The following is a 54604-nucleotide window of genomic DNA, read 5'->3' on the forward strand; positions in this document are numbered from 1 at the left end:
CCAGGTGCCCGGCGTCGCCGGCACCTGGAAGGACCTGACCGACAACGTCAACTTCATGGCATCGAACCTGACCGCGCAGGTCCGCAACATCGCCGACGTCGCGACCGCGATCGCCGGCGGCGATCTCTCGAAGAAGATCACGGTCAACGTGTCGGGCGAGATCCTTCAGCTGAAGGAAACGCTGAACACGATGGTGGACCAGCTCAACGCGTTTGCGTCGGAAGTGACGCGCGTGGCGCGCGAGGTCGGCACCGAAGGCAAGCTCGGCGGCCAGGCCAACGTGCTCGGCGTTGCCGGCACCTGGAAGGATCTGACCGACAACGTCAACTTCATGGCGTCGAACCTGACCGCGCAGGTGCGCAACATCGCCGCCGTGACGACCGCGGTCGCGGGCGGCGACCTCTCCAAGAAGATCACGGTCGACGTGCGCGGCGAAATCCTCGAGCTGAAGGACACCATCAACACGATGGTCGATCAGCTCAACGCCTTCGCCGGCGAGGTGACCCGCGTGGCGCGCGAGGTCGGCACCGAAGGCAAGCTCGGCGGCCAGGCCGAGGTGCGCGGCGTCGCCGGCACCTGGAAGGATCTCACCGACAGCGTCAACTCGATGGCCTCGAACCTGACCGCGCAGGTCCGCAACATCGCTGAGGTCGCGACCGCGGTGGCGAAGGGCGACCTGTCGAAGAAGATCACGGTGAACGTGTCGGGCGAAATCCTTCAGCTGAAGGAAACGCTGAACACGATGGTGGACCAGCTCAACGCCTTCGCCGGCGAGGTGACTCGCGTGGCGCGCGAGGTCGGTACCGACGGCAAGCTCGGCGGCCAGGCCGAGGTGCCCGGCGTCGCCGGCACCTGGAAGGACCTGACGGACAGCGTCAACTCGATGGCCGGCAATCTCACGGCGCAGGTTCGTAACATCGCCGAGGTCGCGACCGCGATCGCCGGCGGCGACCTGTCGCGCAAGATCACGGTCGACGTGCGCGGCGAGATCCTTCAGCTGAAGCAAACGCTGAACACGATGGTCGATCAGCTCAACCGCTTCGCGGGCGAGGTGACGCGCGTGGCGCGCGAGGTCGGCACCGACGGCAGCCTCGGCGGCCAGGCAAACGTGCCCGGCGTCGCCGGCACCTGGAAGGACTTGACCGACAACGTCAACTCGATGGCCGGCAACCTGACAGCGCAGGTCCGCAACATCGCGGAGGTGACGACCGCCGTGGCGCGCGGCGACCTGTCGCGCAAGATCACCGTCGACGTGAAGGGCGAAATCCTCGAGCTCAAGAACACCATCAACACGATGGTGGACCAGCTCAATGCGTTTGCGGGCGAGGTGACGCGCGTGGCGCGCGAGGTCGGCACTGAGGGCAAGCTCGGCGGCCAGGCCGAAGTGCCCGGCGTCGCCGGCACCTGGAAGGATTTGACCGACAACGTCAACTTCATGGCGTCGAACCTGACCGCGCAGGTCCGCAACATCGCCGAAGTCGCGAGCGCGATCGCCGGCGGCGACCTGTCGAAGAAGATCACCGTGGACGTGCGCGGCGAGATCCTGCTGCTCAAGGACACCCTGAACACGATGGTCGAGCAGCTGCGCTCGTTCGCCGCCGAAGTGACGCGCGTGGCGCGCGAGGTCGGCACCGAGGGACGGCTCGGCGGCCAGGCCGTGGTGCCCGGCGTCGGCGGCACCTGGAAGGACCTCACCGACAACGTCAACCTGCTGGCGGCGAACCTGACCACCCAGGTACGCAACATCGCCGAAGTTACCACCGCGGTGGCGCGCGGCGACCTGTCGCGCAAGATCACGGTCGACGTGAAGGGCGAAATCCTCGAGCTCAAGAACACCATCAACACCATGGTCGACCAGCTCAACGCTTTCGCCGGCGAGGTGACGCGCGTGGCGCGCGAGGTCGGCACCGAAGGCAAGCTCGGCGGCCAGGCCGAGGTGCGCGGCGTTGCCGGTACCTGGAAAGACCTCACCGACACCGTCAACGTCATGGCGGTCAACCTGACCGAGCAGGTGCGCGGCATCGTCAAGGTGGTGACCGCGGTCGCCAACGGCGATCTGAAGCAGAACCTGACGGTGAAATCGAAAGGCGAGGTGGCCGCGCTCGCCGACACCATCAACAACATGACCGAGACGCTTGCGACCTTCGCCGAACAGGTCACCAGCGTGGCGCGCGAGGTCGGCGTCGAGGGCCGGCTCGGCGGTCAGGCCAACGTGCCCGGCGCGGCCGGCACCTGGAAGGATCTCACCGGCAACGTCAACCTGCTCGCGGCCAACCTGACCTCGCAGGTGCGCGCGATCGCGGAAGTGGCGACCGCCGTGACCAAGGGCGACCTGACGCGCTCGATCCAGGTCGACGTCCGCGGCGAGGTCGCCGAGCTCAAGGACAACATCAACACGATGATCGGCAACCTCCGTCTCACCACGGAGCGCAACACCGAACAGGACTGGCTGAAGACCAATCTGGCGCGCTTCACCAATATGCTGCAGGGCCAGCGCGATCTTGCGACCGTCGGCCGGCTGCTGCTGACCGAGCTTGCGCCGCTGATCAACGCGCATATGGGTGTGATCTACCAGGTCGACAATCCCGAGAATGCGCAGTTGCGCCTGTTGTCGGCCTATGCCAGCGACAGCAGTAATCCGCATCCGCAGATCGTCCAGTTCGGCGAGGGACTGATCGGCCAATGCGCGCTCGACAAGCGCCAGCGTCTCGTCTCCGAGATTCCCGGCGATGCGGTGCCGATCAATTCGGCCTTGATGCGGATCATGCCGAAGAACCTCGTCGTGTTTCCGGTGCAGTTCGAGAACCAGGTCAAGGCGGTGATCGAGCTGTCCTCGATCTCCTCGTTCACGACCTCGCAGATCACCTTCCTCGAACAGTTGACCGACAGCATCGGCATCGTGCTCAACAGCATCGAGGCAACGATGCAGACCGAGGCGCTGCTCAAGCAGTCGCAACAGCTCGCCGGCGAGTTGCAGACCCAGCAGAAGGAATTGCAGCAGACCAACGATCAGCTGGAGCAGAAGGCCCAGCAGCTTGCCGAACGCAACGTCGACGTCGAGCGCAAGAACCAGGAAATCGAGCAGGCGCGGCGCGCGCTGGAAGAAAAGGCGACCGAGCTGTCGCTGACTTCGAAGTACAAATCCGAATTCCTCGCCAACATGTCGCACGAGTTGCGAACACCGCTGAACTCGATCCTGATCCTGGGCCAGCAGCTCACCGAAAATCCCGACGGCAATCTGACCGGCAAGCAGGTCGAGTTTGCCCGCACCATTCACGGCGCCGGCACCGACCTGTTGAACCTGATCAGCGACATCCTCGATCTCTCCAAGATCGAGTCCGGCACGGTGACGGTCGACGCCGAGGAAATTCTGACATCGAGCCTGCTCGAGACCGTCGGACGGCCGTTCCGGCACGAGGCGGAGAACCGGCATCTCTCGTTCAGCATCGATGTCGACGCCAATCTTGCGCGCAGCATGGTCACCGACTCCAAGCGGCTGCAGCAGGTGCTCAAGAACCTGTTGTCGAATGCGTTCAAGTTCACCGCGGAAGGCGGCGTCAGCCTGACCGTGTCGGCCGCGCTCGGCGGCTGGAGTGTGGAGCATCCGATCCTCAATGCGGCGCCCGCCGTCGTTGCGTTCGAGGTGTCGGATACCGGCATCGGCATTCCACAAGACAAGCAGAAGCTGATCTTCGAGGCGTTCCAGCAAGCCGACGCCGGCACCAGCCGCAAATATGGCGGCACCGGTCTTGGACTGGCGATCAGCCGTGAGCTCGCGGGTCTGCTCGGCGGCGAGATCCATCTGCGCAGTGCGACGGGCAAGGGCTCGACCTTCACGCTCTATCTGCCGCTGAAATATGCCGGCCCTTCGGTGGCACTGCGTCAGCAGGCTCAGCCGATCGCGATGCCGCACACGCCGGCGCCGGCGCTGCAGGTGTCAGGCGCGCAGGAGCGTGTGATCGAGCGGCTTCCCGACGACCGGCTCAATCTCGAGCCCGGCGACACCATCCTGCTGATCGTCGAGGACGATCCGCATTATGCGAGGGTGCTGATCGACCTGGCGCGCGACAAGGGCTTCAAGGTGCTGGTCGCAAGCCGCGGTGCCGAAGCGCTGGATCTGGCCAAGCAGTTCCAGCCGAGCGCGGTGTCGCTCGACGTCTTCCTGCCCGACATGCTGGGCTGGACGGTGCTGAGCCAGCTCAAGCACAATCCGCTGACCCGTCACATTCCGGTTCAGATCATCACGCTCGACGAGGACCGGCAGCACGCGCTGGCGCGCGGCGCGTTCTCATTCGTCAACAAGCCGACGACGACGGAAGGCGTCAGCGCTGCGCTGTCGCAGATCAAGGAATACGCCAGACCCCGCCGCAAGCGCCTGCTGATCGTGGAGGACAATGCGGCTGAGCAGCTCAGCATTACCGAACTGCTCGGGCACGAGGATATCGAGATCGTGACCAGCGGCACGGGGGCAGGAGCGCTCTCGACGATGCGCGCAAACCCGTGCGACTGCGTCGTGCTCGACCTGCGCCTGCCCGACATGAGTGGTTTCGAGGTGCTGGATCAGATCCGCAAGGACGAGACGCTGTCCAATATTCCCGTTGTCGTGTTTACGGGCCGGGAACTTTCAGCGGAAGAAGACGCGGAACTGCATACGATGGCGCGCAGCATCGTCGTCAAGGGCGTAGAGTCGCCGGAGCGTCTGCTCGACGAAACGTCACTGTTCCTGCACCGTGTGATCACGGAATTGCCCGTCGAAAAACAGAGGATGCTGGAGAAGCTCAATAGCTCCGACGAGGATCTTATTGGCAAGACCGCACTGCTGGTCGACGACGATGCCCGCAACATCTTCGCGCTCTCGAGCGTGTTGGAGCGGCGAGGTATGAAGGTGTTGACTGCGACAACCGGTCACGAGGCCATCTCGCTGGTCGAATCCAATCCCAAGATTGCGATCGTGCTGATGGACATCATGATGCCGCAGATGGACGGTTACCAGACCATCGGCGCCATCCGGCAAAACCCCGCCTTCGCGCGGCTGCCGATCATCGCGCTGACCGCGAAGGCGATGAAAGGCGATCGAGAGAAATGCCTGGAGGCAGGCGCGTCCGACTATCTGGCGAAACCCGTGAACACCGAGCAACTGCTGCTGGCGATCCGCATGTGGCTGCACCGCTGATCGGCGATCGAACATGATGGACCACGAAAAGGTAAACATCCTTCTGGTCGATGACCAGCCGGCGAAGCTGCTGGCCTATGAGGTCATCCTGAAGGAGCTCGGCGAGACGCTGGTCGCCGCGTCGTCGGGCCGCGAGGCGCTGGAGTTCCTGCTCAAGAACGAAGTCGCGGTCATCCTGGTCGACGTCTGCATGCCGGAGCTCGATGGCTTCGAGCTCGCGGCGATGATCCGCGACCATCCGCGCTTCCAGAAGACCGCGATGATCTTCATCTCGGCAATCCAGGTCAGCGATATCGACCGGCTCCGCGGCTACGAGATGGGCGCGGTCGACTACGTGCCGGTGCCCGTCGTGCCCGAGGTGCTGCGGGCAAAGATCCGCGTGTTCGCCGAGCTCTACCGCAAGACACGGCAGCTCGAACGCCTCAACGCGGAGCTCGAGGACCGCGTGCGCGCACGCACCGCCGAGCTCGAGCAATCGACCACGCGACTGGTCGAAAGCGAGGCGCGCCGCAGCATGGCGATTGCGGCCGGCAAGATGGGCTCGTGGGACTGGGATTGGGTCAACGGCGACTGGATGTGGGACGAGGGGCAATACAAGATCTTCGGCGTCGACCCGAAATCCTTCAAGCTCACCTCCGACAATATACAGGCGCTGTTTCATCCCGACGATGTCGAGCACCTCCGGCAAGCCTGGACCGGCTTCGGCAAGGGCCAGACGTCCTATGAAACCGAATTCCGCGTCATGCGGCCGGACGGTGAAGTGCGCTGGTGCGTCGGCACAGCCGCGGCCACCAGCGACCGCAACGGCAAGGTGGTACGGGTGAGCGGCGTCACCGTCGACATCACCGATCGCAAGAAGGCCGAGGAGCGGCAGAGCCTGCTGACCCGCGAGGTCGACCATCGCGCCAAGAACGCGCTCGCGCTGGCGCAATCGATCGTGCGGCTGACGCGCGCGCAGAACGTCACCGCCTATGTGCGGGCGGTCGAGGGCCGAATCACGGCGCTGGCACGCGTTCACACCGTGCTGTCGCTGTCGAGCTGGCAGGGCGCCGAAATCCGGCGGCTGGTCACCGAGGAGATCGCGCCGTATTCGGAAGCCGGACAGATCCAGATCGATGGCGAAGAGGTGCAGTTGCAGCCCGCGACCGCGCAGACCTTGGCGCTGGCGCTGCATGAGCTCGTCACCAACTCCGCCAAATACGGTAGCCTGTCGGTGCTGTCGGGCCGGCTTGCGATCACCTGGGAACTGCACGACGAAACGTTGATCCTGGCCTGGGTGGAATCCGGCGGACCTCCCGTGACCAAGCCGAAGCAGAGAGGTTTCGGCACGAGAAGCGTCATCGCCAGCATCGAGACCCAGCTCGGCGGCCGCGCCGACTTCGATTGGCGCACCGAGGGCCTGGTGTGCCGGCTCACGGTTCCGCTCAAGGCGCTGGCCGGAGAGCCCGCGGCCTACCGCGATTTGTCGACGGCCGAGCAGCGCCAGCCCATGGTCAGTTCCAGGGCCGTGTAGCGCATCCCACCCGAACAGGAACCAAGCGCCGGACGCTGCGGTTAACGGGGCTTGATCGCTCCATTCGTGGCTTGAGGTGCTGCCTTGGATGCCCAAACCCGAGAGCGCGGGCCGTCCGGGGAGAAGCCGCGGCAGCCCGAGCGCAATCCCGAGCAAGGATCGCAACCTGACCGCGCATCCTCGCCACAGCAGGAAACCGAGCGCAAGCCATCGATGCGCGACCGGCTGCGCGAGCACTGGCTGCTCGCCACAGTCGGCGCCTGTCTGCTCCTGCTCGCGATCATCGGTGGCGTGAGCTATTGGCTGAACGTGCGTCACTATGAATCGACCGATGACGCGTTCGTGGCCGCACGCAGCTTTGCGGTGGCGGCGAAGGTCGGCGGCTATGTCGTCGAGGTCCCCGTCACCGACAACCAGCACGTCAATGCCGGCGATCTCCTCGCGAGGATCGACGAGCGCGACTACAAGATCGCCGTCGATCAGGCCAGCGCACAGGTCGCGGTCGCAGAGGCCAATATCGCCAATGTCGAGGCCCAGATCGACAGCCAGCAGGAGCAGATCAAGGAAGCCAAGGCGCAGCAGCAACAGGCCGAGGCGCAATTGAAGTTCGCGCGGGAGGAGGCGGAGCGCGCCCAGAACCTCGTCGAAAAGGGCGCGGGCACGGTGCAGCGGCAGCAGCAGACCCGCTCGGATCTCGACGCCCAGCAGGCCAATGCCAGCCGCGCCAGAACGGCAGTGACCGCCGCAGAGCTCGGCGTCAAGACGCTCGAGGCTCAGCTCAAGAGCAGCAAGGCATCGCTGGAGCAGGCACAGGCCCAGCTCGATCAGGCCAAATTGAATTTGCAATATACAAGCATCGTCGCATCGCAATCCGGACGCGTCGTCAAGCTGAGCGGCGCGGTCGGCACCTATGTGGCACCGGCCCAGAGCGTCATGATGCTCGTTCCTGACGAGGTCTGGATCACCGCCAACTACAAGGAAACGCAGCTGACGGACATGCGCCCGGGCCAGCCGGTCGAGATCAGGATCGATGCGTATCCGGGGCGCAAGCTCACTGGCCGCGTGGCTTCGGTTCAGCCGGGCTCGGGCACTGCGTTCAGCCTGCTGCCGGCGGAGAACGCGACCGGCAATTTCGTCAAGGTCGTGCAGCGCGTTCCCGTGAAGATCGTGATCGACAATTGGCCGAATGACCTTCCGATCGGGCCGGGCATGTCGGTCGTGCCCTGGACCAGGGTGCGATGAGCGACGTTGCGGCAGGCGGCGGCGCAGCCTGGTCGCCGGAGCGTTCGGCTGCCGGCGGACATAATCCCTACCTGATTGCCTTCGTCGTCTCGATCGCGACATTCATGGAGGTGCTGGACACCACCATCGCCAACGTTGCCTTGCGCCATATCGCGGGCGGCCTGGCGGTCGGCATCGACGAGAGCACCTATGTCATCACCAGCTATCTGGTCGCCAATGCGATCGTGCTGTCGATCTCGGGCTGGCTTTCGACCGTGATCGGCCGCAAGCGCTTCTACATGATCTGCGTCGGCACCTTCGCGTTCGCGTCCCTGCTGTGCGGGCTTGCCTGGAGCCTGGAGGCGCTGGTTCTGTTCCGGATCATCCAGGGCCTCGGCGGCGGCGGGATGGCGACGAGCGAGCAGGCGATCCTCGCCGACTCCTTTCCGCCGGCCAAGCGTGGCCAGGCGTTCGCGATCTACGGCGTCGCGGTGGTGGTTGCTCCCGTGGTCGGGCCGACGCTCGGCGGCTGGATCACCGATACCTATAGCTGGCACTGGATCTTTCTGATCAACGTGCCGATGGGCTTGCTCTCGCTGTTCCTGGTCGGGACGCTGGTCAAGGAGCCGTCCGGCGCCGAGGAGGAGCGCAAGCAGCTCCTCAAGAACGGTCTGCGCGTCGACTACATCGGCTTCATGCTGGTCGCGATCGGGCTCGGTTCGCTTGAATTCGTGCTCGACGAAGGTCAGCGCAAGGACTGGTTCGAGTCCAACATGATCGTCGGCTTCGCGCTGGCCTCGGCGATTTGCCTGATCGCGCTGATCCCCTGGGAGCTGACGCGCAAGGACCCGATCGTCGATCTCCGCCTGCTGGGACGTCGCCAGTTCGGATCGTGCTTCCTGGTGATGCTGTGCACCGGTGCGGTGCTGATCTCGTCGACGCAGCTCCTGCCGCAGCTGTTGCAGACCGAGCTGAACTATACTGCGCTGCTTGCAGGGCTCGCACTGTCGCCCGGCGGCATCGTCACGCTGATCTTGATGCCGGTGGTCGGCAATCTCGTCAGTCGCGTCCAGCCGAAATATCTGATCGCGATCGGCGGCTGCATCGTGGCATTCTCGATGTGGCACCTGACGGGACTGAACGGCGACATCACCTATGGCTATGCCGCGCTCGCACGCATCTTCCTCTCCGCCGGGCTTCCGTTCCTGTTTCTGCCGGTCACGACGGCTTCATATGACGGCGTGCCGCCGGACAAGACCAACCAGGCCTCGGCACTGATCAACGTGGCGCGCAATATCGGCGGGTCGATGGGCGTCGCACTCGCCCAGACCGCACTGGCGCAACGCCAGCAATTCCACCAGAGCCGGCTGATCGAGCATGCCGCGCCGTCCGATCTCGGGTATCAGCAGACCATCGACACGATGACGCGCTTCTTTCAGGCGCAGGGGTCGAACGCATCGGACGCCGCGTCCCAGGCGGTCGCCTGGGTCGGCCAGACCTTGCAGCGGCAGGTCGACCTGCTCGCCTATATCGACGTGTTCTGGATGCTCTCGATCATCGGGCTCGTGATGATTCCGCTGGCGCTGATCATCAAACCGGTCGATCTGACGGCGCCGCCCAAGGGACATTAAAGCAGACGACATTGTGAACGCGGGAGCGGCCGAACCGCGCTATGAACGGCGTGGTCGAAGGGAAATCGCGCGAGGAGCATATGCCCAGGACGAGTCTTGCCGGTGCGGGTCTGTCGGCCGTCTTCCTCGCGGCGATCAGCATCACGCGGTCCGGCGCCGAGCCCGTGCTGAAAGGCGCGGAAGCCTTCGGCGACTGGCAACGCGACAAGCCGGGCACGGTGCGCCTGATCACGCCGCAGGACTTACCCAAGCCCGGGGCAACGGCGTCGAGCAGCAAGTTTCCGCGCGTCATGCCGAGACCTGCATCGGCCACGCCGCAGGTGCCGGCAGGGTTCAAGGTCGAACTGTTTGCGAGCGGGCTCAGCGGCCCGCGGATCATCCGGACCGCGCCCAATGGCGATATCTTCGTGGTGGAAACCGGCTCCGGCCGCATTCGTATCCTGCGCAGCGCCGACGGCGCCACCAGGCCTGCGACCAATGAAGTCTACGCAACCGGCCTGAACCAGCCGTTCGGCATCGCGTTCTTTCCGAGCGGTGACAATCCGCAATGGCTCTATGTCGCCAACACCGACAGCGTCGTGCGCTTTGCCTACCGTAACGGCGATCTCAAGGCGTCGGGAAAACCCGAGACGATCGTCGCCCGGCTGCCGCCCGGCTACGGCCATTCCACGCGTGATATCGTGTTCACGCCGGACGACAAGCGGATGCTGGTGTCGGTCGGCTCCGCCGGCAACGCAGGCGAGGGGCTGGGTCGCCCGCCGAAGGGCATCGAGGCCTGGAGCCGCGACCATGCGCTCGGCGCTGCATGGGGCGACGAGACCGATCGCGCCGCCGTGCTCGCCTTCGATCCTGATGGCAAGAACCAGAAGCTGTTTGCCACGGGGATCCGCAACTGCGTCGGACTTGCGATCCAGCCCGGAAGCGGCACGCCGTGGTGCTCGACCAACGAGCGCGATGGCCGCGGCGACAATCTTGTGCCCGACTATGTGACACGGGTCCGCGAAGGCGCGTTCTACGGCTGGCCCTGGTACTACATCGGCGGCAACGAAGACCCCGCGCATGCCGGCGCGCGGCCCGACCTGAAGGACAAGGTGACGGTCCCTGACGTGCTGTTGCAGGCCCACTCGGCGTCGCTCGGCCTGACCTTCTACACCGGCAGCAGTTTTCCGCCGGAATATCGCGGCGATGCGTTTGCCGCCGAACACGGCTCGTGGAATCGGTCGAAGCGCACCGGCTACAAAGTCATTCGCATCAGGCTGAAGGACGGCGTGCCGACCGGCGAGTACGAGGATTTCGTCACGGGCTTCGTCATCGGCGACAATGAGGTCTGGGGCCGTCCGGTCGGTGTGACGGTCGCGCGCGACGGCGCACTGCTGGTCTCCGAAGACGGCAACGGCACGATCTGGCGTGTCAGCCGCGACTAGCGCTGCAAGCGGCGCACGCTAGCCGAGCCCGTCCTTGAGGCCATACTCCTCGTAGATGGTCAGGGGATCGGTGTCGGGAAACAACCGGCACTTGGCCTGCGCAAGATGTAGCGTGACGGCGCCGGCCTCACATCTGGCGGTCAGGATTTTTCGGACATCCTCCATATGCGCGCGCGGCTGATGCTTTGACGGCAGCTGTTCGAGCGCCACCAGCGCTGTGGCCAGGGCCTCCGTGACCACCCATTCGTCGTGTCCGGTAATTCCCTTTCGCGGCATCGCCACACCCTCCGTAGCACCGGCTGCGACATTGTAGCGCGAGATGGGTGGGGGCTGTCATCAGCCAACATGGCAGGGCAGCGGGGAACCGGTTCGCGTGGCCCTGCCACGATGCGCCGCAGGGAACCGGCGTGGCCGCGCGCGGAAGCAATGATTAGAACCACGAGGCTCGCTTCTTCGTCCCCGGTCAGTCCACCCAAATGTTCGCTCCCTATCTCTCGGCCTGGAGTCTTGTGCCCGACGGCGACCCGATCGTGACGCACGCCGCACGGTTGCTACCGGTGCGCCGGCATGGGGAGCCGGCCATGCTCAAGCTCTCGCACGAGCCGGACGAACGCCTCGGTGCCGTCGTGATGGAGTGGTGGGACGGCGAAGGTGCGGCGCGGGTTCTTGCTCGTGACGGCGACGCCCTTCTGCTCGAGAGGGCGACGGGATCGGCTTCGCTCAGCGACATGGCGCGAACCGGCCGGGACGACGAGGCCTGCAGGATTCTCTGTGCAACGGCTGATCGGCTTCACGCCGAGAGAGCGAAGCCGCGGCCGGATCTGACGCCGCTGACGCACTGGTTTCGTGAGTTGTGGCCCGCGGCGAGAGCGCATGGCGGCATTCTGAACCGATCGGCGGAAGTTGCCGAAGCTCTGCTGGGCAGTCAGCGTGAGATCGTGGTCCTGCATGGCGACCTGCACCATGACAATGTGCTCGACTTCGGCGCGCGCGGCTGGCTTGCGATCGATCCGAAGCATCTTGTCGGCGAGCGCGGCTTCGACTTCGCCAACATCTTCACCAATCCGGATCTTGCGGATCCGACACAGCCGGTCGCGACCGAACCCGGACGCTTTGCGCGGCGGCTCGACATCGTCGTGAAAGCAGCACGGCTCGATCGCCAGCGCCTGCTGTCATGGATCGTGGCCTGGACCGGCTTGTCGGCTGCATGGTTTCTGGGGGACGGCGATCCGCTCGCCGAAATCGACCTTACGATCGCACAGTTCGCCGCCGCTGAACTCGACCAAATGGCGTAGGGCGCGCAGCGACTACGCCGCCGCGGCGCTGGCTCCACTCAGCGACACGCTCAAAATCCGCCACTTCGAGATATCGAAGAAATAGGCGGCCTTGATGCGCGCGGAAGCGGGGTCCGGCGCCTGAATCGCCGTGTGGAATTGCCGCGTCCCATCGCTCAGCGAAATCCGGAATGTCTGCATTGGTCGAACCTCCACGCGCGGATGCTGCGGCACGGAGAGTTAACATCCAGTTGCTGTTGACGGCGCGCGACACGCTCGCTCCTCACTCAGGTGAAGCCGGCGGCAGCCGCACCATCGTGTCCTCTGCGCCAACGACGCGTCCATCCTGCGCGCGCAATTCGAGCCGTCGCACCGGCAGCCCGTTCTTGCGGTCGACCAGCAGCACATGCGCCTCATCGGGTTCAAAGAAGAAATCCTCACCCCACTGGCGGAGCGCAACGAGGAGGGGAAAGAGGCCGCGTCCCTTTTCGGTCAGCACACATTCCTGGTAGGGGCTGCCGTCGCTTGCGGGCACCGTCTCCATGATGCCGTGCGCCAGAAGATTGCGGAGCCGGGCCGAGAGGATGTTCTTGGCAAGCCCGAGGCTCTTCTGAAACTCGCCGAAGCGGCGCAGCCCGTCGAACGCATCGCGGACAATCAGCAACGACCACCAGTCGCCGATCGCATCCAGCGGCCGGGCGACGCCGCACATCGAGTCCCTGTGGCTCACTCGCTTGGCCATCGTGATCCTCAACACTCATTCCGCGGCCGGAAAACCACCCGATCGTGGGTTCGATATATTGGTTGCAAAGTAAAACCTCAAGCGATACACGATGGTTTCAAATTGAAACCTCCTGAGGTGCGCCATGATCCAAGCCGACGCCGCGTTCGACGGCACCTTTCCATTCGCACCGCATTTCAGCGCGGCGCCGGGCTTTCAGATGCATTATGTCGACGAAGGTCCGCGGGACGGCGAGGTGGTGCTTTGCCTGCACGGCGAACCAAGCTGGGGCTAGCTGTTCCGCCACCTCGTGCCGGGCCTCAGTGCGACGCACCGGGTGGTCGTTCCGGATCACATGGGTTTTGGCAAGAGCGCGACGCCGGCGCATCGCAGCTATTGGCTGCAGGACCATGTCGACAATCTCGAAGCGCTGGTCCGCGCGCTCGATCTCACCGACATCACGCTCGTCATGCATGATTTCGGCGGCCCGGTCGGCATGGGGCTGGCGGCCCGTCATCCGGGCCGGATCCGCCGCATCGTCTCCGCCAATGGGCCAACGCCGTTCGGGCAGAGCGATCTGTTCGATCGCGTCGCCGCCAACGCGCAGGTCTCGCCGTGGTTTCAATGGATCGCAAAGGCCGATGCGAGTGGCGACCTCGAGCCGGTTCTCGGACAGCTCGGCTTCAACATTTTGAGCACGCTGAAGCTCAACGGATTCGAGAACAACGCCGTCATCACGGACACCTGGCTCGCCGCCTACGGCGCGCACTTCGCCCGTCCGGCGGACTGCCTCGGTGCGATCGGCTGGGCCAAGGGCTTTGCGACCGGCGCGCATCAATTCCAGACGCCCGATCCCGCCGCCGACCGCTTGATCCGCAGCAAGCCTGCGCTCGCGATCTGGGGCGAGGCGGACCGCACGCTGCGCGCGGAGCATTTCCTGCCGCTGTTTTCCGCAATCTTCCCGACGGCGCCGGTCAGGCGCCTTGCCGGCGTCGGGCATTACTGCTTCGAGGATGCGCCTGAGGAAATCACCGGCTTGATCGCGGAGTTCATCCAACAAACGTGACTGCGCGTCACATCGTGCATTCCGCCGAGATCGCAGCCTCAAGTGCCGGCACCCAGGCCTTGTAGGCGGCCGCGGTGAAATGAATACCGTCGGCCATTTTCGCGCCGGGCGGCAGATGCGCATCGATGAACCGAACGCCACGCGCAACTGCGGCGGCTTCGATCGCCCGGTTGGTCGATTCGTCAGCTGCGACGGCGATGGCCACCAATGGCCGCGTCGACAGCGACTTGACGGTCTCGATAAGGTTGGTGAAGTCGCGTTGCGCCGTTGGCGATCCGGTGTCGTTGGCGCCGACCGCGAGGACGAGCAAGAACGCGCCCTGGTCCTGCAGCACGCGCCCGGCGAGCTGCTTTGCCTCCGCGATGGTCTGACCGCCAACGCCGGCATTGACGACCGGACGTCCGCAGAGCTGCCGGGGCAGCGGAGCCATTTCGGTGATGCTGTCGCCAAGCACGACGATCGGCGCCGGCGCATCGGCGAGCGCAGCGCGTATCATGAATTCGCGCACCGCGGCATGATCGTGAAAGGCGTGCTGAGACACTTCGCCGAAGCGGTTGCGCATCCTCTGCAGCTCCGCAAAGGAAGCGACAAAACCAATCAGAAAAGTAACGGCCAAAACCCAAGGTAGTGCGCGACGCATTGCTCCTCAGAGCTATCATCGCGGCTCCAGCCCGAGCAATATTCAGAAACAACCGCACAACGCCGGAGCGATCACTTTCTGCGGATCACGTCCTGCGGGAGGTTACTGGATACGGCGGCGCGCAACCCGTTACCTTCGTTGCGGCCATCTGGTGGTTGGCTATCGCGGCCGCTTTGGTCTCAGCTCCGAACCCGGCTGGACAGCGCCCAATCGAAAGCAATGGCGGAAGGGGTGGGATTCGAACCCACGGTACCCTTGCGGGCACGCCGGTTTTCAAGACCGGTGCCTTAAACCACTCGGCCACCCTTCCAAAGCTTGAAATCTTTGGCTTTTTAGCCCCAGCAGAGAGAACAAAACCTGCACTTTGCTAACCGGATGCTAACCTGCGGGTCCGTGTACTATGCTTCGCCCAGATTTGCCAAGGCGGTGTTGATCGCATCCGCTGCCTTCTCGTCCTTGTTCCGGAAGAGGTGGGCATAAACCTTCAGCGTGATATTCGGATTGGCGTGGCCGAGCCGCTTGCTGATGGTGACGATATCCACCCCGGCATCGATGAGCTGAGAGGCGTGGGTGTGCCTCAGGGCGTGGAACACCACGTCAGGCATGCCGATCGAGGCGGCGCAGTCCGCCCATTCGGAGCTGAAGGCGCGCGGCCCCCGCGGGTTGCCATCAATGTCGGCGAAAACAAAGTCGTCATCCGAGAGCTTGCCAAGGCCAAGCTTCATTCGAAGCTCGAGCTGGGCCCGGCGGTGCTCGCGAAGAGCATCCACAACGATTTCCGGTAGTGAGACATGGCGCCGCCCGGCCTTTGTCTTTGGCTTCTTTACGCGGATGCCGTGCTTTCTGGTCTCCTCAAGGCTCTCGCAGATTTCCCAAGTCTTCCGCTCCAGATTCAAATAGCGCCACCGCATGGCCAGGAGTTCGCTACGACGCGCGCCGGTGAACAGGGCCGTGATGGCCTTCGGATACATTGAGCGCCCCGAAAGCTTTCCCAGCAATTCCTTGATGCGGTCCTGCTCGACGATGACGACTTCCTCGTCATCTGGGGTAGGGGGCTGCTGCGTCGTCGCGACGTTCCTCATCACGAGATCGAACTTGGAGGCGTCCTTCAACGCCTTGGACAGCACGCGGTGCGCGTGACCGATGGTGCGATTGCTCAATCCGCCTTTGCCGTCTTTGCGGCCCGCGCTGGCGAGGCGATTGTGCCAGTTCTCAATCTCGATAGCCGTCAGCTTCTGCAGAGTGACGCCGCCGATGTAGGGTACGATCTGATTATTGATCAGCTCGGCGTAACGCTCCGCCGTTTTCGCGCCGATCTTCTTTGATGTCTCCCACTGCTCGAGCCGGGCTTTCAGGTGGTCGGCCAAGGTCAGCTTTGAGGGCTCGACGTAAGATCCTTCCTTGAGGCCGGCGACTAGCCGCGCACATTCCGCCTGCGCCTGCCGCTTGGTGCCTTTGTACGAGTGCCACTTCAGCTTGCGGCTTTTGCCGGTGCCGAGGCTGAGGACAATGGCCCAATGGCCAGGCGAGCGTTCGCGAATATGGCCCTTCATTTCTGCTCTCCCTTCGGCGGAACAAGCGTCTTGTAGAAGTCCGACATTTCTTCACGCACGATCTCGCGAATTTCTTGTTTGCGAAAAGACCCCTCCAAGCGCGCGATAATCTCGGCATTCATGGATTGAGCGTTTCGCTCCGCAGCCTTTTCGAGCTTGCGCCGAAGGTCTTCGCTGAAGCGCAATTTCAGCTGAACTGTCTCTGTAGGTTTGCGTACCACCGATTTGCTCCCTGCGAACTGGTACAGGATGGCACGTAATGGGTGGGGCCGCAAGTGACCCCACAGAAATATTTGGGGTCAATTGTGACCCCCCTTGACGGAATCACCTCAAATCACATCTTCTGGTCGTGGGGTCGAATGTGACCCCAACCGACAGGAGAAGAAAAGTGGAAGCTGAGAAGCTGACGATCAGCGTACCGGAGGCCGGCAAGCGATATTTTGGGCTTTGCAGGAATTCGGCTTACGCCGCTGCCGAGCGCGGCGATATCCCCACGATCAGGATCGGCCGACTGTTGAGGGTGCCCGTAAAGGCCTTGGAGCAGATGCTGGAACAGCCCCGCAAGACGGAGGCTGCATAAGCTATGGCCTCAAAAACAGAGAAGGCCGGCGCTGTGGGCACAGCAGCCGACCTTCGGAAGTCTGTTCTGGCGAACAGCTCCGAAAATAGCCTCGACGCCCTGCGGGCGCAATACCTCGCCGAAATCTTCGGGCTGCCAGCCAACACGGCGCAGGTGGTTGCTGAGTTGGCATTCGGGGAGGCGCGCGCATGAGCGAACCAATCACCGTTTGCCTTGCCGGCATCCCTCAGGGCAAGGGCAGGGCTCGAGCATTCGTCCGCGGCGGCCATGTCGGCCACTACACCCCCGAAAAGACGCGCTCCTATGAGGGCATGATCCGGACGGCGGCGATGCAGGAGCTGGGCACGCGATCGGCCTTTGACGAGCCGCTGGAGTTTGTGCTGCGCGCCGTGTTTCCGGTACCTGCGTCTTGGTCGGAGCGGAAGCGCCGGCAGGCCATCACCGGCGACATCAAGCCCGGCAAAAAGCCGGACCTGGATAACATCGCGAAGGCCTGGAATGACGCACTCAACGGTGTGGTCTATCGCGACGACAGCCTGATTTGCCGGATGACGCTGGACAAGCGTTACGGACCGCAGCCGCTCGTTGTCTGCACTGTGCGACCGATCGTCATTGAACGGCCTCTCTACCAGCCAGAGGAGGCCCAGCGATGAACCATCGCCTTATGGTCTCCGATCCGGCCATCCGGAAACAGCTGCAGCTCGCCGGTCTGCGGTTCATGGCAAGTCGCGCGGAATGGCTTCAATGCGAGGCCCGCATAATTTTCCGCCAACTCCAACACGACAAGATCACATCCGCCCAAGTTGACGCCAGGCTTGAAGAGCTGGGCGCCTTGGATCTCGTTTATCCCGAACTGATGAGGGATGCATAAAATGGCTATCTCTTTCGAGACTGAAGACGCTTGCACAGTGTTCCTGCCGGAAACGGCGACCATGCTTCTCGACCCGCAAAAGGCCCGAGAGGCACTTGAACGTGACCGTGCTTATAGTCGGTCGCATTTGTACCCCCTGTTCGATGCCACGGCGCGCTTCGCGTGCTCGCTTCTGATGGCGCCACAAGGGTGCAACGAATTCTATCTGCCGCGCGGCCCGTGGATCATTTCAATCGGCGATGATTTTCACTTCGCTTGGGGGCCGAAGGCATTTCCACAGGCATCGCTTGATGCTGCAATCAGAGCCGCCGATCATGCGGTCCTGATCACCAGCGGGCCTGATCCTTATCCCTATCGGGTGGCCGCTACTGTCGCGGTTCGCGATCGAAAGAATGCGCTCCTCATCGAAACCCGACCAAACCAGAAAGATCATTGGAAACGTCGCATCGAGCACATCCGCGATGCAGACGAATTTGCGACCGATTTGCCGATTACCTACTGTTTGCCATTTCCTGAGACCAAGGGGGCAGCATGAAAGCTGTCTCTCCTGTCTTCCAGGCACTGCAGGCTGCGGCGAACGGCTTTCGAGTGCTGCCGGCGGATGCTCTTACGGGCAAGCCGCTGGTGGACCTTGGTAAGGCCAGCACAGACCCGGAAACCATCCGCCAATGGTGGGTCGAACATCCTACAGCTCATGCCGCGGCAATACCGCCCAAGCCGAAGGAGCTCAAGGCTACACCGTTTGTCTGGCGAGACCCCAGGACGATCCCCCCGCGGGAATTTGTCTACGGCAAGCATCTGATCCGCAAATTCGCTTCAGCCAAGTTTGCAGCCGGCGCAACCGGAAAATCAGCCCTCGCGCTCGTGGAAGCGATTGCGATGGCCACTGGACGAGCCTTGCTCGGCATAGCGCCGCGCAAGCGTTGCCATGTCTGGTACTGGAACGGGGAAGATCCGCGGGAGGAAACTGAGCGGCGCATTGCTGCGATTTGCCTGCATTACGGCATCACCTCCGAGGAATTGGAGGGATGGCTGTTCATCGACAGCGGGAGAGAGCAGGAAATCGTCATTGCCAAGCAGAACCCCAAGTCAGGAGCGGCTATCACCGAGCCAATCGTTAAGTCACTCGTCAACGCGATCCTCGACAATGAAATTGACGTGTTGATGATCGACCCGTTCGTTTCCTGCCACCGGGTTACTGAGAACGACACGATGGCAATGGAACTCGTCGCAAAGAAGTGGACCGCAATTGCCGATGAGACCAACACAGCGATTGAGCTGATCCACCACACCCGCAAGACCGGCGGCGCCGAAGCCACGGTAGAGGATGGTCGTGGTGCCGTTGCATTGCTCAATGCGGTCAGATCGGCGCAGGTCTTGAACAAGATGACAAAGGAAGACGGCATCAAGGCCGGCGTCGCCAACTATCGCGAGTACTTCAATATCGAGAACGGAAAGCCAAACCTTGCTCCGCCTCCCGAAGGTAAAGACTGGTATCGCATAGTCTCCATCTCACTGGATAACGGCAGCACGTTCGTTCCCGAGGGTGATAACGTGGGCGTCGTTACTTCTTGGAAATGGCCCGATCCCTTGGATGGCATTTCCGGCGCTGACTTTGAAGCCGCAGCCCAATCCATCCGCGCTGGCCGATGGCGCGAAAACCCCCAGGCGAAGGACTGGGTAGGCTGGCCGATCGCCAAGGTGCTCGGCCTCGACCTCCACGGGAACAAGGCCGACAAGGCCAAGGTCGCCGGTCTCATCAAGATTTGGATCAGCTCCGGCAATCTGACCGTCGTCGAAGAAATGGACGAAAAACGCATGCCGCGGAAGTACGTGCAGGTGGTCGATGAAGACTGATTTGCCACACCTCACTTCCTCGCCAGAAATCTGCCACGCCACACCCCACACCCCTATAGGGGGTGGTGGTGTGGCAGGCATTGTGCCGAACTTGCCGAACCTTTGCCAAACCTCTGGTGTGGCAGGTGGGGCAACGTCTGTGTGAGGGTCTAGGACATGGCGAAAGATGGGCCACCAGCGGCCGGGCCAAGCGGCGCGCGTGGCGCGGCTGTCCCCTTGCGCGGGGCTGGTCGCATTCAGCGGCGCGTCTGGAGAGCCTTCATGGCACAGCCTGGTGCTGAGCTGTGCACAGCGGATTTGGCGCGGTGGTGTTACCCAAGGCTGGAAGGCAAGCCGCTCCACAAGCATCGCAAGGCGATCGTCAGGGCTGCGCGTCGCGTGGCGGAGAGAGTTCGGCGTGATCGGCCTGGAGGGGTCGTTTTCAGGGCTTTGGTTAGCTTTCCCGTTAGCAAACGGCTTGGTGATGGAAGCCAACCAATTGACGAGACTCAACAATAACGGATTTCAGCACCGGTTATCTCATTCGGTGGCCGCAAAAGCTGGCACTCGCGTTGCAATCCAGTCCTTGCTGGGATTGCCAGTCCCCAGATTGAAACAGGGCGCCGCCGGGACGAGATATTTCGAGCCCGACGGCGTATCTTTCTGGGACGGTCAGAACAGCATGCCGGCACCGATCGAGGCCAGCCACCGGGCTATCAGGATGGCGTATCGGGCCGCCCTAAGCCGCAGCCGCGGCACCAGCGCGCGGATCAGGCGCATATCGACATCCATGCAATGCTGCGCCGTAGGCAGGCCATGGTCCGTTCGCGGTGCTGCTCCCAATCGGGCACGTCCCGCCAAGCCTTGTCTGGCAGGTCCACCAGATAGTCCAACTGGCGCTGGCAATCGGTGACGGCTGGCTGACTGGCCAGGATCACGGCGTACAGGGTGTTGGCAGTCTGGGCGTGCCGATGGGCCGATATCGCCGCCGCGACATCCACATTCACGGGAACCATGCCGCGAGCGCAGCACTGTACGATCTCCGGGACGGTCTGAGCTGCCTTCATGCCAGCGCCCCTTCCTGCCAGTCCTGGGTGCCGACCTGCTCGAGCAGGCCATCCAAGTCACCAATACCGCTGTCGTTGTCCTCCTCGAGATCGTCATCGCCACCCGCCGCCCAATGGGTCTGGGCGACCCGCTCAAGGCTTCCAAGGCCGGGCTCGGCATCGCCGGTTTCTTCGTCGTCCGCATCGTCGAGCTCGCGCTCGGTCATCACATAGGGGTCGCTGGCATCGAGGAGGGCGATCAGCCGCTCGATTTCAGCGGATGCCTCCTTCCTGAGTCTGGCGAGGGCGTGGAGAGTCGTTTCCCGCTCCCGCTGTTGGATAGCGAGGCCTGATAAAATCTCACCGGCGACTCGCGCTGGCCTTTCTATGGTGGTTTGCATGGTGGTGCTCACTGGTTCAGGCTTGTCACAGCCGTGCCCCGTGGTCGGACGAGGCAGCCGGGGGGTGACAACCAGCCAGTGAGACTGGTCGGACGCTTTTAGGGATTTCTCCCCTGGACAGCACAGTCCGCCCCCGGCCACTTGCCCTCGGAATCCGAATAGGCAATAAGGTTCGGGTCGGAGCCGCACCGCCAAGTGCGTCCGTTGATCACCGGGAAAGCCCCGGTCATCATTCAGCCGTCACCGCTCGACGCCAATCGAGTGGACATGCTGACCAAGCATGAAGCGGCTTATCACTGGTCCGGGTTGTCACACCCACGGACACTCCAACACTGATTTGCTTAAAAATCCATCCCCTTTTGGGGGCGCTTTCGCGCGCGTCCCCCAGTGGATAGCCGGGAGGGCCGGCGATTGTGGCTTGCGATTCGTTTGGCGCGCGGCCAGCATACCGCCTTACCTTAGATTGTATTGGAGGAAAAAGCGAAATGCCCTCGAAACTCGACGAGCATATGGAGCTGGTCGCTAAAGTCGTTGCAAAGTTTATTTCTACCGGACTTCTGAAGCACAACATCGATAGCCGCGGCGCTGACCAGTTTCTGGGCGAGCCGGTTGATAACGAGACGTTTGCCGCAGTTCTTTCGTGGATGCTGAGTGAAGGGTTGATTCACTCCGGTAACGTCAGCAGAACAATCAACGCCGTCGTTTTTATATCGCAAGCGCAGCTAAGCGCGAAGGGGCTTGCGATCGTGCGTCAACCGCTCGGAAATGGTGAGACTATTGAAAAGCGGATTGAGAAGGCCGATGCCGGCGACAAGAAGGATTGGAGCAGCATCGGCGATCTGATCGGTGGTTTTGCAGGTGGCATTATGAAGTCGCTCGGGTCGGCCGGGTGACGCGACCGTTCCGCATTGAATTCGTGATCGCCGCCGTCCTGTTGGCGGGTTGGCTGGTTTATCGCTGGTTGCATTAGGGGCGAAGATGGCGGGGGCTGATCCGGATTGGTTTGCGCGGGGGATGTCCGTCGTGGCGGTGCTCATTTCAGCAGCGCAGTTCGCTTGGTCGCGTTTCGATAAGGGGCGCGACCGCAAGGTTGTTGAACAAGCCAGTCTCCCGCGCATGAGCCTGTACTGGAATCCTCAGATCGATAAGGACGGCTGGTATAGGCTAGTCCTAACGATCCAGGATATTGATCAGGGTTTTCTCTTGGACAGAGCTCGATTGATCAATCCGAGTGGTTCGGTAATTGCGAGTTGGAAAGACGGGAAGCCCGACAGCCAGCGCGCGGCCGAGATCGATTTGAAATGGCGTTTTCTACCGCGCAACCCAGCCGCTCTGCTTCACATTGCAGGAGGGAGCTCGCGGGAGGCGCTTTTATTTCAAACAAACGCTTAGCGTAAGGAAGTGAAGCTCGTTTTTGAGGGGCGGTTTTTGAGCGGCGCCATGAAGTCATTCGAGATCCCTGTCGTAGCTCATCGCGACTAAAGGCTGACGCCCTTACTGGCAGCCCGTGAACCTACGGGGTTGCTCTCCACCAGTGGTTGCGCTTAGTAACAGCCAGGCTGGGGAGGCTTTTTGATGAGAAATTTTGGAATGGTGGCGCTCGCTGCCGCCTTGGGCGGTTGTGCGTCGTCGGCGGCAGACATCACGCCGAACTACGTTTCACCTGTTATGTATCAGTCCTACACGTGCCAACAGCTCGCGCTCGAGGCGCAGGGCGTGTCCGCGCGCGCGGCGGCTTTGTCCGGCGCCCAGGAGAGCCAACGCACGAAGGACACGATCGCGACGACAGCCGCAGTCATCGTCTTCTGGCCCGCGGCGTTCCTGGTTGGCGGCGACAAGCAGACTGCATCTGAGCTCGGTCAGATGAAGGGACAGATGGTCGCGATCGAACAGGCCTCGATCGCTAAGAAGTGCAACATCCAGTTCCAGAACAAGCCGCCCGGACCGACCTAGCCCCACCACAAGGAGCGAGCATGGCGACTGCGACCGATCCGAACCTCCCGGAGAAGCCGGACTTAGGGGCGAGCGGCGCAGACGTGACCGTGGCCGTTCTGCGATCGTTTGTTTCGGTCATCCCCGGCTTTGGTCAAGCTCTTCAAGAGGTCGTTACGGCCATCGTGCCAAACCAGAGGGCCGAACGGGTTGAGAAGTATCTCGTTTTCCTCTCGGGGCAAATTGATCGGCTGCAGATTGCGGCCGACGAAATCAAGCGGCCTGAGAGCGTCGATTTGATCGAGGAGGGCGCCTATCAGGCGGTGCGCGCGCTGACGGATGAGCGGAAACTGCAAATTGCTACAGTCGTCGCAAACGGGCTCGCCAGCGAGGAGCAATCGAAGCTTCGTCAAAAGCGGCTGCTCAAAATACTCGGTGACCTGGACGATCAAGAGCTTCTGATACTGCAGGCCTACGCTGACGATCATGTGCAATCGCGTTTGCAAGATATCCGGCCGCCTCCCGTGGCTATGAGTGCACCTCGTTCGGAGAAGGACAGGTCGGACTTTTACGAATGGTCCAGAGATAACCTGCATCAGCGTGGCTTGATAAAGACCGGGCTTGAGGGGCGCCATAGATCAACCACTTTGACGGTCCTCGGAAGAGCCGTCCTGAGAGCTGCCGATTTGCTGCCGATCGGAGGCCTTCAGGACCGCATCGATAAACAGCGAGGAGAATAAACGATGGCGCCAGAGCAGTCCGCGGCGCTGATCGATTGGGCAAGCAAGCAGGAAGCAATTGCTGCGGTTTGGTTGTTCGGCAGCCGAGCGCGCGGCGATTTTCGGCCTGACAGCGATCACGACATTGCGCTTGAGTTGATGCCGTCCCGCGGGCCGGCGGACGATTGGGCCTTCACGGCGTTCTTCTTCGCTTACGATCGTTGGAAGCAAGACATCCGAGCCATCCTCCAAAATGAGATCAGCTTGGTCTGCTTTCGGGAGGACATGGAGTGTAAGTTTGATCCCAGGGTGTTGAAGATTTGGTCGCGCGCTTGATCTTTCGGCGGCCGTGGCGCGGTAGATTTCCACAACTTCACCGGCTCTCCGTCCCTCATCGTGTCTTGGCGTCCCATTCAGTGCCAATAAGCCGTTGAATTGTCGAATGATTTTCCTTCTTTGGGGATTCATTGGGACGTATATTGTCCGCACCAAATCACGCACCGGTGCGAACCAAGATGCCCGATCAGACGTCCGACCACTTCACCGAGCGAGCCGTTTTCAAGTGCTCACCCGAGCTGCTTGAGGTCATCGACCGCTCGGCGGCAGCCAGCTTCACCACCCGTTCGAACTACCTCCGTGACACGGTCGTGGAGCGACTGCGTAGAGAGGGCGTGATCCACTCCCCGCGTGCGACTGTGGCGGGAGCAGCCTGATGATCATCCATAGCGCCCTTCACGACGAACTCGTCCGAGAGATCGATAGCGGCAGTCCCGAGGAGCGAGTTGCGCTTCTACTGCGGGGGGTTGCGGAGCGCATCCAGGCCGCGAACCTCAACCCTGTGCGGCTTTCGGACCTTACTTCGATCCTTCGCGAGCACCCGGCCAAGCTGACTCGCACAGTCCTCCGGAAAAATCTCACGGTGGCGCTGTGATGATCAGTGGTGCGCATCTATGACCACTCCAATCATCAAAATCAAAGTTCTTCCCAAGCCGGTCATCAAGGGGAAGATGGACGTTCATTTCCCTGCGAACGTGCAGACGAAAAGCTTCCTGACTGTCACCAAGGCAAATGGCACCTATACATTCGGCGTTGACTATTCCGTTCTCACGCCTGGGCCGATTGCTGATCCAACCAGGGCATTCATAGCCATCCAGGACGAGACCAGCGGCGTTTACCGCACGGTGTCGTTGGCGTCGTTTGTGACGAGCGGTCTCGATGCCGATCTGCAGGCTATCGCGGCGCTCACCGGAACGGGGCTTCTTCGGCGCACAGGAACCGCTACTTGGACGCTGGGCACGCCGGTTGCCAATTCCGAGCTTGCCACGATGGCCAACAACACGTTCAAGGGGAACGTGTCTGGCGCTACGGCGGCTCCGTCTGATCTTACGCCTACTCAGGTCACGGCTGCGCTGCCAGTTGCAACGACTTCGGCGAAAGGATTGGCGCCTGTCCTTCCGAATAATGCCACACTGTATCTCGACGGAACGGGAAATTATACTTCGCCCGGAAGCGGCGGAGGCCTATCTCCTGAAGAGCGGGCGTACTGGAACGACCGAGCGGCGCTACTTGACCCGGCCGCTTACGTCTTTTGGAAGGGCCTAAATTTCTCCGTCACAGTGCCAGCCGGCGAGATGTTCTATGTCGTCAACGCCTGGGCGACGAAAATCCAAGGTTCTAATCAATGGTATCATCGCGATATCGGCACCGACGAATGCTTTCCGGTGCCGCCCGGCACCACGATTTCGTCAAACGGGCTGGCGGACAGCTTTCTTTATGTATGCCGCCCGGCGCTTGTCACGGGCGATCCAGCGTATGCGGACCCGAAGGGTCTCTATTACACTCGGCTTAATGCGCTCCGGAGCATTGCGCTTTCGCAGGTTTCTGCGAGCCAAGCAGCTGGCGCCGCGGCCGGAACCAGCGCAACGACGTTTTTCCCGCCTGACTTCAATGACGGGATGCTGGCGCAAGTTTCCGTGATGGATAGCGCTTGGTGCATCCTGCTCGACGCGCTGGGCCGCGGTGCGCTGAATACGTGCATCGAAATTTCCGATCTACATCAATTCAGGCCCACCAAGACGTTGTTGACGCCGTTCCGGCGCGCGGCGTTTCCAAGCATTCAGTGTGTGGGAGGTTCTGTAAGCGGAAACGCTACGGACACCATCGTCGGGGGCTCCGGGGTTGTGAGCTATTACAAGCTCCCCGACACTTTCCGGACGCAAAGCCCACTGAACGCATATCGTGCTGCCGTTCTGGCTGACAATCCGAAGATTTATTACACGTTCGACGAAGTGAGCGGAACAACGGTCACTGACGCTGGTTCGGCCGGGCTGAATGGGACCTATCTCGGAACGCCTGTGTTGGGCCTCCCTGGGGCGACCGCAGACGGCCGCTATGGGGTTTGCTTCAACAACTCTGCTGATGCGGTCTCCATCCCGGCGAGCACGAACTTCGATTTCGCTGGCGGCGACTTCACCTATGAGGCCTGGGTCAAATTCGATGCGCTGCCGACCCCTTCTGCGGGATATGATCCGTGGATCGTAAACGCTTTCCGGATCTCGGGGGGCGACGGCGCATTTCAATCGACGCTGCTCGGCGTGTCCAACAACAAATTCAATCTCCTGGTGACCATTACCGGCGGGACCACGCTTTCGGTTAGCAGCTCGATCAGCCTCGGGCTCGCGCAATATTATCATGTCATCGCCGGTCGGAGCGGGGGAAACTTGTTCATTCGGGTGGTCGGCAAGGAGACGCGGCAGACGATCGCGATTTCCAGCAACATCATCCCGCGCGGTTCAAATGCGGTGTGGCTTGGTGTCGGCAACACAGGCGGGAGCAATGTGACGCCATTAACGGGGCGTATCGATGAATTCGCCCTCTACAATTCCGCGCTGTCAGATGCGCGCGCGGATGCTCATCACGCGGCAACGTTGGGGTGGGGGTAACGATGTCTTTCAATCGGGAACAGAACCCGGCGCGGCTGGTGTTTCTGGCAACGGGCTCAGATACCTCGCTAGCTGGAGCGGGAACGGTTCTCTATCAGCCGTTGCCGGCGGGGCAGTAAATCACATGTATACCGAAACTCTAAAGAGGTTCTCCATGTCGTCGACCACCTACCGAGATAATCTCAGGCAGTACGCGTTCGATAAGCGTCACCCCGAATGGGCTGACAAGCTTCGCGATGCTAACCTTGCGATCGGGTACGCAAAGAGGATGGCTTCCGCGGGCAAGCTGACGCAAAAGGAATTAAAGGATTATGAGGCTCATCTCTGGCACGAGATGCTCGACAATATGCCGATGGAGATCTTTTCGGATATGCAAGCCGATGGCTCGCTGAGCGATCTTGAGGCTCTGGCGCGCGGGTATGATGACGACCGCGATTCTAACGATGTCGTCGAGGGACGGAAGGCCACCGAGCGAAAGGTCAAAGCGGCAGCGCTCGAGGAAAAATGGCTGGACGGTACGATCGACGACAAGATGTATGCGCAGCTTTCCCGCGATCACGTGGGTCAGAGCGAGCGTCTGGACGAGATGATCGCAGACGGCAAACACGACAACGCGGCTTTCGAGGCGTTTGGACGGACGTATGACAAGGAGCCCGATCACGACAACGCGCTCGCACGCTTTCTGAATGAAAAATACGGGCAGGGAAAGAAGGCCGATGGCACTGACGTTGAGCCATTGTCGTTGAAGCGCGACGATCGTTCCAATTGGGAAAAAGCGACCGATGAGGACGGCATGACGGATCTCGATAAGGTAGCTGATCTCGAACTCGCCGACCGCGGTTCTGGGACGCATCATCCTGGTGGACATGTCGAGCATGATACCGTGCTCGATATCGGATCATCCTTCACCAACAATCCAAATCGAGATTAACGATGGTACGCGTCACAACCCGCAATCGCACGTTCGGCACCCCCGAGGCCGCGCTCGCTTATGCTGAGCAGTTGTACAGGGGCGGCCAGATTGGTGAGGCCGAATTGAACGAGGTTTTCCGCGCGGTGCAGACGGCAGAGCGCGAGAATGACGACCTGGATCGAAAGCCCGCGGCAGACGATCCCCGATCGGATTTCGGTGCCACGTTGGGCGGCAGGCGGGGGCGCTGATGGCGGATGATAGCAAGCCTCTCCAGGATCCGAAGACAGGCCTGTTTGTCGTCGGCAACCGCGGCAACAACGGACGCCGGAAGGGCGCGCGCAATCGTCTGCACGCCGATTTCATTGTCGGGTTGCAGGAACATTTCGCTGAGGTCGGAAAGACCGCTATTGAAATCGTCTTCAAGGAAAGCCCGAAGGAGTATTTGAAGATCATCGCCAGTGTTCTGCCGAAGGAATTCATCCTGGAGGACGGCCGCTTGGAGAGCATGGGGGACGAAGAGCTTGAGCAGTACCTTGACGAAATTCGACGCCTCAAATCTGCAGGAGCTGGACAAGGTCGAAGCGATCTTATCGAAGGAAAAAAGTCGTCGCTCAACTGAAAACCGGCTGAAGTATTACAAGCCCTATCCAAAACAGAGCGTTTTTCACGTAGCCGGCGCGACGCATCGCGAACGGCTGTTTCGCGCTGCCAACCAGGTCGGCAAGACGTGGGCTGGCGGATTTGAGGCCGCGATGCATGCGACTGGACGTTACCCCGACCGGTGGCAAGGGCGGACCTTTGACGAACCTATCGCGGCATGGGTCGGCAGTCCGACCGGCGAGACGCTGAGGGATGGTCCGCAGCGGATCCTGCTCGGCCGAGTGGGACAGCACGGCACAGGCACCATTCCGAAGGATGCAATCCGAGAGAAGATACCGGGCAGGGGCGTTTCCGATCTGATCGACACGCTTGTCGTCAAATGGGGCGGCGGCGGAGATGTGCAGGCGCCGGACAGCATCATCGGCCTCAAATCATATGTGCAGGGCCGCGAGAAGTGGCAGGGCGAGACGCTGCATTGGGTTTGGTTTGATGAGGAGCCGCCGGAGGACATCTACACGGAAGGTTTGACACGAACAAACGTCAAGCAGGGCTCGGTTTGGCTGACGTTCACGCCGCTGCTCGGGATGTCGGAGGTAGTGCGACGTTTCCTGCTCGAGCCTTCGCCCGATCGTCACGACACAAACATGACGATCGAGGAGGCGGAGCACTTCAGCGAAGAGCAGCGCCGGCAAATCATCGCCAGTTATCCCGCCCATGAGCGGGAGGCGCGGACCAAGGGCGTGCCGATCCTGGGGTCCGGCCGTATCTTCCCGGTGTCTGAGGAATCGATCACCTGCGAGCCGTTCGCGATCCCGAACCATTTCCACCGGTTGGGCGCGATGGACTTCGGCTGGGACCATCCATTCGCCGCGGTCGAGCTTGCCTGGGATGCTGACCAGGACATCGTTTACGTCGTGAAGGCTCACCGGCTGCGCGAGGCCACGCCTGTGACGCACGCCGCGTCTATCAGGTCGTGGGGGAAACTGCCCTGGGCGTGGCCGCGGGACGGCCGCCGGGAAACGCTGGAGGGCGCCGGTATTGCGCTTGCGCAACAGTACACCGCCCAGGATCTGAACATGCTGCCCGTCCATGCTCAGTTTGAGGATGGATCTGTCAGCGTGGAAGCCGGCCTGATGGATATGCTGAACCGGATGGAGACCGGCAAGTTCAAGGTCTTCAGCACGCTGCTCGACTGGTTCGAGGAATTCCGGCTTTTTCACCGCAAAGACGGCAAGGTGGTGAAGCTCGGCGACGACCTGCTATCGGCGACGCGGTACGGGGTGATGATGCTTCGCTTCGCCGAGCAGATTTACCGCAGGCAGGAGCCGCGCAGGCGTCGAACCTTCTGGGGCATGCAGGGCCCGAGTTGGATGAGCGGCTAGGGTGCTAACGCGATTGCTAACCCACAGCTTGGTACGGGATTACTTTGCGTGTGATAAGCAAAGCAGGGCCGCTCCATTTTCTCTCTATTTTATAGACAGTTCGGGAGATGTTGGGATTGGCCGGTACGGCCAATCTTGGTTTTCAAGACCGGTGCCTTAAACCACTCGGCCACCCTTCCGGATCAAGGATCAGGCCCTTAGCGTAGGGCGGCGCCGAACGCAACGCGAACTTGGCAGCGAAACCCGGGCCGACCCGTCATTCGCCGGTCCGTGGGCCTGGGGCTCATGTTCGCAACGCCGTTGACCGCGAGGGCCCACGTTGGCCATGATGAGGCCCATGAAGCGTGTCCTCTTTCTCTGCACCGGCAACTACTATCGCAGTCGATACGCCGAGGAACTGTTCAATCATCTTGCAAGAGCCGAACAACTGGCGTGGCGCGCATCCTCCAGAGGCGCGGCCGAGCGGGGATCGCCCGACAATGTCGGGCCCATGTCGGTCTTCACCGACGATCGTCTCCGCGCGAGCGGCATCGTGCCGGAGGGCGCAGCGCGCTTTCCGCAGCCCTGTTCATTGGCCGACTTCGACGACGCCGACCTCGTGATCGCGCTCAAGGAGACCGAGCACCGTCCACTGATCGAGCGCCGGTTCCCCGAGGTCGCCGACAGGGTGACTTACTGGCACGTGGACGATATCGACTTTGCTCATCCGTCAGTCGCGTTGGCCATGATCGACGATCACATCCGCACGCTGGTTTCGGCGCTCAGGTCATCGGTTCGCGCTTCAGGAAGATCTCCAGCGCAAACGTAGCCGGGCGCGCGAGCATGTCGCTGATGCGTTCGAGGTCGTCGATGGCGACGATCTCGAGGCGGCCTTCGGTCACCGTCAATTGGTCGATGGGCACGTCGCGCGCGAGGAACACCTCGCCGTGAAGCGTGCCGTTTGGCGTTGCATGATCGGGCCCGGAATAGCGGCCGATCGACTCAAAGCGCTCGGGCGGCAAGTAGTAGCCGATCTCCTCGTGGATCTCGCGCATCACGCATTCGAGGAAGGTCTCGGCGCCTTCCCGCCGTCCGCCAAACAGGCTGATCTTTCCGCGATCGGTAACATGCGGGAGGTCGTCGCGCCGTTGCATCAGCAGCCGGCCATCTGTGCTGACGAGAAGGGCGGACGTACCCTCCCTGACACTGCCGGTCATCCGTACATCCCCTTCGGGAAACGGCGAGGATGCGTCACGAGTGGGGCGGGGAGAAGACAGCGCGTCTGCCGCAACCCGATTGGCGGGGAATGAGTAGGGGTAACCGATGCCCGTCGCACGGGCGCCGGTAGAATCTCAAAAACGTTCAGCCGAAAGCGAACGCCAGCAGGCTCGAGCACAGCAGCACGAGGCTTGCTGCGGTCAGGGTCAGAAACCCGTCGGAGACCAAATCGTGATTACGCATGATACACCTGCCTTCAATCGATGCTCATCCGAATTGATTAAAGCTTTCCGAACACTCACTCCTGGAAAGAGATGACGCGTCTTTCCGCCTTCAACGGACTGTCAGGCCCGGTACCGATAGCCTTCCACGGCGTGCGCCAAGAAGATCGCCGCACTCACCAGGCCCATCACCGCTGTAACCGTCTCGATCATCGCAAACTTCCTTTGCGCCCCACGCGGAGGAGAGAACGATTGCAGCCTTGCACAGTCAAAAAGATTCAATTGTTGGAATCCAAGATGCGCCCGGACTGATGATTTGCTGCAACAGTGTGTCTGATCGCGGGACAGGCGAGGGCGTTTGGCAGGGGCGAAGGTCAGTAGAACGACGGAGGAGGCGCAACAGACCATTCACCAAGACGCCACCGCCCGCCGGCTCTCCCCATTTCCGCCGTGTTCCGGTTGCGATATCGTCACGCTCTGGTGCGGAGGTGGGCCGCACAGCGACGGCAAGGGACTTCGACGCCTCGGAGTAGGCGCAGGTCCGGCAGAATGGTACTTGGGGCAGATGGGGATTAGACGGCCAGATTCGATGATCCGGACGGCGCGCGGCGCCGTTGCGGTGGCGACGTGCCTCGTCCTCGCCAATTGTGCCTCCTCGAACAAGTTCGCCAGCCGGGTCGACCCCAAATACGGGGTGTCGTCGAGCCCGCGCGTGGTGGCGCTGGGTGATCCCGTGCCGAAAGGCGGCGGCACCTATCGCATCGGCAAGCCTTATGTCGTCGCCGGCCGCACCTATGTGCCGGAGGAGAACGAGAACTACCGCGCCGAGGGCATGGCGTCCTGGTACGGCGACGATTTCCATGGCCGCCTGACCGCCAATGGCGAGGTGTTCGACATGGGCTCGCTCACCGCCGCGCATCCGACATTGCCGATGCCGAGCTACGCCCGCGTCACCAATCTGAGCAATGGCAGGTCGCTCGTCGTTCGGGTCAATGACCGCGGCCCGTACCACGGCAATCGCCTCATAGACGTCTCGAACAAAGCCGCAGAACTGCTTGAATTCAAAGGCAATGGCGTAGCCCGCGTCCGCGTCGAATATGTCGGGCGGGCGCCGCTCGAAGGGTCCGACGACCGCCAGCTGATGGCGACCCTGCGCACCGGTACTCCAGCGCCGTCCCCGTCGATGGTCCGCGTCGCCTCCGCACGGCCGTTCCTGCCGGAGATGTCGTCCTCCTCGGCCCGGGTCCGTGGCGACGTTCCGTTGCCGGAGGGGCGGCCCTACAGCCTCGGCAACACCCAGGCCGACTACGCCTCGGTGAGCGCCACCTCGGAAATGTCGGCATCGAGCCGGTCGCACCGCCGCGCCCTGAACAATCCGCGCGAAGTCTCCTACGAGGGTGACGCGCGCTACGCCGCAAGCCCGAGCCCGGCAGCCGCCTATGTCCCGATCGACGCGCGCGGACCGGCCGAAGTCCTGAGCGGGCGCGGCCTCTACTGAGCCGTGCGCCTACAGATCAGGCTGTTGGCCTGATCATTTCAGAAACGCGATCAGCGCCTTGTTGACCTCGTCCGGGCGTTCCTGCTGGATCCAGTGGCCGGCCCCCTCGATGATCAGCTTCTGCTTGAGATTCGGCAGCACGCGCTCCATGTCCGCGACCCGCTTGGCGCCGATCAGCCCGGTGATCACCGAATCATCCGAGCCGGCGATGAACAGCGACGGCTGATGGATCTGCGCGTCCTGCCAGGGCGCGGTCAGCTCCCAGTTGCGGTCGAGATTGCGGTACCAGTTCAGGCCGCCGCGGAAGCCGGAGTGCCGATAGCCTTCGGCGAATTCGGCAATGTCGGCCTCGGTCAGCCAGGCCGGCAATGGCATTCCGGCCGGCAGCTTGCCGAGGAAGCCCTTGGCCTCGTCGACGAACATCGAGCTTGGATCGGAAACGCCACGCCCGAGCACTAGGCGCATGGTGTGGGCGATGTCGCGCTCGAACTCGGCCTCGGCCACGCCGGGCGGCTGGAAGTACTGCCAATAGAAATTGGTGATGCCGCTGTCGCGCAGGGTCTCGAGCGGGCGACCACGGCCGCGGAACGGCGGCGGCACGCTGAGGCCGGCGACTTTCGTGAAGATGTCGGGACGGAACAGGGCTGCGTGCCAGGCCACCGGCGCGCCCCAGTCATGGCCGACGATCATCGCGCGGGTCTCGCCGAGCGCGGCAACCAGCGCCACCATGTCTCCGACCGTATCGAAGATCGTGTAGGCGCCGACCTCGGCCGGCGCGCCGGTGCGGCCGAAGCCGCGCATGTCAGGCGCGACGACCCGAAAGCCTGCCGCGGCCAGCGCTGTGATCTGGTGCCGCCATGAATAGGACAGTTCCGGCCAGCCGTGACAGAGCACGACCAGCGGGCCTTGGCCGGCCTCGCGCACGAACATGTCAATGCCGTTGGCGGAGATGGTGCGGGAGGATGACATTCGCGTTTCCGCCTTGTTTGCCGGTTCTGCTGACGTTAGCTGGTTCCAAGGATAGGGACGTTCAACGCAACCGGCAATCCGGCCGGCGGTGCACAAGCGCAGAAACCTCAGTTGTTTGCGATACTTCCAGCTGTTAGAACGCAGTGTTTCAGGACATCGCCGATGGCAGCCCAGACCGCAGTTCCCCGCACGTTGTCAGCTCGCGCCGGGCGTTGCTGGCGCGGCCTGGTCGCGGCCGCGGTCGCGCTGGCGATCGGTTGCGGCGGAATGGTCTATGCCGCCAACAACAGCGTCCAAGGCGCCAAGAAGGAAGAGGGCGGGTTCGACGGCGATGCGCCGACCGCGATCCTGGTCGAGGCGTCCAGCGGCAGCGTGCTGTTCGAGAAGAACGCCGACGAATTGCGCGCGCCATCCAGCATGATGAAGCTGATGACGGCCGAGGTGGTGTTCGACGCCATCAAGAAGGGCGACATCAAGCTCACGGACGAGTACCGGATCAGCGAGAACGCCTGGCGGCGGGGCGGGGCGCCGTCCGGCACCTCGACGATGTTCGCGGCGATCAACAGTAAGGTCTCGGTCGACGATCTCCTGCATGGCGCGATCATCCCGAGCGGCAACGACGCCTGCATCGCGCTCGCCGAAGGCATTGCCGGCAACGAGCATACTTTTGCAACCGACGTCATGACCAAGCGCGCCCGCGAGCTCGGCATGACCAAGTCGACCTTCGGCAATTCCAACGGGCTGCCCGACCCGGCCAACAAGATGACGGTCCGCGAGCTCGCAACGCTGGCGCGGCACATCATCCTGACCTACCCGGACAGGTACAAGTTGTTCGGCGAGAAGGAATTCAGCTGGAACAAGATCCGCCAGCAGAACCGTAATCCGCTGCTGAACGCCTTGCCCGGTGCCGACGGCTTGAAGACCGGCTACACCAAGGAAGGCGGCTACGGCATGGTCGGCTCGGCCGTGCAGAACGACACGCGGCTGATCGTCGTGGTCAATGGCCTCGAGGATTCCGAGGACCGCGCGACCGAAGCCAAGAAGATGCTGGAATGGGGGTTCCGCAGCTTCGAGACCCGGATCCTGATCGCAGCCAATCAGCCGGTCGGCTATGCGCGGGTGTTCGGCGGCGAGAGCCGTTCGGTCAAGCTCGTCAGCCCCGATCCGATCAAGGTGATGGTGTCGAAGAACGGCAACGACAAGCTGCTCGCGCGCATCATCTATAGCGGCCCGGTCAAGGCGCCGATCACCGCCGGCCAGAAGATCGGGGTGGTGCGGGTGTGGCGCGGCGCCAATGTCGCGATGGAGGCTCCGGTCTTCGCAGCGGACGCCGTCGGCACCGGATCGACGATGCGTCGCGCGCTCGATGGCGCCCAGGAGCTGGTCATCGGCATGTTCCGCGCAGGGGTCGAGAAGCTCTGACATGTCGGAAGCAGCAGTCCAACGGCCGAGCTTGCGCGGTCGCTTCATCACCTTTGAGGGCGGCGAGGGGTCGGGCAAATCGACCCAGATCCGCAAGCTTGCCGAACGGCTCGATGCCGCCAAGCTGCGCGCGATCGTGACCCGCGAGCCCGGCGGCTCGCCGGGGGCGGAGATCATCCGTCACCTCGTGCTGTCGGGGATGGGCAAGCTGCTCGGGCCGGAGGCCGAGACGCTGCTGTTTGCCGCCGCGCGCGACGACCATGTCCGCACCGTGATCCTGCCGGCGCTCAATCAGGGCATCTGGGTGCTGTGCGATCGCTTCTTCGATTCCACGCGTGCCTATCAGGGCCAGCTCGGGCAGGTGTCGCCCGAACTCGTCAACGCCATGCAGCGCGTGACCATCGGTGATCTCAAGCCCGATCTGACCTTCATCCTCGATGTCCCGGTCGAGGTCGGACTGCAACGCGCCGCTGCGCGACGCGGCGACGCCACCGCCGATCGCTTCGAAGCCGAAGGCATCAAGTTCCATCAGGATTTGCGTGACGCGTACCGCCGGATCGCGGCCGAGGATCCGGAGCGCTGCGTCCTGATCGACGCGACGGCCGATCCGGACACGGTCACGGCCAGGATATGGACCGCGCTGCGCGAACATCTGCGCGCAACGCTTGCGGCGGACAGCATCGCATGAGCGCGCGCAAGGTCGAACAGGAGAGCGCCGCCCGCCATCCGCGCGAAACGCCGGATTTGTTCGGGCATCGCGAGGCGGAGACCGCGCTGCTCGATGCCTATCGCAGCGGGCGAATTCCGCACGCCTGGCTGATCGGCGGCGCGCAGGGCATCGGCAAGGCGACGCTGGCCTACCGCATGGCGCGGTTCGTGCTGGCGTTTCGCAATCCGAAATCGTCCCAGGCGCGGCAGGCGCCGACGCTGCGGGTCGATCCGGCCGACCCCGTGGCGCGGCAGGTCGCGGCAGGCGCCCATGGCGGGCTGCTGGTGCTGGAGCGCGGCCTCAACGATCGCGGCGTGATGCGGACCGTCATCACGGTCGACGAGACACGCGAGACCATCTCGTTCTTCGGCTCGACGGCTGCGGTCGACGGCTGGCGCGTCTGCATCGTCGATACCGTCGACGAGCTCAATCCCAACGCCGCGAACGCGCTGCTGAAAATCCTCGAGGAGCCGCCACAGCAGTCGCTGTTCCTCTTGGTCAGCCACGCACCGTCACGGGTGCTGCCGACCATTCTGTCCCGTTGCCGCAAGTTGCTGCTGCGACCGCTGGAGACGAGCGATGTGGTGCGCGCGGCCGCGGCAGCAACCGATATCGAAGCCGACGATCCGGCGCTGGCGGAAGCCGCCGCAGCATCCGAAGGCAGCGTCGGGCGGGCGCTGTCGCTGCTCGGCGGCGATGCGCTGAAACTGCAGCAACGCACGGCCGCGCTGCTCGCGACGCTCCCGAGCGTCGATCCGCGTGAGCTGCATGCGCTGGGCGAAGCGCTCGGCACCAGCGACCGCGTCGCGCTCGCCGCCTTCATCGACGGCATCGATCGCTGGATGAGCGAGCGCATGCGCACGGGCGACGCCAATGCCAATCTGCCGCGCCTTGCACGGCTGGCGGAGGTATGGGAAAAGATCGTCCGCGCCGCGCGCGATACCGAAGCCTACAATCTGGAGCGCAAGCCGCTGGTTTTCTCGGTGTTTTCGATGCTCGCGGATGCGACCCGATAGACACCGCGTCTGACAACACATCCGTCTGACAACACTCCCGACAATCTCGTTTCGATCTGCAAAGGATTCCGTGGTGGCGACCGCTAAGAAGAAATCGTCGAAAAAAGCCAAGAAGACGAAGAAGGCATCGCCCGCTCGCGCGACCAGCAAAGCCACGGCGAAATCGCGCGCGGCCAAGAAGGCCGGGCGCGTCGCCAGGAAAGCGAAGAAGGCCGCCAAGTCCAAATCCAAGACCGGAGCCAAGGGCGCCAGGAAACCGGCGGCGAAGAAGGTCGTCAAAAAGGCCGTCAAGAAGGCTGTGAAGAAGACGGCCAAGAGCACGGCCAAGAAGGCTGCTGCGAAGGCCGCCAAAACTCCGCCGAAGAAAGCAGCCGCAGCAGCCGTCGCACCGGCGACAAAGAAGCCCGCTCGGCCGGTGGCTCCCGGTACCGAGAAGGCGCCGAGACCAGCAAAGGTTCGCGCGCCGAAGCAGCCCAAACCCGCAGCGGCGGCTCCTGCGGCCGCTTCGGTCCCGGCGCCCGCCGCGGACCGCGGCAACGTCTTCTACATCACGACCGCGATCGCTTATCCGAACGGTCAGCCGCATATCGGCCACGCCTATGAGGCGATCGCGACCGATGCGCTGGCGCGCTTCCAGCGGCTCGACGGCAAGGACGTGTTCTTCCTGACCGGCACCGACGAGCACGGACAGAAGATGATCCAGACTGCGGCCGGCGAGGGCATGACGCCGTTCGATCTCGCGACCCGCAACGCGGCGCGCTTCAAGGAGATGGACGAGCGGCTCAACGTTTCGTTCGACCGCTTCATCCGCACCTCGGAGCCTGCGCATCACGAGTCGGTGCAGGCGATCTGGCGCGGTATGCAGGACAATGGCGACATCTATATCGACACCTATGCCGGCTGGTACTCGGTGCGCGACGAGGCCTATTACGCCGAGGAGGAGACCGTCGTCGGCGAGGACAATGTCCGCCGCGGCCCGCAGGGCACGCCGGTCGAATGGGTCGAGGAAAAGAGCTATTTCTTCAAGCTGTCGGCCTACCAGGACAAGCTGTTGCACCTTTATGAGAGCCAGCCCGATTTCATCGGCCCGGATTCGCGCCGCAACGAGGTGATGAGTTTCGTGCGCGGCGGCCTCAAGGACCTCTCGATCTCGCGCACTACCTTCGACTGGGGCGTCAAGGTCCCGGACGATCCCGAGCACGTGATGTATGTCTGGGTCGACGCGCTGACCAACTATATCACCGGCGTCGGCTATCCCGATGAGAACGACAAGCATTGGCGCTACTGGCCGGCCGACGTGCATATCATCGGCAAGGACATCATCCGCTTCCACGCCGTGTACTGGCCGGCCTTCCTGATGTCGGCAGGCATTCCCGTGCAGAAGCGGGTCTATGCACACGGCTTCCTGTTCAACAGGGGCGAGAAGATGTCGAAGTCGGTCGGCAACGTGGTCGACCCCTTCAATCTCGCCGAGCAGTACGGCGTCGACCAGATGCGCTACTTCTTTCTGCGCGAAGTGCCGTTCGGCCAGGACGGCAACTACAACCACGAGGCCATCGTCGCGCGTATCAACGCCGACCTCGCCAATGATTTCGGCAATCTGGCGCAGCGTTCATTGTCGATGATCGCCAAACAACTCGGCGGCGTGCTGCCGGAGCCCGGCGAATTCAGCGACAACGACAAGGCGATTCTGGCGCAGGCCGACGCCATGCTGGAGACGTCGCGCACCGCGATGGCGACGCAACAGATCCATCAATGGCTCAACACGATCTGGGCTGTGGTCGCCGAGGCCAACCGCTATTTTGCCGGCGAGGCGCCGTGGGCGCTGGCGAAGACTGATCCCGCGCGCCAGAAGACGGTGCTGTATGTCACCGCCGAAGTCGTGCGCCAGATCGCGATCATGGCGCAGGCCGTGATGCCGGAGTCCTGTGGCAAGATGCTCGACAGCCTCGGTATCGCTGCTGACGCCCGCAGCTTCGCGGCGGTCGCCGAACGGATCAAGCCGGGTACGATTTTGCCGGCGCCTGTCGGCGTCTTCCCGCGCTATGTGGAACCGAAGACCGAGTGAGCGGTTCGAAATTCATGCTGGTCGACAGTCATTGCCATCTCGATTTCCCTGATTTCGCCGACGATCTCGACGGGATCGTCGGGCGCGCCGCGGCGGCCGGCATCGGCCGCATGGTCACGATCTCGACCCGGGTGAGGCGGCTCGGCGGCCTGCTCGCGATCACCGAGCGCTTCCCCGACGTCTACTGCTCGGTCGGCACCCATCCGCATCATGCCGATGAAGAGGACGGCATCCCGGCCAGCGAACTGATCGAGCTGACGAAGCATCCGAAGGTCGTGGCGCTCGGCGAGGCGGGGCTCGACTATTTCTACGAGCACGGTTCGCGCGACGCCCAGGAGCGCGGCTTTCGCGCGCATATCGCGGCGGCGCGCGAAACCGGCCTGCCGCTCGTCATTCACACCCGGGAGGCCGATGAGGATTGCGGCCGCATCCTGGAGGACGAGGTCGCGAAGGGCCCGTTCAAGGCGGTTCTGCACTGCTACACCGGCGGGCGCGAACTCGCGATGAAGGCGATCGCGCTTGGGCTGTCGATCTCGTTCACGGGCATCCTGACCTTCAAGAAGTCCGACGCGCTACGCGCGCTGGCAGCCGAGCTGCCGGCCGATCGCATCATGGTCGAGACCGACGCGCCGTATCTTGCGCCCGGCAAATTCCGCGGCAAGCGCAACGAGCCGTCCTATGTCGTCGAGGTCGCTAGGGTGCTCGCGGAAACCCGCGGCGTTTCGCTCGAGGAGATCTCGCGGCAGACCACCGAAAACTTCTTCCGGCTGTTCTCCAAGGTGCCGGCGCCGAAGGTTGCTGCATGACGCTGACACTGACCATTCTGGGCTGCGGCTCGTCCGCCGGCGTGCCGCGCCCGGCACTCGGCTGGGGCGCCTGCGATCCCGGCAATCCCAAGAACCGCCGCCGCCGCTGCTCGATCATGGCCGAGCGCACCATGGAGCACGGCACCACGCGGGTCGTGATCGACACTTCGCCCGATCTGCGCGAGCAGCTGATCGACAGCAATGTGGAGCACATCGACGCGGTGTTCCTGACGCATGAGCATGCCGACCAGACCCACGGCATTGACGACTTGCGCTCGGTCGTGCTGCATCAGCGCCGCCGCATCCCGGTCTACTTCAACCAGTCGACCGCCAAGGACATGATGGCGCGGTTCTCCTATTGCTTCATCTCGCCGGAAGGCAGCGACTATCCGCCGATCCTGACGCGGCATTCGATCGAGGCCGGCGAGAGCCATACGGTCCAGGGGAAGGGCGGTCCGCTGAAGCTCGCGGCCTTCCTGGTTCATCATGGCAAGATCCCGGCGCTCGGCTACCGCATCGGCGGCGCCGCCTATACGCCCGATCTGCACGACATCCCCCAGGAGAGCTGGCCGGCGCTCGAAGGTCTCGATCTCTGGATCGTCGACGGCTTGCGCTATGCGCAGCATCCCAGCCATTTCAGCGTTGCGGACGCACTGTCGTGGATCGAGCGCTTCAAGCCGAAGCGCGCCGTCATCACCAACATGCATTCCGACCTCGACTACGAGGTGCTGCGGCAGAGCCTGCCGGCCGACGTCATCCCGGCCCATGACGGCATGCGGCTGACGCTCGACCGGGCAGGCTGAAGGCTCAGGCCGAGATCGCCTTGGCCGATCCGACCTGGTTGCGCAGCAGGAATTTCTGGATCTTGCCGGTCGAGGTCTTCGGGATCACGCCGAACACCACGGATTTCGGCGTCTTGAACCCCGACATGTGCTCGCGGCAATAGGCGATGATCTCGGCCTCGGTCGCCTTGGCGCCGTCCTTCAGCTCGATGAAGGCGCAGGGCACTTCACCCCATTTCGGGTCGGGCTTGGCCACGACTGCCGCAAACAGCACGGCCGGGTGCTTGTAGAGGATGTCCTCGACCTCGACGGAGGAGACGTTCTCGCCGCCGGAGATGATGATGTCCTTGGAGCGGTCCTTGATGATGACGTAGCCGTGCTCGTCGAGCACGCCGAGATCGCCGGTGTGAAACCAGCCGCCGGCAAAGGCCTCCTGCGTCGCCGTCGCGTTCTTCAAATAGCCCTTCATCACGATGTTGCCGCGGAACATGACCTCGCCGATGGTCTCGCCATCGCGCGGCACCTCGCGCATGGTCTCGGGATCGAGCACCGTGACGCCTTCCTGCAGCGGATAGGATACGCCCTGACGCCGCTTCAGCTGCGCGCGCGCATCAGCCGACAGTTCGTCCCAGCCCGGCTGCTCGGCGCAGACCGAGGCGGGGCCATAGACCTCGGTCAGCCCGTAGACGTGGGTCAGCTTGATGCCGATGCGCTCGCCGCCCTCGAGCACCGCAACCGGGGGCGCCGCGCCGGCGATCAGGCCGACGACGGGCTTTGCCTTGCCACCCTTTGGCGCATCGGGCGCGTTGATCAGCGTGTTGTAGACGATCGGCGCGCCGCACATGTGGGTGACGCCGTGCCTCGGGATCAGTTCGAAGATCTTGGCCGGGTCGACCTTGCGCAGGCAGACATTGACGCCGGCGGCCGCCGCGATCGTCCAGGGGAAGCACCAGCCGTTGCAATGAAACATCGGCAGCGTCCAGAGATAGGCCGGATGCTGGCCGAGATTGCCGGCGAGGATGTTGCTGACCGCGTTGAGATAGGCGCCGCGGTGATGGGTCACGACGCCCTTGGGATTGCCCGTCGTGCCCGACGTGTAGCTCAGCGCGATCGCATCCCATTCGTCGGCGGGCGACCGTTCCACGAAGCCGGGATCGCCCGCCGCGACCGCCGCCTCATACTCGACCTCGCCGATCCGCTTGCCGCCGCCGAAGGCCGCGTCATCGACGTCGATCACGAACGGCTTTGCGCCCTTCATCAGCGTCAGGGCCTCCGCGATCACGCCGGAGAATTCGGGATCGACCAGAATGATCTTTGCGCCGCCATGATCGAGCTGGAACGCGATCGACGCCGCGTCGAGGCGGATGTTGAGCGCATTGAGCACCGCGCCGGTCATCGGCACCGCGAAGTGCAATTCGTTCATCGCCGGGATGTTCGGCAGCATCGCCGCGACCGTGTCGCCATGGCCGATGCCATGGCCCGCGAGATAGGACGCAAAGCGCCTGCAGCGCTCGTAGGTCTCTTTCCAGGTGAAGCTGCGGCCCTCATAGACCGCGCTGAGATGGTCGGGATAGACGGCGGCCGAGCGCGCCAGGAAGCTCAAAGGCGAGAGCGGCACGTAGTTGGCCGGCGTCTTGTCCAACCCGATCGAGTACTGGTTCTGAGCTGCACTCATGGCTCTATCCCATCCGCAAGGTGCTTCACAGGAAGCCGATCGATATCCAGGGGAAGATGGCGACGATGATCAGGCCGATCAACAGCGCCAGCATGTAACCCCAGATCGGCCGGATACCCTCGGCCGGATCGACGCGCCCGATGGCGCAGGCGGCATAATAGCCGACCCCGAACGGCGGCGCGAACAGCCCGATGCCCATCGCCAGGATGATGATCATGGCGTAGTGCACCTCGTGGACGCCGACCTGGTGCGCGATCGGAAACAGCAGCGGCCCGAACAGCACGATCGCCGGGATGCCCTCGAGCACGCTGCCGAGGATCACGAAGGCCAGGATCGAGACCGCAATGAAGGTCGCCGACCCGCCGGGCAGCCCGGTCATCGCCGCCGCCAGCGCCCGCGAGAAGCCGGACTGGGTCAGGCCCCAGGCCATGCCGGTCGCGGTACCGATGATGAACAGAATCGCCCCCGACAGGCAGGCGGTGTCGATCAGCATCGGCAGCAATCGCCGCCAGTTGAACTTGCGGTAGATCAGGAGGCCGATGACGAAGGCGTAAACGATGCCGATGGTCGAGACTTCGGTGGCGGTGGCGATGCCTTCGACCACGGCGTAGCGGATCACGAAGGGCAGGGCCAATGCGGGCAGGGCGAACACCAACGCCTTGCCGATCTCGCTGCCGGTGGCGCGCTGGACGTGGCTGCGGTCTTCGCCGCGGTAGCGCCACCACACCAGGCCCGACAGCGTGATCGCCAGCACCACGCCCGGCAGCAGGCCGCCGGTGAACAGCGCCGAGATCGAGACGCCGGTCACCGAGCCGATCGTGATCAGCACGAGGCTCGGCGGAATGGTTTCGGTCTGCGCGCCGGTGGCGGCGAGCAGGGCGACCAGATCGCCCGGCTTGGCGCCGCGCTGCTTCATCTCCGGGAACAGCACAGGCGCGACCGCGGCCATGTCGGCGGCCTTCGATCCGGAGATGCCGGAAACCAGATACATGGCGCCGACCAGCACGTAATGCAGGCCGCCGCGGACATGGCCGAGCAGGCTCGCGAGGAACGCCACCATGGCCCGCGCCATGCCGGTCATCTCGATCAAGAGGCCGAGGAAGACGAACAGCGGCACCGACAGCAGGATCAGATGGCTCATGCCCTCGTCCATCCGGCCGACCAGCACCATCAACGGCGTTCGGGTCGTCAACGCCAGATAGCCGAAGATCGCCATACCGAAGGCAAAGCCGATCGGCACGCCGGCGAACACGCAAAAGCCGACCACGCCGACGAAGAAGATAACCAGGTTGAGGTTGCCGAGCGGCCGCAGCATCGGCTGCGCCAGCCAGAACAGCCCGATCAAGGCCGCCACGGTGAGCGCGGCCAGCAGGAAGGTCTTGAAATCGCCGACCCGGGCCAGCCGCAGCAGTGCGAACAGCGCCATCAGGCAGGTGCCGACCGGCAGCGCCGCCGCGCGCCAGGTGTTGGATATCTGCAGCGCCGGCGTCGTGATGAAGCTTTCCTCGTAGGCATATTCATACGCCGGCCGCACGATCAGGATCAGGAACGCCAGTGCGGCGCAGGTTGCGATCACATCGAGATAGGCCCACAGCCGCGGTCCCGCGCTTGCGACCAGCGCCGTCATCCGCATGTGCTCGCCGCGGCGGAACGCCACCGCCGAGCCCAGCATCGCGAGCCACAGGAACAGGATCGACGCCAGTTCGTCGGACCAGATCAGCGGCGCATGGAGCACGTAGCGCGACACCACGCCGGCGAACAGGATCACGACCTCGGCGACGACAAGGATCGCCGCCGGGATTTCGACCAGCATCCCGAGCGCTGCGTCGATGGAGCCGAGAACGGAGCGGCGGCGAGGGGGCTGCGACGCCGCCTCTCCGGCCACGGCCGGCGTCATCTCGACATGAGCCATGGCAACCCTCCTGCTTGATTTGATCGATCAGGACAGTTTGCCGACGGACTTCTCGAGCAGATCCCAGGCCTTCTCGCCGTATTTGCCCTTCCACTCGGCGTAGAAGCCGGCGGCGCGGAGCTTGTCGCGGAACGGCCCGACCTCGGGCTGGTTGAAGACGAGCCCCTTGCCCGTGAGCTCCTGCTTCACGGTGGCATTCAGCTTCTCGGTATCCTCACGCTCCTTGACGGCCGCCGCGTTGACGTTCTTGGCGACGATGGTCTTGATATCGTCCGGCAGCGCCGCCCAGGCCCGGCGGTTCATCAGGAACCAGAAGCCGTCCCACATGTGGTTGGTCATCGAGCAGTATTTCTGCACCTCGTAGAGCTTCGCCGCCGAGATCAGCGCCAGCGGGTTCTCCTGGCCCTCGACGATCTTGGTCTGCAGCGCCGAATAGACCTCGCTGAAATTGATCGAAGCCGGCGATGCATCGAACGCCTTGAACATCGAGGTCCATAGCGGCGACACCGGCACGCGGATCTTGAAGCCCTTGAGATCGTCGGGACCGGTGATCGGCTTGGTCGACGACGTGGTCTGGCGGAAGCCGTTGTCCCAGATCTTCTCCATGACCTCGAGGCCGGCCTTGTTGATCTCGCCGCGCACATAGGCGCCGAGCTCGCCGTCCATGGCCTTCCAGACCGTGGGATAGTCCGGGAATGCGAAGCCGATGCCGTTGATCGAGGCGGCCGGCACCAGGGTCGCCAGGATCAGGCCGGACAGCGTGAAGAACTCGACGCCGCCGGAGCGCACCTGGCTCAGCATGTCGGTATCGGAACCGAGCTGGCTGTTCGGGAACACCTGCAGGTCAAACCGGCCGTTGGTCTCGGTCTTGATTGCCGCGGCCATCTCCCGGGCGCGCGCCACGAACGGATGCGACTCCGGCAGATTGTTGGCGAACTTGTAAGAGAACTCGGCCGACTGGGCGCGCGCGACATAGGGTGCGCCAATCCCGCCGAGGACGGCGGAAGCGGCGGAAACCTTCAGCAGCGTGCGTCGTGAAAAGCTCATTGGTTGCTCCCTCAAGAGGCTTGTTGTTGTTCTGAGATGCCATCCTATACGGACCTGATGCCGCGGGGTCACCAGCGATCTCTGCACAGCTGGGGCTTATTGCAGCGTCCGTAGGCGGCGGCAATATCGGCTTTCAGACGAGATGCGCGCGCGTGGATCGCTGCGGCACCAGCACCGGCTAGGCGACAGTTCGGGACACACCATCACGCGCGCCAACTTGCGGACCAGTGCGAAGATTTCCCACTAAATATCTGATCTAATTGTAGATATAAATATTCCATAATATACCTTATGCGAATTACGGATATGAGCCTGGCGGCGATCGCCGGCAGCTATCCCATAGCTCCGCTCACCTTCGCCGCAAGGCCGAGAATCAGGAACCTTGGCACCGTCTGGCAGATCGACGGCTGGTCCTACCTTCCAGCGGTGAGCGATGACCCGTATCAGCCAGGCACGCGCTCCGGGCTCGCAAGATTGGCGCGCGCACTTGGCTTGCTCGGCGCCCGCGATGGCCATCAGCCGGACCAAGCCGCGATCGTGCCGCGTCCAGGCGCGCAAATGCCGACCGCGGAGACCGCGACGAGACCGCGCCATTGAAGACCTGGCTCGGCGGGGTCCCGACGGTCTGGAATGCCGCGGACTACACTGCGAGACCTTGTGGGGTCCGGTTATGCTACGCATCGCCAGCGTCAGCTCAGCCCCAGGAAGCAGGTATTGCCACCCCTGCTCCGACCGCCCTGATACCAGTACCTCGTCTCGGCGCGTTATCGCTTCAGTCGTCGAGGGTCCACATCCGCAGGATATCGGCCGTGGACGCCACCTCGATCTGGATGCTGAAGCGTTCGGCATAGAGCTGCAGCAGCGCGTCATGGCTTTGATCGGAAGAGCTGCACAGCGCGTCCTCGGCCACGATCACCCGGTAGCCGATATCGATCGCGGCTAGCACGGTGGCGAGCACGCACACGTCGGTCTCGCCGCCCGACACGATCACCGTATCGATCCCATGCGCATCCAGATGAGCTTGCAGGCGCCCGTTGCCGAACGCGTTGTAGATCGGCCGGTCGACGATGGCGGCCGGCGGCACACAGGCGCCGAGCGCCGGCACGAGCTCGATCAACTCCGGATCGAGCCGCTCGCGGGTCACGCATTCCCATTTCTCGTAATAAGCCCGCCAAATCCCTCGCGCGTCGTGCTTCGAGCGCGGCGGAATAAAGCGGGTGAACACGGTACGTTCAGGCGCATGCTGCGCCAGCCTGATGATGCGCGGCAGCACGCGGTCCATCCAGGGCGTCGCCCAGGGCGCTCCGGGCTCGAACAGCCGCTGCATGTCGATGCAAAGGTGCGCCGCGCGCGGACCCGGCGGGCTCAGAAGCTGTCCCATCGCTCACTCCTGCGCGCGCCGACCGGATGCCGTCGCACGCAGGCTCAGCCGCCCAGGCCGCGAAAGGCCCCGCCGAAGCGGGGCCCGGAACGCGGTCCCGTTCACCATTTCTGGCGGCCGTACCAGTCGTTCACTTCCTTGGCGGCTTGATCCTTGGCATAGCCGTAGCGCTGCTGCAGACGGCCCTCGAGCTGGTCCTGCTTGCCGTCGATCACATCGAGATCATCATCGGTGAGCTTGCCCCACTGCTCCTTGACCTTACCCTTGACCTGCTTCCAGTTGCCTTCGACACGATTCCAATCCATTGCGGTTCTCCCTTGAACGATGAGACCGACCAACGGGCCGGCCGAGGCTTCGTTCCGAAGCCGCGTTGCGGCAAGACTTCGCAATCAAGACTTCGCAATCCAGACTTCGCAATCCGACCAAGCTCCATCGTGACGCGCTCGAATGTGCGACGGCCGACGAGGCGCTTTGCCACGCATCGATCAAGGATAGGAACTTGCTTTCCGCATTCGTGTTGGCACTCCGGACTGTTCACCCAACTCACGGAGCGACCAATGCCGGACAAGGATCTCAGCGCCCTCTTCCTCGATACCCTCAAGGACATTTATTATGCGGAAAAGCAGATACTGAAGGCGTTGCCGCGGATGGCCAAGGCCGCCGAGTCCGACGATCTGCGTGCGGCGTTCGAGAAGCATCATGACGAGACCGAAGGACAGATCGAGCGGCTCGAGCAGATCTTCGACCTGATGGGCAAGCCGGCGCGCGGCAAGAAGTGCGACGCCATCGAGGGGATCATCGACGAGGGTAAGGAGATCATGGAGGAGTATGCCGACACGCCGGCGCTCGACGCGGGCCTGCTCTCGGCAGCCCAGGCGGTCGAGCATTACGAGATCGCCCGCTACGGCACCTTGAAGGCTTGGGCCAACCGGCTCAGCATGAAGGATGCGGTCAAGCTCATCGACCAGACCCTGGCCGAGGAAAAGAAGACGGATGAAGCGCTCACCAAGCTCGCCGTCAGCGGCATCAACGCCGAAGCCGCCTGACCAGACGCGCGATGAAGCGACGTCCGCTTTGTACACACGCTCGCATTTGCTGGTAGATTGGACGCCGATTCAGCATCCGGGAGCCCGATGGCCCGACGCACCGGCAGCGCCGATCTTCCGCTCCATGGTGGCCGCGTGCCGCCATGGCTGGCGGCGCGCATGGCGACGCTGGGTGGCATCATCACCCAGGCCGTCGTCCACCATTACGGCCGCGATGCCTTTTTGCAGCGACTGTCGCATCCGTTCTGGTTCCAGTCGTTCGGCGCCGTGATGGGCATGGACTGGCACTCGTCCGGCATCACCACCAGCGTCATCGGTGCGCTGAAGCGAGGTCTGGCGCCGCTGCAAGGCGAGCTCGGAATCCACGTCTGCGGCGGGCGCGGCAAGCACTCGCGCCGCACGCCCGATGAACTGTCCGCCCTCGGCGACCGCGTCGGATTCGACGGTGCCGCCCTAATTCGCGCGAGCCGGCTGGTGGCCAAGGTCGACAGCGCCGCGGTGCAGGACGGATTCGAGCTCTACCTGCATGGATTCTTCGTCACCGACGACGGCAAATGGACCGTCGTCCAGCAAGGCATGAACGGCGACAAGCGGCAGGCCCGCCGCTATCACTGGCACTCCGAAGGCCTGCGCAGCTTCGTCGACGAGCCGCACAGCGCGATCGACGGCCCGACGCAGGGCGAGATCGTCAATCTCACCGATCACCGCGCCGAAGGCTCGCGCCAGGCGCAGCTCGATCTGCTCGCTGCGCTGGGGCCGGACGGCATCACGCGCGAATATGCCGAGCTGACGGAGAGCGCGACCGCGCAACCGGATCTCCTGCACCTGATCATGCCCGCGCATCACGACGTGCGCTCGAGCGACGTGTTCGTCCGCCGCCTGCACGGCACCCTGGCCGCGGCTGCCGATCGCGGGCCGCTGGATTTTCCCGAACTGCTGCTGACGCCCGGCGTCGGCGCCCGCACGGTGCAGTCGCTCGCGATGGTCGCCGAGGTCGTTCACGGGACGCCCTACCGCTTCCGCGACCCGGCGCGCTTCTCGCTCGCCCATGGCGGCAAGGACCGTCATCCCTTCCCGGTGCCGATCAAGGTCTATGACGAGACCATCCGCGTGCTGAAGTCGGCCGTGCAGCAGGCAAAGCTCGGCCGCGATGAGGAGATGCAGGCGCTGAAGCGGCTCGACGATCAGGCCCGCAGATTGGAACGAACAGCCACCGGCCCCTCCTTCGAGGCGTTTGTCGCGAACGAGCGCGCCCGTTCGCCCGCGCTCGACGGCCGCTCGGTGTTCGGCTGGGAAGCGGACCTTGCCGAGCGCAACGGCATCAGCAAGCCCTAGGCGAAGGCTTGATCCACCGCTTGGACCATCGCATGGCGCGCGTATTGATTGGCACCTCCGGCTGGCACTATCCGTCCTGGCGCGGTCCGTTCTTTCCCAGGGGCTTGCCGCTCAAGCGGCAACTCGACTACTACGCGACGCAGTTTCCAACGACTGAGCTGAACGGCGTCTTCTACCGCACGCCGACCGAACAGGCGGTCACAGGCTGGCGCGATGCGACCGATGCGGAATTCGTCTTCGCCTGGAAGGCGTCGAAATTCATCACGCACTGGAAGCGCCTCTCCGCGAACTCGGTCAACAGTCTCCAGCTGCTGGAAGAGCGTCTGTCGTTGCTGCGCAACAAGGCCGGCCCGGTCCTGTTTCAGCTGCCGCCGAACTTCACGATCGATGCCGACCGGCTAGCCTCGTTCCTGAAGCTGTTGAAGCGGCGGCGGCGCTATGCGTTCGAATTCCGCCACCCCAGCTGGTACGCGCCGCATATCCTGAAACTGCTGGCGGATCGCAATATCGCGCTCTGCATTTCCGATCATCACGACGCGCCGGCGCCGTGGAAGCGGACCGCGGATTTCGTCTATGTCCGCGGCCACGGCCCGGGCGGCCGATATCGCGGGCACTACAAGCCGGCCGAGCTTTCCGACTGGGCCAAACGCATCCGCGGCTGGAAGCGGCAGGGATGCGACATCTATGTCTATTTCGACAACGACCAGAAGAGCGCAGCGCCGGCGGATGCCAAACGGCTTTGCGCGCTGCTCGGCTCCGCCGTTCCGCGGCAGCCTTCGCAATAGGAACGAACGGTTCCAGCCTGCATTGGCTCCCAAGGAAAGGAGCCGGTGCGATGCCATCTGATGCGTTGAAAGCCATTGCGCTGAACTACACGCTGAAGCGGGGCAAGGATCCCTCCCCGACCGACTACAAGGACCTCAAAAAGCCCCACGACAAGACCGTGCAGACCACCGCCAATGCTTGCGGCCAACGCGGCACATCTTGCACGCCTGCTGAAGTCGGCGACCTATCCCGGCGTAGCCTAGGCACGGAGCGGGACATGCCGCTTCATCCGAGCTGGACCAACATTGCCACCCGCCTCGCCTTGTTAGGAACGCCGTTCCGGGCGGCATCGTTAGGCCGTTGACGCAACCAGCCAAATGGAGAGGCTATCATGAAGGTTTGCGACGCGATGACACCTGACGTCCAGCTGTGCACCCCCGACGATACGCTCCGCGATGCCGCAGAAGCGATGGCAGCGCTCGGTGTCGGCCTGCTGCCGGTTACTGATAGCGAGCGCCTGGTCGGCATGATCACGGACCGCGACATCGCGCTTCGCGGCATCGGAATGGGTCGCGGCCCCGACTCGCGGGTCGGCGACGTCATGACGGCCGAGGTGAAGTACTGTTTCGAGGATCAGGAGCTCGACGACATCGCGCAGAACATGGGTGCGATCCAGGTTCGGCGCCTGCCGGTGCTGAGCCGGGACAAGCGTCTGGTCGGAATCATTGCCCTCGGGGATATCGCCCTGATCCAGGCCAGCGATGGTACGGGCATGGCGCTCAGCCAGATCTCACGCCCGACCACCCAACACGCGCAACTCTAGACCTACTGGCTCCGCTTCGCGGCCCAGGCTCGCAAAGGCCCGGTTCGCGAAGCGGAGCGTCAGATGCGCCAATGGCCGACTATGTACCGTGGATCGTGATTGCCGCCGGGGTCATTGCCCTGATCGTCACGGCGCTGCTCTGGCGCGCCCATTACGTCAGCTCCGATTGACCGAACGGCGAGCTCGCGCCGTCAGGCCGCCATCCTGCGGCAGGATTCCGCGCAGGCACGGCACATCGCCACGCATTCGTCCATGCCGCCGATGCGAGCGCAATCCTCGGCGCATTCACTGCAGATCTCCGCGCATTCCCGGCAGGTGTGCTTGTGGTGCGGGGTGTTGATCAGCATGAAATGGGCCGCCGTCCGGCACATTTCCGCACAAGCCATCATCAATCGGAAATGCGCCGGCTCGACATGCTTGCCGCCGGTGACGAGACAATGGTTCATGGCCGTGCCGAGGCAGGTCCTATAGCAGGACAGACAGGTCTCGACGCATCGGTTCATTTCCTCAGAGAATGCCATGTCGATACCTCACGCCTGCGCCAGCAGCTGGCGCAGGTAGCAGAGTCCATCAAGGGTCAGCTTCGACTCGCGGACTTCGCCCTGCGCGATCTCGGCTTCGAGGAAGGTCTCGAGTTCGGGAAGCGCGCGGTCGAACCTGTCCGCGATGCCCATCAGCTCGCAGGTTTGCTTGATCCGCTCGATCGGTTTTTCCAGCACGTTGATCTCAACCATTTTGGCATAAGCCCGGGTCATGCCGTTGGTTCCTATGCTCATTGCCGGGTGCGCTGCGGCGGGGTCTGCGCCGGCTAAGACGCCCTGCCGACCGTGTCCGCCATGGTTGCGCCACGCGCTCCGAGCGGCTTGCGGCGGCCCTCGGTCGAATCGAGCATTGTCTGATGCTCGATCTCTGAATTCAGCTCTGCCCCGCACAGCACGATGATGGCGGACATCCACATCCACGTCATCAGACCGATGGCAGCCCCCAGCGAGCCATAGGTCGCGTTGTAATCGCCGAAGTTCGCCAGATACCAGGAGAGCAGCACCGAACCGGCCAGCCACAGCACGGCCGCTGCGACGGCGCCGACGCTGAGCCACTGCCAGCGCGGCCTGGTTCGGCTCGGACCATAGCGGTACAGCACCGCGAGCGCGGTGAGCAGCAGGAGCACCAGGATTGGCCACCGTCCGAACCGGATGACGAGCTCCGCCGTCGTGCCCAGTCCGACCTGCTGCAGCAAAAGCGGGACGACGACCACCGCTCCGACCATCAACATGATGGAAATCAGCCCGGCGATCGTGAACGAGAGGGACATCAGATTGAGTTTGACGAAGCTGCGCTTTTCCTTCTCATCATAGACGACGTTGAGCGCATCGAAGATCGCCTTCACGCCGGCATTGGCGCTCCAAATCGCGATCAGCAGGCCGGCGGCAAAGGTCAGGCCGAGCGTCGAGGTCCCCTTCGCGAGCACGCGCGCGATCTGGTCCTGGACGATCGCAAACGAGCCTTCCGGCAGCATCAGCGCCAGGCTCTGCAGGTTCGATGAGATCGTGGACGGATCGGCGAACAGGCCGTAGCTCGAGACCAGCGCGGTGATCGCCGGGAAGATCGCCAGCAAGCCGTAGAACACGACGCCGGCCGCGGTTGCCAGCAGGCGGTCCTCGTCGATCTGCTGGTAGGTGCGGAGCAGAATGTCCTTCCAGCCGGCAGTCGGAATCTCGAGCGGCGTGTCGGCGAGCCGTCCACGATCTTGCGTTTCCGCTAGCACGGGTTCGACGCCCTGCTCCCGAGCGGACGGCCGCTCCGATCGGGACAGCTGGCGAGAGATCGCCAACGTCGCCAGAGCCGTTGCACCGGCGAGCATCAGGTCGTTCGGCCAGTTGCGCAGCGTAGCCATCGCTAGTCCTGGATCGCGTCGCGCTGACGCCGGGCGCGCGATGCAGCAAACCAGCCGACAAGCATGATTGCAGCCCCGGCAGCTAGCGCGCGGGTGGTGGGATCTACGCTCGCCCCTGCTCCCGTCCGGGTGGTGGCGATCAGCCGCGCGGCGACGGGCACTGCGATCGCCCGCTTGAGCATGTCGGCCTGTCGGCCCGGGCGCGGCACGGCCGGCACAGGACGCGCGAGCAGCACGCGACCCATGATCACCCCCAGGATCCCGAGGAGGACAAAGACGCCCCCGATCGCGGCATATGCGATCCAGATGCCGTAATGCACTTCAAGGGCGTGGAAAGCCGCGCCAACCCCGATCCCGATCGCGATCAGAAGCGAGACCGCACCCGCCAGCATGAAGCTGCATGCAAACGCGTAGCCGGTCACGAGGCGCGTCATCCATTGTCGCAAGTCCGCAAGGTAGGAGCGGAAGATCAGGTTCAGCGAAGACCACGTGTTGACGGGCATGACGAAATCCATTGCAAGACGGCATCCGACAACCCGGCAGGAAGATCGACGTTCCTCCCCCGGCAACGCGCAACAGTTCGCGCCATGCGGTTCAACGCGGACCGAGCGCTAACTGACCGGAGGGAGATTTGCGCGTGGTGGCATGGAGCTCGGGAATGGCTTGGCGACCAAGAGCGTCGCGCGTTCATCGGTTTCGAGCGCGATCTTCTGGGCAAGCATCACGTCGCCCGCCACCAGTGAGCCGACGGGCCGGAAGCACCAGCCCAGCACGATGCGGCCACCGCCGTCCATCTCATAGACGTTGGTCGAGGTGCCGTAGCAAATCCGGTATCGCTTGCCGGACTCCGAGCCGATGACGTCGAAGCGCTTATACTTTTCGAACTGCGCCCGCTGCTCGGGTGACAGCCACGCGGACAGCAGCGCAAGTCCGCGCGCCTCAATTCGTTCATACGCCTTCCAGCGATCCCAGATCGCGGCCATCGTCGCACGCAACGTGCCGGCGGCGCGTCGGAGCGCGGACCGCAGGGGCATCTCGCGCAGATGGGCGAGCATGGCGTCAGCCGCCGACCAGCCTCGGATAGAACAGGGTTTCCTCGGCGGTCGGATCGAGCGCGCGGACCAACCTCGCCTCTCCGGTCGCTTGCCGGATTGCGGCGGTGTAGCCATCCGACGTGAGCTGGGTGAAGCGGGCATTCGCCCAGGCCAGCTGCTCACTGTTGTCGGGATCGAACTGCTGCCTCGTGTCGCCGGAGTGATCCATCACCAAGATCGTTGCCATCATCGTCTCCCTTGAACGACATTCACAACTGCATCAGACAATCGGCACGGCCGTCGTCGGCCTGCCGCCCATCCACTCCGGCAGCGCGGCGCCGTCGCGGTGACGGCCGCCCGCGCCGGCCGCGGCCCACGCGGCGACCGCACCGAACAGCAGCGCCGCCGCAACCGAGAACGCCAAGATCACTGCGCTGCGCCGCGACCGCTGGATGGCGGACCTGGCATCGCCCATCACGCTGTCGACGCGCTTCTCCGCCTCCGCAGCAGGCAGACCCGTCGCGGCCGCGACCTGCTGGATCAGGTAGCTGCGATCGTCGGCGCTGACGCCGCTGCGGCCGGAGCTCGTCAGCAGGATGCGCCCCGCCTCCGCCCGCTCGTAGCCGATATCGACATTGGCCGGACGCCGCAGCGACCGGTACAAACGGTCAAGCTCGGCGCTCAGCAATGGCTCCGCGGCCGTCGCAGATGGCCGGTTCTGGACCACCGGACGCGCGGTTGACAGGCCCACCAGCGCAACGATCGTCGCACCGAGGATGACGGCGAGCGCCCAGGCGGTCAGGCCGTGAAGCCCGTCGCGGCTGTCGATCTCGTCGGATGGCGTCGCGCCGATCACGCGCTGGGCCCGGCCGGCAATGTAGCCGCCGACGCCGAAGCTCACCAATGCCTGCAGGATCAGATACAGCCCCGACAGCAACGCGAGCGCGGCTGATGCGTCGCGCCATGACGGCGAGCTTGAACTGACACCCAACCCGACCGCCGCGCCGAAGCCGATCAAAATCACCGACAGCGCCGCCGCAGCCAGCGCGCCGGCGATGACCGGGCTCCATTGCAGCCGAAGCCCGGTCCTGTTGGCGGCGGACACGGCAAGCCCTCGCTCGTTATCCATGACGCGCCTACCGCAGCCCGAAGAACGACAATATCGCCAAAATGACCACGATCAGTCCGACCAGATAAATCAACTGGTTCATGAAAACCTCCTCCGTCAATCTCGTCCTGACAATCTGGTGGAGAAGCCAAGGTTCCTACGGGGACGAACGGGTGCGATGCGGCAAGCCAATAGAAAAGGGCCCCGCCGAAGCGAGGCCCTCATTGGTCGTCGCGATCTGCTTATCGCGACGTGCGACCAGCACCGTTAGTCGTCGTCCCAGTCATGACCACGGATCACGAAGCCGCGGTCGCGGTAGTAGTCGCGATGATGGTTGTACCAGCCGTGGTGCCAGCCCCGGTCATGCCGGTATACGTCGACGCGCGGACCACCATAATATCGATCGCCGTAGTAGCCGTGGTCCCTGCCGACATAGATGCCCACACCCTGCGCGCTCG

62 protein-coding genes and 1 tRNA gene (1 of these 63 cut by a window edge) are annotated in these 54604 nt (G+C 63.4%); 39 read left to right on the forward strand and 24 right to left on the reverse strand.

Annotated features, from left to right (window positions below; all coding sequences use genetic code 11):
* The 5 genes from J6525_RS30840 to J6525_RS30860 form a co-directional block, all read left to right on the forward strand.
* A partial coding sequence (locus tag J6525_RS30840; protein ID WP_225647531.1) for a HAMP domain-containing protein occupies positions 1 to 5173 on the forward strand: 5173 nt, incomplete at its 5' end.
* Between the two features lie 16 nt (positions 5174 to 5189).
* On the forward strand, positions 5190 to 6686 hold the full coding sequence (locus J6525_RS30845; RefSeq protein ID WP_225162188.1) for a sensor histidine kinase: 1497 nt from the start codon (positions 5190 to 5192) through the stop codon (positions 6684 to 6686).
* A gap of 84 nt (positions 6687 to 6770) precedes the next feature.
* Positions 6771 to 7928, forward strand: coding sequence for an HlyD family secretion protein (locus J6525_RS30850; RefSeq protein ID WP_225647532.1), 1158 nt, complete (start codon positions 6771 to 6773; stop codon positions 7926 to 7928).
* Positions 7925 to 9538: a DHA2 family efflux MFS transporter permease subunit gene (locus tag J6525_RS30855; RefSeq protein WP_225647533.1), complete on the forward strand. Its 1614-nt coding sequence runs from the start codon at positions 7925 to 7927 to the stop codon at positions 9536 to 9538. The genes J6525_RS30850 and J6525_RS30855 overlap by 4 nt, the downstream gene beginning before the upstream one ends.
* 80 nt (positions 9539 to 9618) lie before the next feature.
* Positions 9619 to 10962, forward strand: coding sequence for a PQQ-dependent sugar dehydrogenase (locus J6525_RS30860; RefSeq protein WP_225647534.1), 1344 nt, complete (start codon positions 9619 to 9621; stop codon positions 10960 to 10962).
* Positions 10963 to 10980: 18 nt separating this feature from the next.
* Here J6525_RS30860 and J6525_RS30865 read toward each other — a convergent pair whose 3' ends face one another.
* Entirely contained in the window at positions 10981 to 11238 is a 258-nt protein-coding gene (locus J6525_RS30865) for a hypothetical protein (RefSeq protein ID WP_028340659.1), read from the reverse strand.
* Positions 11239 to 11438: 200 nt separating this feature from the next.
* Here J6525_RS30865 and J6525_RS30870 point away from each other — a divergent pair, with 200 nt between their 5' ends.
* Complete coding sequence (locus J6525_RS30870; protein ID WP_092084713.1) at positions 11439 to 12257, forward strand: aminoglycoside phosphotransferase family protein; 819 nt, start codon at positions 11439 to 11441, stop codon at positions 12255 to 12257.
* A gap of 12 nt (positions 12258 to 12269) precedes the next feature.
* Here J6525_RS30870 and J6525_RS30875 read toward each other — a convergent pair whose 3' ends face one another.
* Together J6525_RS30875 and J6525_RS30880 are read right to left on the reverse strand one after the other, a co-directional pair.
* Complete coding sequence (locus J6525_RS30875) at positions 12270 to 12437, reverse strand: hypothetical protein (protein WP_016847764.1); 168 nt, start codon at positions 12435 to 12437, stop codon at positions 12270 to 12272.
* Positions 12438 to 12519: 82 nt separating this feature from the next.
* Positions 12520 to 12978, reverse strand: a complete 459-nt coding sequence (locus J6525_RS30880; protein ID WP_225647536.1) for a winged helix-turn-helix transcriptional regulator — start codon at positions 12976 to 12978, stop codon at positions 12520 to 12522.
* A 124-nt stretch (positions 12979 to 13102) separates the two neighbouring features.
* Between J6525_RS30880 and J6525_RS30885 the strand changes: the two genes are divergently transcribed.
* On the forward strand, positions 13103 to 13252 hold the full coding sequence (locus tag J6525_RS30885; RefSeq protein WP_225647537.1) for a hypothetical protein: 150 nt from the start codon (positions 13103 to 13105) through the stop codon (positions 13250 to 13252).
* Positions 13253 to 13267: 15 nt separating this feature from the next.
* A complete protein-coding gene (locus J6525_RS30890) occupies positions 13268 to 14023 on the forward strand; it encodes an alpha/beta fold hydrolase (RefSeq protein ID WP_225647539.1) in 756 nt (251 codons plus the stop codon).
* A gap of 7 nt (positions 14024 to 14030) precedes the next feature.
* Here J6525_RS30890 and J6525_RS30895 read toward each other — a convergent pair whose 3' ends face one another.
* The 4 genes from J6525_RS30895 to J6525_RS30910 all read right to left on the reverse strand — a co-directional run bounded on the left by J6525_RS30895 (position 14031) and on the right by J6525_RS30910 (position 16437).
* Positions 14031 to 14585, reverse strand: coding sequence for an SGNH/GDSL hydrolase family protein (locus J6525_RS30895; protein WP_225647540.1), 555 nt, complete (start codon positions 14583 to 14585; stop codon positions 14031 to 14033).
* Between the two features lie 298 nt (positions 14586 to 14883).
* Positions 14884 to 14973: transfer RNA gene (locus J6525_RS30900), tRNA-Ser, on the reverse strand.
* Between the two features lie 88 nt (positions 14974 to 15061).
* Positions 15062 to 16216 carry a tyrosine-type recombinase/integrase gene (locus J6525_RS30905; RefSeq protein WP_225647541.1) on the reverse strand — a complete coding sequence of 385 codons (1155 nt, stop codon included), beginning with the start codon at positions 16214 to 16216 and terminating at the stop codon, positions 15062 to 15064.
* Positions 16213 to 16437, reverse strand: coding sequence for an Arc family DNA-binding protein (locus J6525_RS30910; RefSeq protein WP_225647542.1), 225 nt, complete (start codon positions 16435 to 16437; stop codon positions 16213 to 16215). The genes J6525_RS30905 and J6525_RS30910 overlap by 4 nt, the downstream gene beginning before the upstream one ends.
* 167 nt (positions 16438 to 16604) lie before the next feature.
* Between J6525_RS30910 and J6525_RS30915 the strand changes: the two genes are divergently transcribed.
* The 6 genes from J6525_RS30915 to J6525_RS30940 are packed head-to-tail and all read left to right on the forward strand — an operon-like array spanning position 16605 to position 19524.
* Positions 16605 to 16796, forward strand: coding sequence for a helix-turn-helix domain-containing protein (locus J6525_RS30915; RefSeq protein WP_225647543.1), 192 nt, complete (start codon positions 16605 to 16607; stop codon positions 16794 to 16796).
* Positions 16797 to 16799: 3 nt separating this feature from the next.
* Complete coding sequence (locus tag J6525_RS30920; RefSeq protein ID WP_225647544.1) at positions 16800 to 16988, forward strand: hypothetical protein; 189 nt, start codon at positions 16800 to 16802, stop codon at positions 16986 to 16988.
* Positions 16985 to 17449, forward strand: coding sequence for a RusA family crossover junction endodeoxyribonuclease (locus J6525_RS30925; RefSeq protein ID WP_225647546.1), 465 nt, complete (start codon positions 16985 to 16987; stop codon positions 17447 to 17449). Before J6525_RS30920 ends, J6525_RS30925 begins: the two co-directional genes overlap by 4 nt.
* Positions 17446 to 17667, forward strand: a complete 222-nt coding sequence (locus J6525_RS30930; RefSeq protein WP_225647547.1) for a hypothetical protein — start codon at positions 17446 to 17448, stop codon at positions 17665 to 17667. Before J6525_RS30925 ends, J6525_RS30930 begins: the two co-directional genes overlap by 4 nt.
* Position 17668: 1 nt before the next feature.
* Positions 17669 to 18202: a hypothetical protein gene (locus tag J6525_RS30935; RefSeq protein ID WP_225647548.1), complete on the forward strand. Its 534-nt coding sequence runs from the start codon at positions 17669 to 17671 to the stop codon at positions 18200 to 18202.
* Positions 18199 to 19524 carry an AAA family ATPase gene (locus J6525_RS30940; protein ID WP_225647549.1) on the forward strand — a complete coding sequence of 442 codons (1326 nt, stop codon included), beginning with the start codon at positions 18199 to 18201 and terminating at the stop codon, positions 19522 to 19524. Before J6525_RS30935 ends, J6525_RS30940 begins: the two co-directional genes overlap by 4 nt.
* Positions 19525 to 20273: 749 nt before the next feature.
* Here J6525_RS30940 and J6525_RS30945 read toward each other — a convergent pair.
* Both J6525_RS30945 and J6525_RS30950 read right to left on the reverse strand, forming a co-directional pair.
* A complete protein-coding gene (locus J6525_RS30945) occupies positions 20274 to 20570 on the reverse strand; it encodes a hypothetical protein (protein WP_225647550.1) in 297 nt (98 codons plus the stop codon).
* Positions 20567 to 20950 (reverse strand): hypothetical protein, encoded by a 384-nt coding sequence (locus J6525_RS30950; RefSeq protein WP_225647551.1) that lies wholly within the window; start codon positions 20948 to 20950, stop codon positions 20567 to 20569. The genes J6525_RS30945 and J6525_RS30950 overlap by 4 nt, the downstream gene beginning before the upstream one ends.
* A gap of 485 nt (positions 20951 to 21435) precedes the next feature.
* Between J6525_RS30950 and J6525_RS30955 the strand changes: the two genes are divergently transcribed.
* The 12 genes from J6525_RS30955 (at position 21436) to J6525_RS31010 (ending at position 30246) form a co-directional block, all read left to right on the forward strand.
* Positions 21436 to 21843, forward strand: a complete 408-nt coding sequence (locus J6525_RS30955; RefSeq protein WP_225647552.1) for a hypothetical protein — start codon at positions 21436 to 21438, stop codon at positions 21841 to 21843.
* 130 nt (positions 21844 to 21973) lie between these two features.
* Positions 21974 to 22342 (forward strand): hypothetical protein, encoded by a 369-nt coding sequence (locus tag J6525_RS30960; RefSeq protein ID WP_225647554.1) that lies wholly within the window; start codon positions 21974 to 21976, stop codon positions 22340 to 22342.
* Between the two features lie 183 nt (positions 22343 to 22525).
* The gene (locus tag J6525_RS30965) at positions 22526 to 22903 is read left to right on the forward strand and encodes a hypothetical protein (protein ID WP_225647555.1); all 378 of its coding nucleotides are present in this window, start codon (positions 22526 to 22528) and stop codon (positions 22901 to 22903) included.
* Positions 22904 to 22923: 20 nt separating this feature from the next.
* A complete protein-coding gene (locus tag J6525_RS30970; RefSeq protein ID WP_225647557.1) occupies positions 22924 to 23622 on the forward strand; it encodes a hypothetical protein in 699 nt (232 codons plus the stop codon).
* A 3-nt stretch (positions 23623 to 23625) separates the two neighbouring features.
* Positions 23626 to 23937, forward strand: coding sequence for a nucleotidyltransferase family protein (locus tag J6525_RS30975; protein WP_225647558.1), 312 nt, complete (start codon positions 23626 to 23628; stop codon positions 23935 to 23937).
* 376 nt (positions 23938 to 24313) lie between these two features.
* Positions 24314 to 24532, forward strand: coding sequence for a hypothetical protein (locus tag J6525_RS30980; RefSeq protein ID WP_225647560.1), 219 nt, complete (start codon positions 24314 to 24316; stop codon positions 24530 to 24532).
* Between the two features lie 19 nt (positions 24533 to 24551).
* Positions 24552 to 26543, forward strand: coding sequence for a LamG domain-containing protein (locus J6525_RS30985; RefSeq protein WP_225647561.1), 1992 nt, complete (start codon positions 24552 to 24554; stop codon positions 26541 to 26543).
* Positions 26544 to 26697: 154 nt separating this feature from the next.
* Positions 26698 to 27474 (forward strand): hypothetical protein, encoded by a 777-nt coding sequence (locus tag J6525_RS30990; protein WP_225647563.1) that lies wholly within the window; start codon positions 26698 to 26700, stop codon positions 27472 to 27474.
* Positions 27475 to 27476: 2 nt separating this feature from the next.
* Positions 27477 to 27704: a hypothetical protein gene (locus J6525_RS30995; protein WP_225647564.1), complete on the forward strand. Its 228-nt coding sequence runs from the start codon at positions 27477 to 27479 to the stop codon at positions 27702 to 27704.
* Positions 27704 to 28075, forward strand: coding sequence for a hypothetical protein (locus J6525_RS31000; RefSeq protein WP_225647566.1), 372 nt, complete (start codon positions 27704 to 27706; stop codon positions 28073 to 28075). Before J6525_RS30995 ends, J6525_RS31000 begins: the two co-directional genes overlap by 1 nt.
* Positions 27990 to 29438 (forward strand): terminase large subunit domain-containing protein, encoded by a 1449-nt coding sequence (locus tag J6525_RS31005; RefSeq protein WP_225647567.1) that lies wholly within the window; start codon positions 27990 to 27992, stop codon positions 29436 to 29438. The genes J6525_RS31000 and J6525_RS31005 overlap by 86 nt, the downstream gene beginning before the upstream one ends.
* Positions 29439 to 29763: 325 nt before the next feature.
* On the forward strand, positions 29764 to 30246 hold the full coding sequence (locus J6525_RS31010; RefSeq protein WP_225647619.1) for an arsenate-mycothiol transferase ArsC: 483 nt from the start codon (positions 29764 to 29766) through the stop codon (positions 30244 to 30246).
* Here the strand turns inward: J6525_RS31010 and J6525_RS31015 are convergent.
* A complete protein-coding gene (locus tag J6525_RS31015; RefSeq protein WP_092084673.1) occupies positions 30200 to 30634 on the reverse strand; it encodes an NUDIX domain-containing protein in 435 nt (144 codons plus the stop codon). The two genes, J6525_RS31010 and J6525_RS31015, sit on opposite strands and share 47 nt — an antisense overlap.
* A gap of 787 nt (positions 30635 to 31421) precedes the next feature.
* Between J6525_RS31015 and J6525_RS31020 the strand changes: the two genes are divergently transcribed.
* Positions 31422 to 32354: a septal ring lytic transglycosylase RlpA family protein gene (locus J6525_RS31020; protein WP_092084671.1), complete on the forward strand. Its 933-nt coding sequence runs from the start codon at positions 31422 to 31424 to the stop codon at positions 32352 to 32354.
* A 33-nt stretch (positions 32355 to 32387) separates the two neighbouring features.
* On the opposite strand, the gene J6525_RS31025 is transcribed toward J6525_RS31020, so the two are convergent.
* Positions 32388 to 33323, reverse strand: a complete 936-nt coding sequence (locus tag J6525_RS31025) for an alpha/beta fold hydrolase (protein ID WP_225647570.1) — start codon at positions 33321 to 33323, stop codon at positions 32388 to 32390.
* A gap of 162 nt (positions 33324 to 33485) precedes the next feature.
* Between J6525_RS31025 and J6525_RS31030 the strand changes: the two genes are divergently transcribed.
* From J6525_RS31030 to J6525_RS31055, 6 genes are all read left to right on the forward strand, one after another.
* Positions 33486 to 34745, forward strand: coding sequence for a D-alanyl-D-alanine carboxypeptidase family protein (locus J6525_RS31030; RefSeq protein WP_225647572.1), 1260 nt, complete (start codon positions 33486 to 33488; stop codon positions 34743 to 34745).
* Position 34746: 1 nt separating this feature from the next.
* Entirely contained in the window at positions 34747 to 35433 is a 687-nt protein-coding gene (tmk, locus tag J6525_RS31035) for a dTMP kinase (protein WP_225647573.1), read from the forward strand.
* Positions 35430 to 36470, forward strand: coding sequence for a DNA polymerase III subunit delta' (locus tag J6525_RS31040; protein ID WP_225647575.1), 1041 nt, complete (start codon positions 35430 to 35432; stop codon positions 36468 to 36470). Before tmk ends, J6525_RS31040 begins: the two co-directional genes overlap by 4 nt.
* 73 nt (positions 36471 to 36543) lie before the next feature.
* Entirely contained in the window at positions 36544 to 38538 is a 1995-nt protein-coding gene (metG, locus tag J6525_RS31045; protein WP_225647577.1) for a methionine--tRNA ligase, read from the forward strand.
* Between the two features lie 14 nt (positions 38539 to 38552).
* A complete protein-coding gene (locus tag J6525_RS31050; RefSeq protein ID WP_225647620.1) occupies positions 38553 to 39344 on the forward strand; it encodes a TatD family hydrolase in 792 nt (263 codons plus the stop codon).
* Entirely contained in the window at positions 39341 to 40147 is an 807-nt protein-coding gene (locus J6525_RS31055) for an MBL fold metallo-hydrolase (protein ID WP_092084660.1), read from the forward strand. The genes J6525_RS31050 and J6525_RS31055 overlap by 4 nt, the downstream gene beginning before the upstream one ends.
* Before the next feature lie 4 nt (positions 40148 to 40151).
* Here the strand turns inward: J6525_RS31055 and J6525_RS31060 are convergent, their stop codons facing one another.
* Genes J6525_RS31060 through J6525_RS31070 form a run of 3 tightly spaced genes read right to left on the reverse strand, consistent with a single transcriptional unit; the run spans position 40152 to position 44760 of the window.
* The gene (locus J6525_RS31060; protein WP_225647578.1) at positions 40152 to 41801 is read right to left on the reverse strand and encodes an acyl-CoA synthetase; all 1650 of its coding nucleotides are present in this window, start codon (positions 41799 to 41801) and stop codon (positions 40152 to 40154) included.
* 25 nt (positions 41802 to 41826) lie between these two features.
* The gene (locus tag J6525_RS31065; protein WP_225647579.1) at positions 41827 to 43713 is read right to left on the reverse strand and encodes a TRAP transporter large permease; all 1887 of its coding nucleotides are present in this window, start codon (positions 43711 to 43713) and stop codon (positions 41827 to 41829) included.
* A 27-nt stretch (positions 43714 to 43740) separates the two neighbouring features.
* The gene (locus tag J6525_RS31070) at positions 43741 to 44760 is read right to left on the reverse strand and encodes a TRAP transporter substrate-binding protein (protein ID WP_018271684.1); all 1020 of its coding nucleotides are present in this window, start codon (positions 44758 to 44760) and stop codon (positions 43741 to 43743) included.
* Between the two features lie 291 nt (positions 44761 to 45051).
* Here J6525_RS31070 and J6525_RS31075 point away from each other — a divergent pair, with 291 nt between their 5' ends.
* The gene (locus J6525_RS31075; RefSeq protein ID WP_225647580.1) at positions 45052 to 45357 is read left to right on the forward strand and encodes a hypothetical protein; all 306 of its coding nucleotides are present in this window, start codon (positions 45052 to 45054) and stop codon (positions 45355 to 45357) included.
* A 175-nt stretch (positions 45358 to 45532) separates the two neighbouring features.
* Here J6525_RS31075 and J6525_RS31080 read toward each other — a convergent pair whose 3' ends face one another.
* Positions 45533 to 46141 (reverse strand): cysteine hydrolase family protein, encoded by a 609-nt coding sequence (locus tag J6525_RS31080; RefSeq protein ID WP_225647582.1) that lies wholly within the window; start codon positions 46139 to 46141, stop codon positions 45533 to 45535.
* A gap of 101 nt (positions 46142 to 46242) precedes the next feature.
* Positions 46243 to 46446, reverse strand: a complete 204-nt coding sequence (locus J6525_RS31085) for a CsbD family protein (RefSeq protein WP_028331989.1) — start codon at positions 46444 to 46446, stop codon at positions 46243 to 46245.
* 252 nt (positions 46447 to 46698) lie between these two features.
* On the opposite strand from J6525_RS31085, the gene J6525_RS31090 reads away from it, so the two are divergent.
* The 5 genes from J6525_RS31090 (at position 46699) to J6525_RS31110 (ending at position 50110) form a co-directional block, all read left to right on the forward strand.
* Complete coding sequence (locus tag J6525_RS31090) at positions 46699 to 47187, forward strand: YciE/YciF ferroxidase family protein (RefSeq protein ID WP_028344048.1); 489 nt, start codon at positions 46699 to 46701, stop codon at positions 47185 to 47187.
* A gap of 87 nt (positions 47188 to 47274) precedes the next feature.
* Positions 47275 to 48522, forward strand: a complete 1248-nt coding sequence (locus tag J6525_RS31095; RefSeq protein WP_225647583.1) for a DUF763 domain-containing protein — start codon at positions 47275 to 47277, stop codon at positions 48520 to 48522.
* A 32-nt stretch (positions 48523 to 48554) separates the two neighbouring features.
* Positions 48555 to 49307 carry a DUF72 domain-containing protein gene (locus J6525_RS31100; RefSeq protein WP_225647585.1) on the forward strand — a complete coding sequence of 251 codons (753 nt, stop codon included), beginning with the start codon at positions 48555 to 48557 and terminating at the stop codon, positions 49305 to 49307.
* Positions 49308 to 49357: 50 nt separating this feature from the next.
* Positions 49358 to 49651 (forward strand): hypothetical protein, encoded by a 294-nt coding sequence (locus tag J6525_RS31105; protein WP_225647587.1) that lies wholly within the window; start codon positions 49358 to 49360, stop codon positions 49649 to 49651.
* Between the two features lie 27 nt (positions 49652 to 49678).
* Positions 49679 to 50110 carry a CBS domain-containing protein gene (locus tag J6525_RS31110; RefSeq protein ID WP_057018654.1) on the forward strand — a complete coding sequence of 144 codons (432 nt, stop codon included), beginning with the start codon at positions 49679 to 49681 and terminating at the stop codon, positions 50108 to 50110.
* A gap of 191 nt (positions 50111 to 50301) precedes the next feature.
* Here J6525_RS31110 and J6525_RS31115 read toward each other — a convergent pair whose 3' ends face one another.
* From J6525_RS31115 to J6525_RS31150, 8 genes are all read right to left on the reverse strand, one after another.
* A complete protein-coding gene (locus J6525_RS31115; protein ID WP_225647588.1) occupies positions 50302 to 50631 on the reverse strand; it encodes a four-helix bundle copper-binding protein in 330 nt (109 codons plus the stop codon).
* Positions 50632 to 50640: 9 nt separating this feature from the next.
* A complete protein-coding gene (locus J6525_RS31120; RefSeq protein WP_028331984.1) occupies positions 50641 to 50865 on the reverse strand; it encodes a hypothetical protein in 225 nt (74 codons plus the stop codon).
* Positions 50866 to 50918: 53 nt separating this feature from the next.
* Entirely contained in the window at positions 50919 to 52004 is a 1086-nt protein-coding gene (locus J6525_RS31125; RefSeq protein ID WP_225647589.1) for a YihY/virulence factor BrkB family protein, read from the reverse strand.
* A gap of 2 nt (positions 52005 to 52006) precedes the next feature.
* On the reverse strand, positions 52007 to 52519 hold the full coding sequence (locus J6525_RS31130; protein WP_225647591.1) for a hypothetical protein: 513 nt from the start codon (positions 52517 to 52519) through the stop codon (positions 52007 to 52009).
* Positions 52520 to 52615: 96 nt separating this feature from the next.
* Positions 52616 to 53059, reverse strand: a complete 444-nt coding sequence (locus J6525_RS31135; protein WP_376708576.1) for a hypothetical protein — start codon at positions 53057 to 53059, stop codon at positions 52616 to 52618.
* 4 nt (positions 53060 to 53063) lie between these two features.
* On the reverse strand, positions 53064 to 53285 hold the full coding sequence (locus J6525_RS31140) for a hypothetical protein (protein WP_225647592.1): 222 nt from the start codon (positions 53283 to 53285) through the stop codon (positions 53064 to 53066).
* A gap of 33 nt (positions 53286 to 53318) precedes the next feature.
* The gene (locus tag J6525_RS31145; RefSeq protein ID WP_225647594.1) at positions 53319 to 54167 is read right to left on the reverse strand and encodes a hypothetical protein; all 849 of its coding nucleotides are present in this window, start codon (positions 54165 to 54167) and stop codon (positions 53319 to 53321) included.
* A gap of 246 nt (positions 54168 to 54413) precedes the next feature.
* Positions 54414 to 54604, reverse strand: the 3' portion of a protein-coding gene (locus J6525_RS31150) for a hypothetical protein (RefSeq protein ID WP_028331979.1). The gene runs 64 nt beyond the window's last position; the window shows 191 of its 255 coding nt (coding positions 65-255); the start codon falls outside the window, past its right edge — the gene reads right to left on this strand; it ends in the stop codon at positions 54414 to 54416.

The organism is Bradyrhizobium australafricanum, from assembly GCF_020329495.1.
Taxonomy (GTDB): Bacteria; Pseudomonadota; Alphaproteobacteria; order Rhizobiales; family Xanthobacteraceae; genus Bradyrhizobium; species Bradyrhizobium australafricanum.

Excerpts from the sequence above, each read along its gene's own strand:
- J6525_RS30845 (WP_225162188.1), top strand. The coding sequence starts at position 5,190 with ATGGACCACGAAAAGGTAAACATCCTTCTGGTCGATGACCAGCCGGCG.
- J6525_RS30855 (WP_225647533.1), top strand. The coding sequence starts at position 7,925 with ATGAGCGACGTTGCGGCAGGCGGCGGCGCAGCCTGGTCGCCGGAGCGT.
- J6525_RS30860 (WP_225647534.1), top strand. The coding sequence starts at position 9,619 with ATGCCCAGGACGAGTCTTGCCGGTGCGGGTCTGTCGGCCGTCTTCCTC.
- J6525_RS30865 (WP_028340659.1), bottom strand. The coding sequence starts at position 11,238 with ATGCCGCGAAAGGGAATTACCGGACACGACGAATGGGTGGTCACGGAG.
- J6525_RS30870 (WP_092084713.1), top strand. The coding sequence starts at position 11,439 with ATGTTCGCTCCCTATCTCTCGGCCTGGAGTCTTGTGCCCGACGGCGAC.
- J6525_RS30875 (WP_016847764.1), bottom strand. The coding sequence starts at position 12,437 with ATGCAGACATTCCGGATTTCGCTGAGCGATGGGACGCGGCAATTCCAC.
- J6525_RS30880 (WP_225647536.1), bottom strand. The coding sequence starts at position 12,978 with ATGGCCAAGCGAGTGAGCCACAGGGACTCGATGTGCGGCGTCGCCCGG.
- J6525_RS30885 (WP_225647537.1), top strand. The coding sequence starts at position 13,103 with ATGATCCAAGCCGACGCCGCGTTCGACGGCACCTTTCCATTCGCACCG.
- J6525_RS30895 (WP_225647540.1), bottom strand. The coding sequence starts at position 14,585 with ATGCGCAACCGCTTCGGCGAAGTGTCTCAGCACGCCTTTCACGATCAT.
- J6525_RS30905 (WP_225647541.1), bottom strand. The coding sequence starts at position 16,216 with ATGAAGGGCCATATTCGCGAACGCTCGCCTGGCCATTGGGCCATTGTC.
- J6525_RS30920 (WP_225647544.1), top strand. The coding sequence starts at position 16,800 with ATGGCCTCAAAAACAGAGAAGGCCGGCGCTGTGGGCACAGCAGCCGAC.
- J6525_RS30925 (WP_225647546.1), top strand. The coding sequence starts at position 16,985 with ATGAGCGAACCAATCACCGTTTGCCTTGCCGGCATCCCTCAGGGCAAG.
- J6525_RS30930 (WP_225647547.1), top strand. The coding sequence starts at position 17,446 with ATGAACCATCGCCTTATGGTCTCCGATCCGGCCATCCGGAAACAGCTG.
- J6525_RS30935 (WP_225647548.1), top strand. The coding sequence starts at position 17,669 with ATGGCTATCTCTTTCGAGACTGAAGACGCTTGCACAGTGTTCCTGCCG.
- J6525_RS30940 (WP_225647549.1), top strand. The coding sequence starts at position 18,199 with ATGAAAGCTGTCTCTCCTGTCTTCCAGGCACTGCAGGCTGCGGCGAAC.
- J6525_RS30945 (WP_225647550.1), bottom strand. The coding sequence starts at position 20,570 with ATGAAGGCAGCTCAGACCGTCCCGGAGATCGTACAGTGCTGCGCTCGC.
- J6525_RS30950 (WP_225647551.1), bottom strand. The coding sequence starts at position 20,950 with ATGCAAACCACCATAGAAAGGCCAGCGCGAGTCGCCGGTGAGATTTTA.
- J6525_RS30955 (WP_225647552.1), top strand. The coding sequence starts at position 21,436 with ATGCCCTCGAAACTCGACGAGCATATGGAGCTGGTCGCTAAAGTCGTT.
- J6525_RS30965 (WP_225647555.1), top strand. The coding sequence starts at position 22,526 with ATGAGAAATTTTGGAATGGTGGCGCTCGCTGCCGCCTTGGGCGGTTGT.
- J6525_RS30970 (WP_225647557.1), top strand. The coding sequence starts at position 22,924 with ATGGCGACTGCGACCGATCCGAACCTCCCGGAGAAGCCGGACTTAGGG.
- J6525_RS30975 (WP_225647558.1), top strand. The coding sequence starts at position 23,626 with ATGGCGCCAGAGCAGTCCGCGGCGCTGATCGATTGGGCAAGCAAGCAG.
- J6525_RS30980 (WP_225647560.1), top strand. The coding sequence starts at position 24,314 with ATGATCATCCATAGCGCCCTTCACGACGAACTCGTCCGAGAGATCGAT.
- J6525_RS30985 (WP_225647561.1), top strand. The coding sequence starts at position 24,552 with ATGACCACTCCAATCATCAAAATCAAAGTTCTTCCCAAGCCGGTCATC.
- J6525_RS30990 (WP_225647563.1), top strand. The coding sequence starts at position 26,698 with ATGTCGTCGACCACCTACCGAGATAATCTCAGGCAGTACGCGTTCGAT.
- J6525_RS30995 (WP_225647564.1), top strand. The coding sequence starts at position 27,477 with ATGGTACGCGTCACAACCCGCAATCGCACGTTCGGCACCCCCGAGGCC.
- J6525_RS31000 (WP_225647566.1), top strand. The coding sequence starts at position 27,704 with ATGGCGGATGATAGCAAGCCTCTCCAGGATCCGAAGACAGGCCTGTTT.
- J6525_RS31010 (WP_225647619.1), top strand. The coding sequence starts at position 29,764 with ATGATGAGGCCCATGAAGCGTGTCCTCTTTCTCTGCACCGGCAACTAC.
- J6525_RS31015 (WP_092084673.1), bottom strand. The coding sequence starts at position 30,634 with ATGACCGGCAGTGTCAGGGAGGGTACGTCCGCCCTTCTCGTCAGCACA.
- J6525_RS31020 (WP_092084671.1), top strand. The coding sequence starts at position 31,422 with ATGGGGATTAGACGGCCAGATTCGATGATCCGGACGGCGCGCGGCGCC.
- J6525_RS31025 (WP_225647570.1), bottom strand. The coding sequence starts at position 33,323 with ATGTCATCCTCCCGCACCATCTCCGCCAACGGCATTGACATGTTCGTG.
- J6525_RS31030 (WP_225647572.1), top strand. The coding sequence starts at position 33,486 with ATGGCAGCCCAGACCGCAGTTCCCCGCACGTTGTCAGCTCGCGCCGGG.
- tmk (WP_225647573.1), top strand. The coding sequence starts at position 34,747 with ATGTCGGAAGCAGCAGTCCAACGGCCGAGCTTGCGCGGTCGCTTCATC.
- J6525_RS31040 (WP_225647575.1), top strand. The coding sequence starts at position 35,430 with ATGAGCGCGCGCAAGGTCGAACAGGAGAGCGCCGCCCGCCATCCGCGC.
- J6525_RS31050 (WP_225647620.1), top strand. The coding sequence starts at position 38,553 with ATGCTGGTCGACAGTCATTGCCATCTCGATTTCCCTGATTTCGCCGAC.
- J6525_RS31055 (WP_092084660.1), top strand. The coding sequence starts at position 39,341 with ATGACGCTGACACTGACCATTCTGGGCTGCGGCTCGTCCGCCGGCGTG.
- J6525_RS31060 (WP_225647578.1), bottom strand. The coding sequence starts at position 41,801 with ATGAGTGCAGCTCAGAACCAGTACTCGATCGGGTTGGACAAGACGCCG.
- J6525_RS31065 (WP_225647579.1), bottom strand. The coding sequence starts at position 43,713 with ATGGCTCATGTCGAGATGACGCCGGCCGTGGCCGGAGAGGCGGCGTCG.
- J6525_RS31070 (WP_018271684.1), bottom strand. The coding sequence starts at position 44,760 with ATGAGCTTTTCACGACGCACGCTGCTGAAGGTTTCCGCCGCTTCCGCC.
- J6525_RS31075 (WP_225647580.1), top strand. The coding sequence starts at position 45,052 with ATGCGAATTACGGATATGAGCCTGGCGGCGATCGCCGGCAGCTATCCC.
- J6525_RS31080 (WP_225647582.1), bottom strand. The coding sequence starts at position 46,141 with ATGGGACAGCTTCTGAGCCCGCCGGGTCCGCGCGCGGCGCACCTTTGC.
- J6525_RS31085 (WP_028331989.1), bottom strand. The coding sequence starts at position 46,446 with ATGGATTGGAATCGTGTCGAAGGCAACTGGAAGCAGGTCAAGGGTAAG.
- J6525_RS31090 (WP_028344048.1), top strand. The coding sequence starts at position 46,699 with ATGCCGGACAAGGATCTCAGCGCCCTCTTCCTCGATACCCTCAAGGAC.
- J6525_RS31095 (WP_225647583.1), top strand. The coding sequence starts at position 47,275 with ATGGCCCGACGCACCGGCAGCGCCGATCTTCCGCTCCATGGTGGCCGC.
- J6525_RS31100 (WP_225647585.1), top strand. The coding sequence starts at position 48,555 with ATGGCGCGCGTATTGATTGGCACCTCCGGCTGGCACTATCCGTCCTGG.
- J6525_RS31105 (WP_225647587.1), top strand. The coding sequence starts at position 49,358 with ATGCCATCTGATGCGTTGAAAGCCATTGCGCTGAACTACACGCTGAAG.
- J6525_RS31110 (WP_057018654.1), top strand. The coding sequence starts at position 49,679 with ATGAAGGTTTGCGACGCGATGACACCTGACGTCCAGCTGTGCACCCCC.
- J6525_RS31115 (WP_225647588.1), bottom strand. The coding sequence starts at position 50,631 with ATGGCATTCTCTGAGGAAATGAACCGATGCGTCGAGACCTGTCTGTCC.
- J6525_RS31120 (WP_028331984.1), bottom strand. The coding sequence starts at position 50,865 with ATGACCCGGGCTTATGCCAAAATGGTTGAGATCAACGTGCTGGAAAAA.
- J6525_RS31125 (WP_225647589.1), bottom strand. The coding sequence starts at position 52,004 with ATGGCTACGCTGCGCAACTGGCCGAACGACCTGATGCTCGCCGGTGCA.
- J6525_RS31130 (WP_225647591.1), bottom strand. The coding sequence starts at position 52,519 with ATGGATTTCGTCATGCCCGTCAACACGTGGTCTTCGCTGAACCTGATC.
- J6525_RS31135 (WP_376708576.1), bottom strand. The coding sequence starts at position 53,059 with ATGCTCGCCCATCTGCGCGAGATGCCCCTGCGGTCCGCGCTCCGACGC.
- J6525_RS31140 (WP_225647592.1), bottom strand. The coding sequence starts at position 53,285 with ATGGCAACGATCTTGGTGATGGATCACTCCGGCGACACGAGGCAGCAG.
- J6525_RS31145 (WP_225647594.1), bottom strand. The coding sequence starts at position 54,167 with ATGGATAACGAGCGAGGGCTTGCCGTGTCCGCCGCCAACAGGACCGGG.